Annotated in this window: 46 protein-coding genes, 1 pseudogene and 1 riboswitch (1 of these 48 running past the window's edge); of the genes and pseudogenes, 16 read left to right on the top strand and 31 right to left on the bottom strand. The window is 64.2% G+C overall.

The window, feature by feature from the left end; genetic code table 11:
* Positions 1–659, top strand: the 3' portion of a protein-coding gene (locus tag DDZ17_RS21595) for an EAL domain-containing protein (RefSeq protein WP_116369120.1). It extends 1264 nt beyond the left edge of the window; 659 of the gene's 1923 nt are visible here — the last part of the coding sequence; its start codon lies off the left edge, out of view; its stop codon occupies positions 657–659.
* Between the two features lie 49 nt (positions 660–708).
* Here the strand turns inward: DDZ17_RS21595 and DDZ17_RS21590 are convergent, their stop codons facing one another.
* The 14 genes from DDZ17_RS21590 to tdh all read right to left on the bottom strand — a co-directional run bounded on the left by DDZ17_RS21590 (position 709) and on the right by tdh (position 21290).
* A complete protein-coding gene (locus DDZ17_RS21590; RefSeq protein ID WP_116369119.1) occupies positions 709–1026 on the bottom strand; it encodes a tryptophan synthase subunit beta like protein in 318 nt (105 codons plus the stop codon).
* Between the two features lie 46 nt (positions 1027–1072).
* Positions 1073–1381 carry a hypothetical protein gene (locus tag DDZ17_RS21585; RefSeq protein ID WP_157976793.1) on the bottom strand — a complete coding sequence of 103 codons (309 nt, stop codon included), beginning with the start codon at positions 1379–1381 and terminating at the stop codon, positions 1073–1075.
* Positions 1382–1404: 23 nt separating this feature from the next.
* Positions 1405–1863, bottom strand: coding sequence for a type IV pilin protein (locus DDZ17_RS21580; protein WP_116369117.1), 459 nt, complete (start codon positions 1861–1863; stop codon positions 1405–1407).
* Positions 1863–5765: a pilus assembly protein gene (locus DDZ17_RS21575; RefSeq protein ID WP_116369116.1), complete on the bottom strand. Its 3903-nt coding sequence runs from the start codon at positions 5763–5765 to the stop codon at positions 1863–1865. Before DDZ17_RS21575 ends, DDZ17_RS21580 begins: the two co-directional genes overlap by 1 nt.
* Positions 5766–5865: 100 nt before the next feature.
* The gene (locus DDZ17_RS21570; RefSeq protein ID WP_116369115.1) at positions 5866–6396 is read right to left on the bottom strand and encodes a PilX N-terminal domain-containing pilus assembly protein; all 531 of its coding nucleotides are present in this window, start codon (positions 6394–6396) and stop codon (positions 5866–5868) included.
* Positions 6393–7442: a PilW family protein gene (locus DDZ17_RS21565; protein ID WP_116369138.1), complete on the bottom strand. Its 1050-nt coding sequence runs from the start codon at positions 7440–7442 to the stop codon at positions 6393–6395. The genes DDZ17_RS21570 and DDZ17_RS21565 overlap by 4 nt, the downstream gene beginning before the upstream one ends.
* The gene (gene pilV, locus DDZ17_RS21560) at positions 7439–8068 is read right to left on the bottom strand and encodes a type IV pilus modification protein PilV (protein WP_157976792.1); all 630 of its coding nucleotides are present in this window, start codon (positions 8066–8068) and stop codon (positions 7439–7441) included. The genes DDZ17_RS21565 and pilV overlap by 4 nt, the downstream gene beginning before the upstream one ends.
* On the bottom strand, positions 8055–8654 hold the full coding sequence (locus DDZ17_RS21555) for a GspH/FimT family pseudopilin (RefSeq protein ID WP_170150249.1): 600 nt from the start codon (positions 8652–8654) through the stop codon (positions 8055–8057). The genes pilV and DDZ17_RS21555 overlap by 14 nt, the downstream gene beginning before the upstream one ends.
* 203 nt (positions 8655–8857) lie before the next feature.
* Positions 8858–14545: a retention module-containing protein gene (locus DDZ17_RS21550; protein ID WP_116369112.1), complete on the bottom strand. Its 5688-nt coding sequence runs from the start codon at positions 14543–14545 to the stop codon at positions 8858–8860.
* Positions 14546–14677: 132 nt separating this feature from the next.
* Positions 14678–15307 carry a response regulator transcription factor gene (locus DDZ17_RS21545; RefSeq protein ID WP_116369111.1) on the bottom strand — a complete coding sequence of 210 codons (630 nt, stop codon included), beginning with the start codon at positions 15305–15307 and terminating at the stop codon, positions 14678–14680.
* Positions 15307–16746 carry an HlyD family type I secretion periplasmic adaptor subunit gene (locus DDZ17_RS21540; protein WP_116369110.1) on the bottom strand — a complete coding sequence of 480 codons (1440 nt, stop codon included), beginning with the start codon at positions 16744–16746 and terminating at the stop codon, positions 15307–15309. Before DDZ17_RS21540 ends, DDZ17_RS21545 begins: the two co-directional genes overlap by 1 nt.
* Entirely contained in the window at positions 16743–18860 is a 2118-nt protein-coding gene (locus tag DDZ17_RS21535) for a type I secretion system permease/ATPase (RefSeq protein ID WP_241505994.1), read from the bottom strand. Before DDZ17_RS21535 ends, DDZ17_RS21540 begins: the two co-directional genes overlap by 4 nt.
* Positions 18861–19068: 208 nt before the next feature.
* Positions 19069–20259, bottom strand: coding sequence for a glycine C-acetyltransferase (locus DDZ17_RS21530; protein ID WP_116369109.1), 1191 nt, complete (start codon positions 20257–20259; stop codon positions 19069–19071).
* A 5-nt stretch (positions 20260–20264) separates the two neighbouring features.
* Positions 20265–21290, bottom strand: coding sequence for an L-threonine 3-dehydrogenase (gene tdh / locus DDZ17_RS21525; protein ID WP_116369108.1), 1026 nt, complete (start codon positions 21288–21290; stop codon positions 20265–20267).
* Between the two features lie 109 nt (positions 21291–21399).
* Here tdh and DDZ17_RS21520 point away from each other — a divergent pair, with 109 nt between their 5' ends.
* Positions 21400–21972 (top strand): helix-turn-helix domain-containing protein, encoded by a 573-nt coding sequence (locus tag DDZ17_RS21520; RefSeq protein ID WP_116369107.1) that lies wholly within the window; start codon positions 21400–21402, stop codon positions 21970–21972.
* Here the strand turns inward: DDZ17_RS21520 and DDZ17_RS21515 are convergent.
* Entirely contained in the window at positions 21963–23015 is a 1053-nt protein-coding gene (locus DDZ17_RS21515; RefSeq protein WP_116369106.1) for a COX15/CtaA family protein, read from the bottom strand. The two genes, DDZ17_RS21520 and DDZ17_RS21515, sit on opposite strands and share 10 nt — an antisense overlap.
* A 121-nt stretch (positions 23016–23136) precedes the next feature.
* Positions 23137–25092, bottom strand: coding sequence for an acetoacetate--CoA ligase (locus DDZ17_RS21510; RefSeq protein ID WP_116369105.1), 1956 nt, complete (start codon positions 25090–25092; stop codon positions 23137–23139).
* A 144-nt stretch (positions 25093–25236) separates the two neighbouring features.
* Here DDZ17_RS21510 and DDZ17_RS21505 point away from each other — a divergent pair, with 144 nt between their 5' ends.
* Entirely contained in the window at positions 25237–26124 is an 888-nt protein-coding gene (locus DDZ17_RS21505) for a LysR family transcriptional regulator (RefSeq protein ID WP_116369104.1), read from the top strand.
* Between the two features lie 128 nt (positions 26125–26252).
* Positions 26253–28187, top strand: coding sequence for an ATP-binding cassette domain-containing protein (locus tag DDZ17_RS21500; RefSeq protein WP_116369103.1), 1935 nt, complete (start codon positions 26253–26255; stop codon positions 28185–28187).
* Positions 28188–28228: 41 nt separating this feature from the next.
* Here the strand turns inward: DDZ17_RS21500 and DDZ17_RS21495 are convergent, their stop codons facing one another.
* From DDZ17_RS21495 to DDZ17_RS21480, 4 genes are all read right to left on the bottom strand, one after another.
* The gene (locus DDZ17_RS21495) at positions 28229–29521 is read right to left on the bottom strand and encodes a DUF2254 domain-containing protein (protein WP_206613624.1); all 1293 of its coding nucleotides are present in this window, start codon (positions 29519–29521) and stop codon (positions 28229–28231) included.
* An 18-nt stretch (positions 29522–29539) separates the two neighbouring features.
* On the bottom strand, positions 29540–30733 hold the full coding sequence (locus DDZ17_RS21490) for an amino acid aminotransferase (protein WP_116369102.1): 1194 nt from the start codon (positions 30731–30733) through the stop codon (positions 29540–29542).
* 21 nt (positions 30734–30754) lie between these two features.
* Entirely contained in the window at positions 30755–32200 is a 1446-nt protein-coding gene (pepD, locus tag DDZ17_RS21485; protein ID WP_116369101.1) for a beta-Ala-His dipeptidase, read from the bottom strand.
* Positions 32201–32285: 85 nt separating this feature from the next.
* Positions 32286–33596, bottom strand: coding sequence for an NCS2 family permease (locus DDZ17_RS21480; protein WP_116369100.1), 1311 nt, complete (start codon positions 33594–33596; stop codon positions 32286–32288).
* 245 nt (positions 33597–33841) lie between these two features.
* Here DDZ17_RS21480 and DDZ17_RS21475 point away from each other — a divergent pair, with 245 nt between their 5' ends.
* Positions 33842–34423, top strand: a complete 582-nt coding sequence (locus tag DDZ17_RS21475) for a phosphoribosyltransferase (RefSeq protein WP_116369099.1) — start codon at positions 33842–33844, stop codon at positions 34421–34423.
* Between the two features lie 49 nt (positions 34424–34472).
* Here DDZ17_RS21475 and DDZ17_RS21470 read toward each other — a convergent pair whose 3' ends face one another.
* A complete protein-coding gene (locus DDZ17_RS21470) occupies positions 34473–35117 on the bottom strand; it encodes a cupin domain-containing protein (protein ID WP_241505993.1) in 645 nt (214 codons plus the stop codon).
* The gene (locus DDZ17_RS21465; protein WP_157976791.1) at positions 35117–36559 is read right to left on the bottom strand and encodes an amidohydrolase family protein; all 1443 of its coding nucleotides are present in this window, start codon (positions 36557–36559) and stop codon (positions 35117–35119) included. Before DDZ17_RS21465 ends, DDZ17_RS21470 begins: the two co-directional genes overlap by 1 nt.
* A gap of 227 nt (positions 36560–36786) precedes the next feature.
* Between DDZ17_RS21465 and DDZ17_RS21460 the strand changes: the two genes are divergently transcribed.
* From DDZ17_RS21460 to DDZ17_RS21445, 4 genes are all read left to right on the top strand, one after another.
* Positions 36787–38928, top strand: a complete 2142-nt coding sequence (locus DDZ17_RS21460; RefSeq protein WP_116369097.1) for a TonB-dependent receptor — start codon at positions 36787–36789, stop codon at positions 38926–38928.
* Positions 38929–39062: 134 nt separating this feature from the next.
* Positions 39063–40073 (top strand): GRP family sugar transporter, encoded by a 1011-nt coding sequence (locus DDZ17_RS21455; protein WP_116369096.1) that lies wholly within the window; start codon positions 39063–39065, stop codon positions 40071–40073.
* The gene (rbsK, locus tag DDZ17_RS21450) at positions 40073–41005 is read left to right on the top strand and encodes a ribokinase (RefSeq protein ID WP_116369095.1); all 933 of its coding nucleotides are present in this window, start codon (positions 40073–40075) and stop codon (positions 41003–41005) included. The genes DDZ17_RS21455 and rbsK overlap by 1 nt, the downstream gene beginning before the upstream one ends.
* 19 nt (positions 41006–41024) lie before the next feature.
* Positions 41025–42128 carry a purine nucleoside permease gene (locus tag DDZ17_RS21445; protein WP_116369094.1) on the top strand — a complete coding sequence of 368 codons (1104 nt, stop codon included), beginning with the start codon at positions 41025–41027 and terminating at the stop codon, positions 42126–42128.
* On the opposite strand, the gene DDZ17_RS21440 is transcribed toward DDZ17_RS21445, so the two are convergent.
* The 6 genes from DDZ17_RS21440 to thiC are packed head-to-tail and all read right to left on the bottom strand — an operon-like array spanning position 42125 to position 48751.
* Positions 42125–43111, bottom strand: coding sequence for a HesA/MoeB/ThiF family protein (locus tag DDZ17_RS21440; RefSeq protein ID WP_116369093.1), 987 nt, complete (start codon positions 43109–43111; stop codon positions 42125–42127). The two genes, DDZ17_RS21445 and DDZ17_RS21440, sit on opposite strands and share 4 nt — an antisense overlap.
* 5 nt (positions 43112–43116) lie before the next feature.
* Positions 43117–43314, bottom strand: a complete 198-nt coding sequence (gene thiS / locus DDZ17_RS21435) for a sulfur carrier protein ThiS (RefSeq protein WP_116369092.1) — start codon at positions 43312–43314, stop codon at positions 43117–43119.
* Entirely contained in the window at positions 43311–44903 is a 1593-nt protein-coding gene (thiE, locus tag DDZ17_RS21430) for a thiamine phosphate synthase (protein ID WP_116369091.1), read from the bottom strand. Before thiE ends, thiS begins: the two co-directional genes overlap by 4 nt.
* Positions 44896–45696 carry a thiazole synthase gene (locus tag DDZ17_RS21425; RefSeq protein WP_116369090.1) on the bottom strand — a complete coding sequence of 267 codons (801 nt, stop codon included), beginning with the start codon at positions 45694–45696 and terminating at the stop codon, positions 44896–44898. The genes thiE and DDZ17_RS21425 overlap by 8 nt, the downstream gene beginning before the upstream one ends.
* A complete protein-coding gene (gene thiO / locus DDZ17_RS21420) occupies positions 45693–46820 on the bottom strand; it encodes a glycine oxidase ThiO (RefSeq protein ID WP_116369089.1) in 1128 nt (375 codons plus the stop codon). The genes DDZ17_RS21425 and thiO overlap by 4 nt, the downstream gene beginning before the upstream one ends.
* A gap of 5 nt (positions 46821–46825) precedes the next feature.
* The gene (gene thiC / locus DDZ17_RS21415; protein ID WP_277749342.1) at positions 46826–48751 is read right to left on the bottom strand and encodes a phosphomethylpyrimidine synthase ThiC; all 1926 of its coding nucleotides are present in this window, start codon (positions 48749–48751) and stop codon (positions 46826–46828) included.
* A 99-nt stretch (positions 48752–48850) separates the two neighbouring features.
* A riboswitch (TPP riboswitch) is annotated at positions 48851–48945 on the bottom strand.
* A gap of 259 nt (positions 48946–49204) precedes the next feature.
* On the opposite strand from thiC, the gene DDZ17_RS22585 reads away from it, so the two are divergent.
* From DDZ17_RS22585 to DDZ17_RS21400, 4 genes are all read left to right on the top strand, one after another.
* Positions 49205–49390: a hypothetical protein gene (locus tag DDZ17_RS22585; protein WP_157976790.1), complete on the top strand. Its 186-nt coding sequence runs from the start codon at positions 49205–49207 to the stop codon at positions 49388–49390.
* Between the two features lie 116 nt (positions 49391–49506).
* Positions 49507–50241: a carboxy-S-adenosyl-L-methionine synthase CmoA gene (gene cmoA, locus DDZ17_RS21410; RefSeq protein WP_116369087.1), complete on the top strand. Its 735-nt coding sequence runs from the start codon at positions 49507–49509 to the stop codon at positions 50239–50241.
* Positions 50238–51215, top strand: coding sequence for a tRNA 5-methoxyuridine(34)/uridine 5-oxyacetic acid(34) synthase CmoB (gene cmoB / locus DDZ17_RS21405; RefSeq protein WP_116369086.1), 978 nt, complete (start codon positions 50238–50240; stop codon positions 51213–51215). Before cmoA ends, cmoB begins: the two co-directional genes overlap by 4 nt.
* Before the next feature lie 10 nt (positions 51216–51225).
* Entirely contained in the window at positions 51226–51540 is a 315-nt protein-coding gene (locus tag DDZ17_RS21400; RefSeq protein ID WP_116369085.1) for a putative signal transducing protein, read from the top strand.
* A gap of 34 nt (positions 51541–51574) precedes the next feature.
* Here DDZ17_RS21400 and soxR read toward each other — a convergent pair whose 3' ends face one another.
* Positions 51575–52021, bottom strand: coding sequence for a redox-sensitive transcriptional activator SoxR (gene soxR, locus DDZ17_RS21395; protein ID WP_116369084.1), 447 nt, complete (start codon positions 52019–52021; stop codon positions 51575–51577).
* 91 nt (positions 52022–52112) lie between these two features.
* On the opposite strand from soxR, the gene DDZ17_RS21390 reads away from it, so the two are divergent.
* Entirely contained in the window at positions 52113–52331 is a 219-nt protein-coding gene (locus DDZ17_RS21390; protein ID WP_116369083.1) for a VOC family protein, read from the top strand.
* Positions 52332–52347: 16 nt separating this feature from the next.
* On the opposite strand, the gene lon is transcribed toward DDZ17_RS21390, so the two are convergent.
* A complete protein-coding gene (lon, locus tag DDZ17_RS21385; RefSeq protein WP_116369082.1) occupies positions 52348–54783 on the bottom strand; it encodes an endopeptidase La in 2436 nt (811 codons plus the stop codon).
* A gap of 165 nt (positions 54784–54948) precedes the next feature.
* Here lon and DDZ17_RS21380 point away from each other — a divergent pair, with 165 nt between their 5' ends.
* Positions 54949–56235: an aspartate aminotransferase type Ic gene (locus DDZ17_RS21380; protein ID WP_116369081.1), complete on the top strand. Its 1287-nt coding sequence runs from the start codon at positions 54949–54951 to the stop codon at positions 56233–56235.
* 55 nt (positions 56236–56290) lie between these two features.
* Here the strand turns inward: DDZ17_RS21380 and DDZ17_RS21375 are convergent, their stop codons facing one another.
* Complete coding sequence (locus DDZ17_RS21375; RefSeq protein WP_116369080.1) at positions 56291–56638, bottom strand: DUF1820 family protein; 348 nt, start codon at positions 56636–56638, stop codon at positions 56291–56293.
* Positions 56639–56851: 213 nt separating this feature from the next.
* Here DDZ17_RS21375 and DDZ17_RS21370 point away from each other — a divergent pair.
* Positions 56852–57544: pseudogene (locus tag DDZ17_RS21370) on the top strand (radical SAM protein); the annotation flags it as partial.
* Between the last annotated feature and the right edge of the window lie 127 nt (positions 57545–57671).

Raw genomic sequence — 57671 nt, 5'->3', positions numbered from 1 at the left:
TCTCCCTGGCGGCCTTCCCCGTGCAGGATTTACGTAAGAACCTGATCCATCTCGAATGCCCGGTACGGTTGGAATGGGAAGGCGAAAAGCTGGCCGCCGGCACCTTCCTGCCCTGGATAAACCGGCTGGAAATGTCCAGCGTGCTGGACCAGCACGTCATCGATCTGGCCCTGCGCCTGATATCGGTACGCAACAAGCCCATCTGCATCAACCTGTCAGTGGCAGCCGTGGTGGAACCCGGCTTTCCCATGTGGATGAGTGAGCGCCTGTCGCCCCACCCTGAGGCCGCCAAGCTGCTGTGGATGGAAGTGCCCGAAGCCATGGCCTTCCGCCACCTGGACAACTTCAAACGGCTCTGCCAGCGCGCCAAGGTCTACGGCAGCAAAATCGGCATCGAACACGTGGGCCACCAGCTATCCGACATCGGGCAACTGCACGACGTGGGGCTGGACTACCTGAAAGTGGATGCGTCCTTCGTGCGCGACGTGAACAACAACGTCGCCAACCAGACCCTGCTGCGCACCCTGTGCACCGTGGGCCACTCCGTGGGTGTAAAAGTGATAGCCGAAGGCGTGCGCACCCCGGAAGAAATAGAAATGTTGCAGGAACTGGGCATCGACGGCATTACCGGGCCGGGCGTGACGATGGATGAGGGTTGACGCCGCAGCTCTTACTGCCACCACCGCCGCTACCCGGCCTGACAACGGGCTAATCGTCGCCCAGCAAATCCAGCTTGTTGCGCAGGTCGCTGCGCAGGTTCTGCCGGCGTAGCACTTTCTCTTGGGCGGATTCGGGGAGTTCGGTGAAGAGGATGATGCCTTTTTCGACGAGGAGTTCTACCAAATCCTCAATAACACGCACAAAATCAAGATCGGTGTTGCTGATGTGCTGCCCGGCCAGTCCGTCGAACTGGGCAATAAAATCCTGCAATTCCGGGTCATCCCCAGCGATGGGCTGGTACCCTTCATGTGCCATGTGGCTGACCGCGGAAATGTGGCCGCCTGCATCCCGCGTTACATAGGGCATGGCAAAAGTACCTGAATCATTGCACCCTCATCGTATTACCTATCACCTAGCGCACCATCTTCTCGACAAATTTTTGAAAGGTGGAATCTTTGAATGTTTCTTTGGCTGTTTCCAAACACTCGATCACCGAAAGCGTAGGTGAGCGCTGTCCACCCATATCAACCGACATCGCCCCTTTTGCCACCGTTTCGGCATCCTCGGCGGAATCCGCCTGCACCATCACCAGTGCATGGATACCGGATTTGGCCAATACCTGGCAATCAAAATTTTTACCCGGTGCGCGTGGTATCCCATAGGCGGGCGAGATGCCTGCCAATAGCATTGCAACGGCCATTGCCCCTGCCCAGTGTTTCATAGCATTCACCTTCCTGTCTTCAGTTACCAGCATTCATTCTGGGCCGTTCCGCTAGCGCCCTTGGTTCCCGAGGAATCAAGGGTGAAAGCTGTACAGCGGCTATCGTTGATCTGGGGTGACCCCGCGCGCGGCGTAGCCGTCAAAAGGTAGCAGGTTGCAATGCCGCCTGCCCCGCAGCCAGCCGCGGTTACCGAGTAATGCTGCTCCTCGGTGATATAGGGGTTTGCCAGCCCCAGCGCGGTCAGGTCAGTGGTGTAGGTATTGCGGTCCAGCATGTACTGCTCTTGCCGATTGGCCACTTCCAGCAGGGCCGCCTTGGCCTCGCTACGCCGCCCCTTCTGCAGACTGCCCTGGTAGGAAGGCAGCGCCACCGTCAACAGCAGACCCACGATAACCACCACAATCAGCACTTCAATCAGCGTAAAGCCGCCCTCGGCACCCCACGCTGGACGGCGGCAAAATGCAGCCGGTTGAATACACATTAGAATTGCTCCTGGAACCAGTGAGTGCCGTAGGGGTCATCCATGCTGTTACCCGTGCCAAGGGGGTTACCTTGGGGAAGCGGAATGAATATCTCCTTGTCCTCACACTGGGGGCCTTCGCAGGTACAATCATCACCTTCGCAACTTGGAACAACGATATTCAAACCGTCAATAATTGTCTCACCATCCGAAGTGGGATTTCGATCGCCGGTGCCATTGTACAAATCCACCTTGTGTATGTAGCTCAAACCAGACTGGGGCTCACAGACGTTTATCGCATCCGAGATGCTGGGGGGCACATAGGTCGGGATGTAGACAGTGCCATCAAGAGTCAATGACTTAGACAATACCTTCTCACCCAGACGCTGCAAATCGAATCGCCAGCCATTGGCACTTTGCAAAGCCTCCAGGGCCGTAGCCTGCTCCTCTTCCGTACCGTTAGTAATCAGGTTATTGGTCACATCCAGCAGGTCATTGTCAACCAGGGGCATTGAGCAGCGGAAGTCCGTAACAGTGGGGTCGGCACATTCGGCGGCTGTCGGCCTCGGCGTGCTGTACGGAGTAACCGCCGGATCACGGATCATATAGACGCGGTTTACAACGTCGCTGCCCTTGGGGTTGGTGCGGTCGCCAGACCCAATGATCAACGCGTCGGTTGCCTTGCCGTTAAAGCGTATCGGCACAAAATCCGGCGCGTTGAAGAAACGCCTGTCAGTCGCTGTTGTCCCCCGGTTAAAGCTCGCCAGCCGGTTTATCTGCCAGGTGTCCTGGCTGGCATCGGGCAAGGCATTCCCAGGTAAATCAACACGCCAGAGGTTACCTCCGGTATCCCCGAAGTAAATGCGGTCTGCGAGCCCGTCGGCATTGCTGTCCACCAACGTCACATCGGCCGCCACCGAATGGTTCAGGTTGGGTGCGGACAGGTTGGTTGCGCTATTGGCAGCCGGAGTGACACTCCACACCAGTGCGCCGGTTTGAGCGTCAACGATGTAGATACCCCGCCCGAGGCTGTCCTGGGTAGCAAGGCCATAGCCGTCTTTGTTGGTATCGTAACCACCCCCAAAGACCAGCACAGGTTTGGGTATCCCCTCGGCATCGCGGTAGCCCGGAATTTGGGTAACCACGGGTTCAGACCAGCTTTGTCCCAGCAATTCAAAGCCGGCTACATCGGGGCCAATGCGCCACATGAAAGTGGGGCTGTCAGGGTTCGACACATCGAGCGCGTAATAGGCTTTGCCACCCCGGCGCATACCCAGATAAGCCCAGGCCTTGTCTCCGTCACTTGCATCAATGGTGCCATCACGATTGACATCCACAGTGTGCAATACGGCTGTCAGGTCCATACCGTAAATGTTGGCACTGGATATGGCATCACGGCGGCGCTCGGCCAGGATAGGTGCCAATTCCTTGGGGAAAAAAGCCCAGTCTTCAACGCCGTCAGCTGCTCCGAAAAGGTGTACAAAGCCGTGATTGGTACCCACCAGCAGGCGCAAGTCGGGGTTGGCCTCGGTATAACCGCTCCTGGCTCCGTAGTTAATTACCAGAGGCTGGCTGTGCAGAATATCGCCCAGCACCCAGGATCTAGGCTGGTCTCTCTGGTTGGCATCGGCATTGAAGGCGTCAAAGCCGCGCGCCCAGGCAACCTGGCGTGAGAAGGCCGCGAACGTAGAAGCACCAAACAGTTGATAAAGCGCCTGATCATCTGCCACACCCATCGAGGCTGCTGTGATGTTATCCGTATTGAAAGCCTGGAGCGCACCGCCATTGCCGGTGTTGGTATACAGCGTGCGTGTTGCAGGGTCGCGGACAGCCAGCAACGCGCCAACCCCCCCCTTGTCCACCAGCCCACCATCGGCGGCAGAACTCCCCCAGAAGGTGACTGCACTGTCCTTGATATAGCCGGTCTGCGGATCGATGGCCTCATCGCCATTGGCATCCAGCAGCACGGCGGTGCCGTCGGCATCCAGCGTCACCTTGAGCTTTTTGATATTGCCGATCCAGTCCACGCTCTCACCGGGCTTGAACATGGCATAGAACACCTCCTCCCGGCTCTGCGTGCGGTTGAAGGTATTGACGGCCACCGCCGGCGAGGTGAAGGTGGTCGCCTTGGACAGGATGCTGGTAATTGCCCCCTGGAAGGCGCTGGCCAGCTCCTGGGCGTTGCTGGCGGTGTAGTACTCGCCTTTGCCCTTTTCAGCGGTATCCCGTAGCAGATCCTGATCGGTGGCGAAGCCAATGGTATAGGTAATGCCATACTGGTTGCCGTTACTGGCATCGCCGTCCAGGTCAGTGGTTGCCATGTATTGTGCAAGTTCCGGCATACAGCTCTCCCGCATGCCCTGGCCGGAATACTGGTACTCGTTGCAACTGGTCGCGCCGGTTAGCGTCTTGATGGCTGAATTCGCGTCTTCGTCGTTCTGCGGTTCGCCGTCTGTCATCACAATGACGTAAGAATTGGCGCAATCCGATACTGGTGAATTGTAGTTGTTGCCACTCTGTGCCAGCAGATCGCGCGGCAACACATCGTAAACCCCACGACTGTCGCTGCCCGTCCGGGACTGGCTGCCATAGACCACCGAGTTACCCGACAGATAGCGATAGCTTTCATAGAACGATTCGCATAACGGTGTACTGCCCGCATGGTCAATCAGATTCACCATATCGACCAGATTGCTCCGTTCTGCTTCGCTCATATTCTCAATGATGCGCCTTACGATTCGCCCACCCTGGTCGTAGTTGAACTCCATCAGGCCAAAATCAACGCCTTTATTGGTACTGATGAGGGTACTCACCACCTCCTGGGCGATGTCCAGCCGGCTTCGAGGCTCCACCAGTGAGTCATCGTGGTACCAGTTAAGGTAGTGAGAGGTATAGAAGGTATAGGCCTGGTTTCCCCAGTTTACAGAAGGGTCCGGATCAGGCCCGTACTCCTGTCCATTGGCCACATTGTCCTGGGGATAACCGGCAGTCTGCCCAGGGCCGTTGTCGGTATTATCGGAGTCCACGTCATCACGGCATTCCGCATGGGTGGGGGTCTGGTCCTGGGCACTGAGCGCAGCCCAGCTGCCCGGCAGCACCGTCTCGTCCTCACACACCCGGACTCGGTCGCTGTAGTATTGCCAATCCGTTACCTCAACGTTCTCCGGCGCGGTTTTTTGCTCGTAACAGCCATTGCTGCCTTCCACCGTCAGCCGGGTTGTACCATTAGGGCAGTTGTTGCTGTTGCCTGGCGGGTTTCTTCGAAATACCCAACCTGCCAAGGGTTCAGTGGTGGTAACGCTCTCGTAGCACCCGTCCAGTGAAGATGACGCTGCATCCACAAACAGCAAACTGTTGGGACAATACGGAAAAATAAAGAAGTAGCTATAGCCCTGGCGCCTTACCAGCTTGGGGGTCGGTTCCAGCGTTGTTGCCTGTGTATAACAGCCCCTGGGATTGGCCTGGCTACGATAGACTGAGCCATCAGGACACTGCCAGGAGCACTGGCCCTGCTGAACGGTAGAGTCCACCCAGCGCCTTGCGCGCGCCACCGTCGACTGACCATTGATCTCCAGGTTTTCATAGGAAGAGGCGCAGCGATTCTGCGAAGCGGCAAACCAATTGTCGCTGCCAGGGCCAGGTACTGTGTTACCGGTTGTCCAGTAGATACGCCCGGCTGGGAAGCTGACCTCGTAGTCCTCGTCCGGATCGTAGGGAGGGCGCTGCTGGTCGACCATGGTGCTCATACTGCCCGAGTCATCGAAGACAATCAGTACCTTGGGTCGGCCGCCGGTGCTTGTCCCGTCATAGGTCGATCTGTAGATTTCAGTATCATCGGCGTAGAGAGCATTCACCGAGAAGAAGCCCCCCAGTATCAATGCACAGCACATCGCACCGTAACGAATAGACTGTCTGAACATCATCCACCTTTCCTTCCCGAGGACTCGACCTTCGGGTTTGATCATTCGCTTGCTTGCCATGGCGGCGCCAATTGGCGCTAGCACCCTGGCCAGCAACTATCCACTAATTCAAATTCAAAAGTTCCGCGGCGACACCCAGTTCAACACGTGATCTCGCTCGCCCTGGAATATCGTGCCCCGAAACAACTCGATAGTAGTTGCAGGGCAGCAGGGGGTTAATGCCACCACTGCTCCCCCCGCGGCCTTCAGGAGGTCGGGGGCAATCGGCCTCCGTCACAAAGATGACTCTGACATCGACTGGAATCGAATTCGGGTCACCGGCACTGGTCGCCAGGCCGAGCAGGGGATGGGTTGTCATGCCATCAAAAGGGTCAACCTCCGGCACACTGGAAAAGAAGGGGTCGTTCGCTCCCCCTCTGTCCCGACCCAGCGCCACGGTTGCGTAAACCCCGGCCTCAGCGGCCTGGAAAGACTGGTAGCTGTCCTGCATGTTTGAGGACATTTTCAGGTTGAATGCGCTGTTGCTGGCCGCGGTGATGCTGATAACGGTCACCACCAAGAGGAACAACAGTGACACCACAAGCGCGATGCCTGCCTGGGAGCCCTTCACCGGGGCACGGCTTGACCTCTTCATCCTCCCCCCCTGATTTCCAGCTTTGGATTGCGCAATGAAATGCTGTTGCGCACCAGGAATCGGTGGAAACCATCACTCGGCGTTACCGAGACATCGCCGAGTTGATAGGTTTTGTCATCGACATAGCCAACATCCGCGACGGCGCTGCGCACCAGCAGAAAAAGCTCTACTGCCACCACCTCGTCCCAGTCGGGTACCGTTGCCGCATAGTCATAGCTGTCAGCCGCGCCATCGCCGTCGCTGTCTATCCCGAAGCGCAGACGCATGCGCTCTACACCTGGCACAAGGTCCTCTGTCTGGACGGCCACCGCACTTGCCGTTGCATCCCAACCCAGCACCTTGCGGCTAAGGGTCGGAACGTTGCCTGTGCCGGCATTGGCTGACCGGATGTAGTACACCTGCATGCGGTAGGGCCAGGCGACACCCTTTGGCACATTGGGGTGGGTTTCTTCTACCGACGGCGCCGCGCTGGCGCCAACAAAAAGCTCGCCGCGCGCCGTCAGCGGGCTGGCTATGACATAAACCTCCTGGTTACTCAAAGGCTGAGGGAACGATATTGTCCCGTCCGTGGGGGCATTGGGGTCTTCCGGGTTGGCATCGTAGGCAGGCCTTGGAAGCACGCTTTTAATGACCAGCACGTCGGTGCCCGGCAAGGCATCTGTCACGCAACCGAATGCTGCGCCGCTTCCATCGGCTGTAGTGGCCAGCAGGGTCTCGGTACCCTGCACCTGGCTGCCCCGGGCGTTGCCCGTACAATCGCCGCTAATGGTGCCAAGAGACCCGTTAATATCACCCGGGGCTGCCCCCCCAAAAAAGCGGACATGACGCAACGAATCCCCCATAACCTGCACGGCGAAACGCGCGTTCTCAGAGAGTTCGGCAACCCGTTCCACTTCGGTGAACGAGCGCTTGGAAGCCAGATAGACTGAAATTGCCCCGCCGATGATAATCAGGCCGAGAACCATCGCCACCATAAACTCGATCAGGGAGAACCCCCGACCGTTGCGGCTTAATCTGCCCGCTTGATGATTCAATCCAGCCATCATGGTTCCATCTCATCCACAACGTAGCTGCTGACGATCACTTGACGCCGCCAGGCATCTGCGCCGGCAGCGGCGCCGCCACACACGGTATCGCCTGCCTGGGTAGCATCAGACGTCTCTTCAAGACCGCGCCACTGGACAATGACGCGCACCATGCCCGAGCGGGTTGAACCGGCCACGGCATCAAAATCCACGCAACCCTGCGGGTTTATCAGCCCCCCGGCATTGACCGAATTGCTGTCTTCGATATAAGTCACGGCGGCACCGTCAAGCATTTGCTCCCACAACCAGCGGTCGTAGCGCGCCATCTCGGCCGGCGTGCAGGCCGCAGTATTACAATCGGGGCTTGGTATTGTTGTGATCGAACCGCCTCCCAGCGCGTTACCGTTGGCAAAATAGGTGACAACGCCTTCCGGGTTAATGCGTATGCGCTCCAGCATGTCGTCGGCCAGGGCAACTGCCCGGGTTCGCTGCATGGCCTGGTGCTGGGACGCCTTTGACAGCGCCTGCAGGCTGACAATACCGAGCAGGCCAATCGACAGAATGACGAAGGCCGCCAGTACCTCTATCAACGTCAGGCCGTGCTGCTTGACGCACGACTTGCCGGGGAAGATGTTAGCAGCTGACATTGGTTCCCCCTGCATCATCAACAATGTCATCCAGAGGAGCACTGGCATCTATTGCCGCCCGGACCGAGCCTACCGGATTGACAATCAGCGCCCTCGCCTCAGTGGCACCACGCTCGTCGCAAAAGGTAAATGTGCCTTCAAAGCCCAGGGCATTGCCTCTGGAATCGAACCTCACCCGCCGATTGCCGTTGTCAAAATCAACGTCTACGTTCTCGTTCTCGCGAGACTCCCACTGGATACGCTCTTCATTGGGGTTGCCTGCGCTGGGCGCATTGTTGCCGTCAGTGTCAACAAAGCTCATGTAACCTTGATCCCAGGCAGCCGTATTATTGCAGGCGGTTCCGTTGACGGTGGGGCAAACGACAACAGGCGCCCTTCTCGCCAGGGCTTCGGAGCGGGCATTATTCAGGGTCGCCCTCAGGGTATACACCTCTGAAACCATGCGGTTGTTACGTATCAGTTCCTGAAAGCCCGGCGCTGCCACAAGCAGTAAAATCGCCAGAATCACCAGCACCACCATCAGTTCGATCAGGGTAAAACCCCGCTCGAACAGACGATCATCAAATGCTGTGTGTTGTTCTGCCATTACCCCGCCGTTATCTTCAGCGCCAAGAAAAATCCCTAAGCACAGCCTAATCGACTGCATCCGGCAAGCAAGGCGGCGCTGGATGAACGGCCGAAAAGCCAGATAACCGGTACTCCCCGGCGCGCAAACGTGACATGCGTCACAAAAAAAGCCCCGGCGTGTTGCGACAGACCGGGGCTGGCGATGGCAGTTACCGACGGTGGTTACTGGTCGATATTGAGCTTCCCGCTATCCAGCATTCCCTGAATCACCGACTGCAGGCTGTCGTGGCCGCTCACCAGGTCGACACCCACCAGGGTGATGGTCTGGTCGACATGGGCCGGCTCTGCGGCGCCGCCGAATTCACCGGCGCTGCTGACGCGGATGACCGTGTCGGTGCCGTCGGAGGTGATGTCCAGGTAGCTGGTCAGGTCGGCTCCCTGGGCCTCTTCGCCCACCAGCAGGTCGCGCAGGTCGAGCACGTCCTGGCCTTCATCGCCAAAGCCGACAATGGCGACATCGGGCTCGGCTTCGCCGGATTCGTCCAGGGTGAAGGCAAAGACGTCATCCCCGGCGGATGCCAGCAGGGCAGGCGTGTCGCTGACGTGCTCTTCGAACTCGGTGACACCGCCCTTCTCTTGCAGCACGTCGCGCACGTGGGCCATGGCATCGGCTTCGGACACGGGCGTGTAGCCAGCGTCGGTCAGCGCGGCGGCGAGTTCTTCGCCGGTCATGGTGGCCAGGTCGAAATTGGCATTGGCAAAGTCCTGATGGGCTTTGTCGGCGATTTCAATACCGTTGTCGGGGTTGCCGTCCACGTCCAGGGTCTGCAGGAATACGGCCATGTTCTCGACGTATTCGTCGTTGAGATCACCCAGTTCGGTACCGGCGATTTCCTGCAGGAAGACCTGCCCATCGGCGACAACATCATCCACCAGCATGGTGCCCAGCACGATGCTGCCGACGCTCAGGGTTACCTGATCGCCAGCGCGGTAGTAGAAGCTGCCGTCCGCCTCGGTTTCGCCCACCAGGCCGGAGGAGGTTTCGTAGTAGATGCCGGCCACCGCGCTGTCCTGGAAGGTGGCGTTGTCCACCCCGGCCAGGTTCACAGTGAAGGACGACTGCACTTCGTCGCCGTCGCTGTCGCGCAGGGTGTAGGTGAACACGTCGCTGAGTTGTTCGCCCACATCAAAGGCGTCGCGTGCTTCGCGGCTGAGGGTGTAGGTGTAGGTACCATCGCCATTGATGCGGATGGTGCCGTAGGCGCCCACAATTTCACCGGAGCCGTTGATGCCGTCCCAGATGCGCTCACCCAGCCCGTCGGGGCCATCGGCGCCAAAGTTGTCCGTACCGAGACTGCCGGTAATGGTGGGCAGGTCGTCGGTGGACTCCAGACGGGCATACAGGTTGAAGGTGTTTACCTGGCCCTCATTGGTGTACACGGTATCCACCAGGTTGCCGCTACCATCCTGGAAGCCCTCGATGGACAGGGTGAAGGTACGCCCGTTCACGGAGATTTGCTGCGACGACACACCGGTGTTGAGAATCTGCATGATGTCGCGCGGGTCGGCGCCGTTGTTGGGCGTCTCGGTGTGCTTCACCTGGATGGTGGTGGAAACCGGTACCGATACGCCGTCGATTACCAGATTGAAGGAAACCACCAGATCGGCGGAACCCAGGGAACCGCTGTTCGTTAGTATTGAGAAGTTGTTGTGCGCCAGGGTGCCCAGCACAAACAGTGAATCCGTCTCGATACCCACACCGGTGGTGGTGCCAGGCTGGAAGCCGAAGTCATAACCGGATTGGTCGGTGTTGCCGGAGGGCGTGCCCCAATTCAGGTAGACACCATTGCCGTCGGAGGTTTCGGACACGGTGCCGCCACTGCTTGCATTCACCACGTTCTGCCAGTCGGCGCTCATACCCGAGATACGCTGCTCGCTCACCGGAATCAGCAGAGTCTGGCTGTCGGCGTCAACGCCAACGGGAATGTCATCGCGAATATCCACGGTGACAGTGGTGGTGGTGCTGTTGCCTGCGCCATCGGTCACCAGAATATCGAAAGACTCGACATTGTCCTCGACAGTAATGCCGTCGTTCACGCCAGGGGTGTGCTCGAATTTATCGGTGAGCGTGTAGGTAAAGGCCCCGGTGGCGCTGTTGAGCACCAGATTGCCGTAGGTGCCGGCACCGCTGCCGCCGTTGGCAAAGCTGAAGGTGTAGTTGCCATCGCCACCACTGGCGGCAATCGTGCCCGCGGCCACTTCGGTGTTCAGGATGGGATTGGAGCCAATACCGTCAATGGCCGCCTCGTCCACCAGCACGTCGGCACCGGTGACACTGAGGCTGGACGCGGTGTGGGTAATGGTGAGGGTGGTGGTTGCGGTATCGCCGTCACTGTCCAGCACGGTGTACACGAAGGTGTCCACGGCGCCGGGCGGCACGGTGTTCGGGTTGGCCTGGTAGGTATAGCTGCCATCGCTGGCCAGCACCAGGCTGCCGTGGGCGCCGGCAATGGTAAAGCCCACGCCGCCGCTCACCGGGCTGGCGGTGTTGCTGCCGGCCGCCACGCCCACAACGGCGCCAGACACAAAGCCATCGGCGCCGGCAATGTCGTTATCGGTGACGTTGCCGGATACGGTCGTGCCTTCTACCACCGTGGCGGTATCGGCATTAGCGATGGGCACATCGTCGGTAATGTCGATGGTGATGGTGGTCTGGGCGGTGTTGCCATTGCTGTCGGTAACCAGCACGGCGAAGGTTTCCACGTTGTCCGCCAGGTTGGCGCCGTTGTCCGCACCCGGGGTGTGGGCGAGGGGCGTGGTCAGGGTGTAGGTGTAGGTGCCGTTGCCATTCAGCACCAGGGTGCCGTTGTTGCCGGTACCGTCGCTGCCTACCAGGGCAAAGCTATAACCGCCACTGCCGCCGGTTGCGGCAACACTGCCGGAAACGCTCTCGGTGGCCAGGGCGGGCTGGGAGCCAATACTGTCCAGGGCTGCCTCGTTCACTACCCGGTCGGCACCGGTCGCGGCCAGGCCAGACGGGGTGAGGGTAATGGTGAGCGTGGTGGTTGCGGTATCGCCGTCACCATCGAGCACGGTGTACACGAAGGTGTCCACGGCGCCGGGCGTGGCGGAGTTGGGGTTGGCCTGGTAGGTGTAGCTGCCGTCGCTGGCCAGCACCAGGCTGCCGTAGGTGCCGGTGATGGCGGCGCCCACACCGCCAGCCACCGGGCTGGCGGTGTTGCTGCCCTGGGCAACGCCCACCACTGCGCCGGTGGCAAAGCCATCGGCGCCGGCAATGTCGTTGTCGGTCACGTTGCCGGATACCGATGCGCCTTCCACCACGCTGGCGGTGTCGGCAGTGGCAACCGGCACATCATCAACAATGTCGATGGTGATGGTGCCGGTGGCGGTGTTGCCGGTGCCATCCTGCACCTGGTAGCTGAAGGTGTCCGCCGCCAGTTCGGTGTGGGGGCCGTCAACGCTGTTGGCGGTGGGGCCCACCGGGGCGGTCAGGGTGTAGATGTAGCTGCCATCGGCCAGCAACTCCAGGGTACCGTAGTTGCCGGTAACGGTTTGGGCGGTGTAGGTCAGGGTGTCGCCATTCGGGTCGGCGGCATCCAGCTGGCCGGCCACCGACTCCTGGGTGCTGCCCGGGTCGCTGCCGGTCACTGAGGCCGCGGCCAGGTCACCCGCGTCCTGCGTGGTGTCCAGGGCCCGCTCGTACACGGTGATGTTTTCCGCCGGGGCGTTGGGCGAGCCGTCGGTCACATCAATGGTCAGCACGGCGGTGGCTGTGTCGCCGTCGCCATCGGTGAGGGTGTAGGTAAAGGTGTCGGTGTAGGTGGCGTTGGCCGCGGCCACATACACATAGCTGCCATCGGCGTTCCAGGTGAGGGTGCCCTGGTTGCCGGTTGTCGGCACCAGTGCGGTCACCGTGGCATCGTCGGCGCCCAGTGTGTCGTTGGCCAGCAGGCCACTATCGGCCGCCACATCCAGGGTGCCGCCGGAGAGCACTACGCCAAAGTCATCCTCGGCGCTTGGCACATCGTCCACGATTGCAACGGTCAGCGTGCCAACCTGGGTATCGCCATCGGCATCGGAGACGGCCACCGCAAAGGTATCCTGGGTGGCATCGCCACTGGTGTTGTCTGCCAGGGTATAGGTATAGCCAATGCTGCCAGCGGCAATGCTGGTTACGGTCAGGGTGCCGTAGCCGTTCTGGCCGCTAAAGCTCTGGCCCACGGCGGTTACTGCCTGGCCGTTGATGGTCACGCTCAGCGGGCCGTCTTCGCCGCTGAAGGCAATGGTGCCGGCGGTGGTTTCGCTGTTGTCACCGGCAGAACCGGCCGGTTCTGAGCCGCGCACGGGAAGCCCCGCCTCGCTGACCAGGGTGCCGGCCTCGCCAGCGGCGGGCAGGTCAAGGTCCACCGGGTTGTCATCGATGGTGATGGTAACGGTGGCGGTATCGGTGCCCCCGTCGCCATCGGTGATGGTGTAGGTGAAGGTGTCGGTGCCGTCAAAACCGTCGTTCGGGGTGTATTCAAAACTCCCGTCCGGGTTGACCACCACCGTGCCATTCTGGGGATCGGTGTTGCCGATGACCGTGAGGGGGTCGCTGTCCGGGTCGCTGTCGTTGGGCAGCACATTGCCGGACACCGGGGTGTTCACCTCCGTGGTAAAGGCATCGTCCACCGCGTCCGGGGGATTGTTCTCCGGCGGGGGTGGCGGAGGCGGAGGCGGAGGCGGCGGAGGCGGAGGTGGGGGCGGCGGAGGCGGCGGCTCGGTGTTGTCGATAATGCGCACAATGCCCTGTGGGTCGGCAATGGTGGCGTTGGTGGCATTGCTGAGGTTGACGAAGAACTGCTCGGTGGCCTCCTCGATGTCATCGGCATTGGTGGCATACACCACGGTGACTGCCGTGCTGCCGGGGGCAAAGGTAATGGTGCCGCTGCGCGGGTCGTAGTCGCCACCCACAACGGTGGCGGTATCGTCAGCCGAGGCAAACTGAACGGTCACCGGCACATCGCTTGGCGCCGACAGGCTCAGCACCACGCTGGCGCTCTGCCCTTCCACCACGGTGACATCCGCAATGGTAATGACCGGCGGCTCGGGCTCCGGCGGCGGGGGGGGCGGCGGCGGGGGCGGAGGGGGCGGCGGAGGCTCGGGCACGGTCACCGTGACGGTGGCGGTATCGGAGGCGTCGCCGTTGGGGCTGATGGCGGTATAGGTAAAGGTATCTTCACCGAAAAACCCCGGGTTGGGGGTGTAGGTGACGGTGCTGTCGGGGTTGATGACCACGGTGCCGTTGGCGGCCTGGGTCACGCTGGTGACAATGGCGCCTTCGACAAAAATATCGTTGTCCAGCACTTCAATGACCACCGGCTCGCCGGGGTCTGTGGTTTCGGCATCGTCGATGGCGTCCACCGGCAACAGGCTCGGGTCCTGGTCGGCGATGTCCTGTTCGGCAGTGAATGCGGGCGCCCGCAGGCCACCGAATTCATCGGTCAGCTCGACAATCCTGCCCAGGCGCACCCAGCTGTGGCCGCCGCCTTCGGCGCCACTGCCGCTGGCACCAGCCGCGGTCGCTTCGAGCACATCGCCGATGTCTTCACCCTCTTCCAGGGCGGCCAGCACGGCGTCGATGGAGGCATCTTCCACGGCGCTCTCGTCAGGGCCGGCGGCGCGCTCGGCCACCAGGTCGCGGGTCAGCGCCATTTCCTCCACGTCGGAGATGACAAAGGGGTTGCCGTCAGACAGGGCCAGCTCCACATGGGCACCGTCCGGGGTCACCACGGTCTCGCCCTCCATGATGACGTCACCCGGGCGGATTTCGCGCATTTCACCGTCTTCGTTGCGGGCGAAGGCCTTCCCTACGACTGCCACCACGGTTGCGATTGCTTCGTTGGCCATGACTCAGTTCCTTTTATGTGCCGACCCGGCAAGCATTGCGGGCCACATCCAGTATTGGGACTGTGAATACTAGGGCAGCCCGCCGGAAGGGGCATTGGACGAAAGGGCAGGGGTGGCCGGATTTGCTGTGAATCAGTTCACAGATGTGTAAGTCGGGATGTTATTCATAGCCAGGGCGAGCTGCACCCTGTCCCGCACCGCCAGTTTTTCGAAGATGGAGGACAGGTGGGCTTTCACCGTGCGCTCGCTGATATCCAGGCTAGCGGCTATTTCCTGGTTGCTGGCACCGCGTGCCACCTGGCCTGCCACCATCAGCTCGCGGGCGGTGAGTGCATCCAGTTGGGGATGGGCCGGCGCCGGCGTGGGCACCACCCGCAGCGACAGCCCCATCAGGCGTTGCACCAGTTCGGGAGGCATCCACAGGCCGCCGTGCTCCACCACCAGGGCGATTTCGCGCAGCTGGCGGGGCGCCGCCTCTACGTGGCAGTAACCCACCGCGCCCTGGTTCAGGGCGTCGAAGGCCTCTTCTTCGCCGGGCACGGCCGACATCAGCACCACCCGACTGCCGGTGGCGACCGCCTCGCGCACCCAGGCCAGGCATTCGGCCCGCCCCAGGCCGCTGCCATCCAGCCACAGGGTGCGCGGCTCGTCAGGCGCCAGGGCCACGGCATCGCTCACCCGGGCGGCGGCCCGGGCCTTGGCGAAGGCTTCGCCCCAGCGCTGCCGCAAGCGGCCGTGTGGGCTTACAAAGAGTTGTTCCATCAACGCTCCGTCAACGCATACTGCTTGGCCCTGAGCACCGGCTTCATCAGGTAGGCCAGGATGGTTTTTTTGCCGGTAAGAATGTCCGTCTCCACCGTCATGCCGGGGATGATGGGCAGGTCTTCGCCGAGGGAGGTGTCCTCGGTGCGCACGGTAATGTCGTAGAAGGGATTGCCCTCCTCGTCCATGATGGTATCGGCGCCGATGTGCTCCACCACCCCCTCCAGGCCGCCATAGACCACAAAATCGTAGGCGGTGAATTTCACCAGCGCCTTCTGTCCCGGCACCAGGAAGGCGATGTCCTTGGGCCGGATGCGCACCTCCAGCAGCAGGGTGTCATCCAGCGGCACTACTTCGACAATCTCCTTGCCCGGCAGCACCACGCCGCCAATGGTGTTGAAGTAGAGCTGCTTCACGGTGCCCTTGACCGGCGAGCGCACCTCGGTCTGCTGTACCCGGTCGGAAAGGCCCGTACTGGCCGCCTCCAGGCCGTTGATGCGGGCCAGGGTTTCGGTCAGTTCGGTGCGCGACTCGTTGGCGAACTCGATATCCACTTCCGCCAGCTTGCGCTCGGCTTCGGTAATGGCCGAGCGAATACGGTTCACCTGGGCCTTGGCCTGCTCGAACTCACCCCCCAGGCGATTCACTTCCCGTTCCAGCCGTAATATCTCCACCTGGGACACAGCCCCGGACTGCACCATGGGCCGGGTAACCCCCAGTTCCTGCCGCGCCAGCTCCAGCGAGCGGCCCAGTTGGCGCGAGCGGGCGGTCACCTCGGCCAGCTCTTCCTGGCGCTGCAACAACTGCTCGCCGGCAATTTCCTTGTCGACCGCCAGCTTGGCTTTGCCGGACTCAAACAGCGCCAGCTCTTCCAACACGATTTCCGGCACCAGGGTTTGCCACTGCGCATCGGGGCTGAAGTCTTCGCCGCGCACCGCGGCGCGCAGGCGGGCGGCCCGCACCCGCAGGGCCTGCAGTTCCGCCATGCTCTCCCGCAGGCTGGATTCGGAGCGGGTCTGGTCCAGCCGCACCAGCAGCTGGCCCTGCTCGACGATGTCGCCCTCCTTCACCCGGATTTCAGTCACCACCCCGCCGTCCTGGGACTGGATTACCTGCACCTTGCGCGAGGGAATGACCTTGCCCTGGCCGCGGGTCACTTCGTCGATTTCCGCCAGCGCCGACCAGGCCACCAGGGCCACCACCGTCAGCGCCAGAAAATACAGCAGCGCCCTGGCGCGCAGCGGCTGCTGGGCAATGTAGGCACTGTGGGCGTCCTGCTGCCAGTTGCGGGGCACGTCGTCGGGGTCTTTCAGCCAGGGGCCAAACAGCAGGTCGGCCAGGTAGCGTTTTTTCTGCTCCGGGTCTTTCTGTTCCAGTGCTTTCTGCTCCGGCTGTTGCGGTGCCTGCTGGCCCGGCGGCAGCTTGTCAAGGTCATTCATTTGGCCGCCCCGATTTTGCCCTGCTGCAGAGCCTGGATAACACTGTCGCGGGGGCCGTCGGCCACCAGCTTGCCGTTGTCGATCACTATGATGCGATCCACCATCTCCAACAGGGAGTTGCGGTGGGTCACCACCACCCAGGTGCGCCCCTTCACGTAATGTTGCAGCTGCTGCTTAACCGCCACTTCGGTGGAGTGGTCCATGGAGCCGGTGGGCTCGTCCATCAACAGGATGGGCGGGTCGTGGATGACCGCCCGCGCCAGCGCCACGCACTTGCGCTGGCCACCAGACAGCGACTCGCCCCGCTCCCCGACCAGCATGTCAAAGCCCTGGGGATGGCGGTTGATGTACTCCCCGAGGTTGGCGATTTCCGCCGCTCGCACCAGGGCGGCATCGCTCACGTTGGCGTGGGACAGGGTGAGGTTGTCGCGCAGGCTGCCGTAGAACAGGGTGACGTCCTGGGGCACATAGCCCACCCGCGAGCGCAGCTCGGACGGGTCCAGCTGGCGCAGGTCGATGCCATCCACCATGATGGCCCCGTCGGTGGGCTGGTACAGCCCCATGGCCAGTTTCTGCAGGGTGGATTTGCCAGAGCCCACCCGGCCGAGAATGGCCACATGCTCGCCGGGGCGAATGCGGAAGGACACGTTGTTCAGCGAACTCATCTCGCTGCCGGGATAGGCGAAGGACACGTTGCGAAACTCAATGTCGCCCTGGAACATCTCCCGCGACAGGAACTGGGCGCCCTCACTGCGCTCCATGGGCTGGGCCATCACCTCGTCCAGGGATTGCAGCGCCACCTGGGCATTGTGGTAGGAGGCAATCAGGCCCGCCACCTGGCCAAAGGGCGCCATCACCCGCCCGCCGAGCATGGTGCAGGCAATCAGGCCGCCCATACTCAGCTCGCCGGCGGAGATCAGGTAAACCCCGGTGACAATCACAAACAGGGTGACCATCTGCTGGCTCCACAGGGTCAGGTTCACCGTGGAATTGGACACCAGCCGCAGCTGCACGCCCACATGAGCCAGGAAAGAGGTGGTCTCTTCCCACTTGCGCTGCATGCGCGATTCGGCGCCCATGGCCTTGATGGTATCCAGCCCCACCAGGCTTTCGATCAGGGTGGAATTGCGCAGGGCGCCGGCGCGGTAGGTGGTCTCCGTCAGTTCTCTCAGCTTGCCCTGGGTGGCCAGGGCATATCCCAGCACAATCAGCAGGCCGATGCCGATGGGAATGAGAACAAGCGGCGCGATCCAGGCAATCACCCCGATAAAGATCAGGGCGAAGGGCACGTCGATCAGGGTGGTGATGGAGGCCGAGGTAATAAAGTCACGCACGGTTTCAAAGGAGCGCAGGTTGACGGCGTAGGAACCCACCGACACCGGCTTGCTTTCCAGCCGCGAGCCCAGCACCCGCTCCATGATCTGGGCCGACAGACGCATGTCCACCCGCCGGCTGGCAAGGTCCAGAAAGTACCCGCGCATGGTGCGCAGGGTGATATCGGCGACCATGATGATGCCCACCCCCGCCGCCAGCATCCACAGAGTCTCCACCGCGTAGTTGGGCACCACCCGGTCGTAGACGTTCATGGTGAACAGGGGCAGGGCCAGGGCGAACACGTTGATAAACAAAGCCGCCAGCAGCACATCGCGATAGATGGGCGTGTTGGCGCGAATGGCGTCCCAGAACCAGTGGCCGCGACTGGATGCGCTGTTGCGCGGCGTGCGCTGGTCAAAGCGAAAGCGCGGCCGGCAGACAATGGCGCGGCCGCTGTCCTGGGCCCGCAGTTTTTCACCGGCCACCTGGACTGCGGCTTCGTTGAGTTCGGGGTAGATGACCGACGCGGTATCGCTGTCGCGATCCCAGCCCAGCAGCAGGCAGGCGCGATCCTGCTCCAGCAGCAGCACAGCCGGCAGCAGCTCGGCCTCGATGCCATCCGCCCGGCGCTCGACAATACGGCTTACCAGCCCCACGCGACTGGCGGCGCGCTCAAACAGTGCCGGTGTCAGACGGCCGTTGGCCAGCGGCAGGCCACCGGTGAGGGCCTCGGGCGTGGAGGCGCTACCGTGGTAGCGGCACAGTGCCAGCAGGCACTGCAACAGGCTGTTGTCTTTCACGGCTGAATTCAATGCATCTGCCCCTGCAATCAGTCCCGCGTCTGCGTGCTTTGCCAAGCATCTGTGGGGAAAGAATTATGCTAGCCGGGCAGCATAGGCGACTTGCCCCACAATTGCCATTGGGGGAATGCGCCGCCAGTCACAGTTCCCACGGCGATAGCCGCAGCAAGCTATAAACGGAGCCAGCAACTGTGACCGGCCGCACGCTCTACAGTGCAAGTTCCTTGCGCGCGCGGGCGAAAGCTTCAAGGGCAAACTCAACGTCGTCGCTGCCGAGGGCGGCCGACATCTGGGTGCGGATGCGCGCCCTGCCCCTGGGCACCACCGGGTAGGAAAAGGCAATCACATACACACCGTGGGCCAGCACCGCCTCGGCGAACCTGGCCGCCAGGGCGGCATCGTGCAGCATCACGGGTACAATCGGGTGCTCGCCGGGCAGCAGTTCGAAACCCTGGCGTTCCAGGCCCTCGCGAAACTGCGCGGTATTGCGGGCCAGTTTGTCGCGCAAATCCGGCTCCTCGGACACCAGTTCGATGGCACGAATGGCGCCAGCCACCACCGGCGGCGCAACAGTGTTGGAAAACAGATAGGGCCGCGAGCGCTGGCGCAGCAGGTCGACAATTTCCGCGCGGGCGGCCGTGTAGCCACCGCTGGCACCGCCCAGGGCCTTGCCCAGGGTGCCGGTGATAATGTCTACCCGGTCCATGCAGCCGCGCAGCTCATGGGTACCGCGCCCGCTGGCGCCGACAAAGCCGGTGGCGTGGCAGTCATCAAAATGCACCAGCGCCTGATAGCGTTCCGCCAGATCACAGATTTCATCCAGGCGGGCGATATAGCCGTCCATGGAGAACACCCCGTCGGTGGTGATCAGCTTGTAGCGGGCGCCGGCTTTTTCGGCGGCCTTGAGCTGTTCTTCCAGGTCCGCCATGTCGTTGTTTTTGTAGCGGTAGCGCTGGGCCTTGCTGAGGCGCACCCCGTCGATGATGCTGGCGTGGTTGAGTTCATCGGAAATCACCGCGTCTTCAGGGCCAAGCAGTGTCTCGAACAAGCCCCCATTGGCATCGAAACAGGAGGGATAGAGGATGGTGTCCTCGGTGCCGAGAAAGGCGCTGATCGTATCTTCCAGCTGCTTGTGCAGGGTTTGGGTGCCGCAGATAAAGCGCACCGATGCCATGCCGTAGCCCCAGTCCTTGAGGCCCTGTGCCGCAGCTGCGTTCACCGAGGGGTGCTGGGCCAGGCCGAGGTAGTTGTTGGCGCAGAGGTTGAGCACCTGCGCCCCGCCCTTCACGCCAACCCGGGCCCCCTGGGCCGTGGTGATGGCGCGCTCGGATTTGTACAGGCCCGAGGCACGGATGTCGTCCAGTTCGCGGGCCAGGTGTTGCTGAAAATCGCCGTACATAGTGGTTAATCCCAGTTCAGAATCACTTTGCTGGCTTCGCCGGCGTTCATCACCTCAAAGCCCTGTTCAAAATCGGTAAAGCCCATGCGGTGGGTAATCACCGGGGAGATATCCAGGCCCGAGTCGATCATCACCGACATTTTGTACCAGGTTTCGTACATCTCGCGCCCGTAAATGCCCTTCAGCGTCAGCATATTGAAGATCACCGTGTTCCAGTCGATGGCCATTTCCTCACCGGGAATACCGAGGATGGCGACTTTGCCGCCGTGACACATGTTGGCCAGCATGTCGTTAAAGGCCTTGGGGTTGCCGGACATTTCCAGGCCGACATCAAAGCCCTCTTCCATGCCGAGGGACTTCTGCACTTCAGCCAGGGATTCGCGCCCCACGTTGACGGTGCGGGTGGCCCCGAGCATGGCCGCGCGCTCCAGGCGGGCGTCGATCAGGTCGGTAATGACAATGTGGCGGGCGCCGGCGTGCTTGCACACCGCTGCCGCCATGGCACCAATGGGGCCGGCGCCGGTGATCAGCACATCCTCCCCCAGCAGGTCGTACTGCAGGGCGGTGTGCACGGCGTTGCCGAAGGGGTCGAACAGGGCCGCCACGTCCAGGTCGATGCCGGGGCTGTGCTCCCAGACGTTGGACATGGGCAGGGCCAGGTACTCGGCGAAGGCGCCGGGGCGGTTAACCCCGATACCGGAGGTGTGGGCGCACAGGTGGCGCCGCCCGGCCATGCAGTTGCGGCAGCGCCCGCAGACCACGTGCCCCTCGCCGGAGACGATCTGCCCCGGGTGGAAATCGATCACGTTGGAACCCACCTCGACAATTTCACCGACAAATTCATGGCCCACCACCATGGGGACCGGGATGGTTTTCTGCGCCCAGGCATCCCAGTTGTAGATGTGCATGTCGGTGCCGCAGATGGCGGTGCGCTTGACCTTGATCAGCACATCGTTGATGCCCACCTGGGGTTCTGGCACATCCTCCAGCCAGAGCCCGGTGCCCGCTTCCTTCTTGACCAGTGCTTTCATGTATTGTCCCCTGCCTGCCACAGGCATTCACTATGGTGGAAAATTTCCGCTATAGTAGACAGTGCGTTTCCCACATACAAGACAAATTTCCCGGATACCGGATTTCGCCATGACCAAGCCCGCCACCGACCCCGCCAGCAAAGTGCTCTGCGAACGGGTGACCGAACTGCGCCAGCGCAACAACTTCACGTTGGAGCAGTTGGCCGCCGCCTCGGGCGTCAGCCGCTCCATGCTCAGCCAGATTGAACGCGGCCAGGCCAACCCCACCCTGGCAGTCACCTTCCGCATCGCCCAGGCCTTTGGCCTGAGTATAGGTGAACTGGTGGACGCCCCCGGCGCCGGGGGCCATATCGAGCTGGTGCACGGGGACGACCCCGCCCACCTGTTTCGGGCCGACAGCGAGTGCCAGATACGCACCCTGTCGCCCCTGCACATGGAAAAAGACGTGGAGTTCTACGAAGTGGTGATTGAGCCCGGCGCCAGCCTGGAAAGCTCCGCCCATTTCGACGGCACCCGGGAGCTGTTCACCGTGGCCAGCGGCAGCGCCGCCATTACCGCCGGCAGCACCCACTGCAAACTGAACGCGGGGGATTCCGCCCACTACCGGGCGGATACCCCCCACTGCATTGCCAACAGCGGCGCGGCCACCCTGCGCGGCTACCTAGTGGTGACCTACCGCTGATTGCGCGCGGGCCGGCGCAGGGCGTGGGCGAGGAACAGGGCCGCCGACAGCAGAATGACCGCGCCGCCCTGGTGGGCCGCCGCCAGCGGCACCGGCACATGCAATAGCAGGGTGCTGATGCCAAGGCCCAACTGCAGCAGCAGGGCCAGCACCAGCAGCACTACCGCCAGGCGCACCCGCGGTTGCCCCGCCCGGCGCCAGGCCAGCACGCAAAAGGCGGGTATCAGCAGGGCCAGCAGGTAGGCAAATACCCGGTGGTTGAACTGGATGGTGGTAATGTCTTCGAAGGCGTCCAGCCAGGCTGGCGCGCCGCTGTAGAGCCCCGGCGGGAAAAACCCGGTGCCCATCATCGGCCAGGTGTTGTAGGCAAAACCGGCCTTGGTGCCAGCCACCAGCGCGCCAGACAGAATCATCAGGTACACCAGCACCACCAGCCCCAGCGACCAGCCCGCCAGCGGCCCCTGCACACCGCGCTTGGGCGGGCCCGCAAAGCGCAGGTCAAAAATCAGCCACAGCATGTAGGCATAGATGAGCACCGCCAGCCCCATGTGGGCGGTAAGGCGGTACTGGCTGACGTGGGGGTTGTCCACCAGCCCGCTCTTGACCATGAACCAGCCCAGCAGCCCCTGGCAGCCACCCAGCACAAACAGCAGCCACAGCTTGGGTTGCATGCCGGCCGGCACGCGCTGGCGCAGCATGAAAAACAGCATAGGGAAGAAAAACAGCACCCCGATCAAGCGCCCCAGCAGGCGGTGCAGGTACTCGTACATGAAGATGGACTTGAAGCCCTCGACATCCATGCCGCGGTTGATCTTCTGGTATTCGGGGAAGGCCTTGTACTTGTCGAAGGTGGCCTGCCAGGCCTCGTCGCTAAGCGGCGGAATCACCCCCATCAGCGGCTTCCACTCCACCATGGACAGGCCGGAGTTGGTCAGGCGGGTCACACCACCGAGAATGATCATGCCGAACACCACGGCGGCGCAGAGCATCAGCCAGGCGGCTATCTGGCGGTCGTACTGGCGTTGTTGCTGGGACAGTAGCATGGCGAATCCGGATACCTTGTAACGCAAATAGGACGGGGGCGGCCGGCACCCGCGTCGCGCGCCGGCGGCCAAAGCGGCGCCATGATACCCGAAGTCGGCCCCGCTGCGCGCCGCTACCGCCCTAGTCGCGCAATTGTGGCAGGTTGCGAAACAGCTCCAGCGCCGCCGGGTTGGCCAGGGCATCGGTGTTCTTCACCGGCTCGCCGTGCACCACATTGCGCACCGCCAGTTCCACAATCTTGCCGCTGATGGTGCGCGGGATGTCGGCCACCTGCACAATCCTGGCCGGCACATGGCGCGGCGTGGTGTTGTCGCGGATGGTCTGGCGAATGCGCGCCTCCAGCGCCGCATCCAGCACCAGCCCCTCGCGCAGCACCACAAACAGCACCACCCGTACATCGTCCTGCCACTGCTGGCCGATGACGATGGCCTCCAGCACCTCCTCCACCCGCTCCACCTGGCGGTAGATTTCGGCGGTGCCAATGCGCACACCGCCGGGGTTGAGCACCGCATCGGAACGGCCGTGAATGATAAAGCCGCCCTGCTCGGTCACTTCGCCGTAGTCACCGTGGGCCCAGACATTGTCGAAGCGGTCGAAGTAGGCGCTGTGGAAGCGCTCGCCGCTGTCGTCGTTCCAGAACCCCAGCGGGCAGCAGGGGAAGGGCCGGGTGCACACCAGTTCGCCCTTCTCGCCGATCACGCTGTTGCCCGCCTCGTCCCAGATTTCCACCGCCATGCCCAGGCCCGGCGCCTGAATCTCGCCCTTGTACACCGGCAGGGTCGGCGTGCCCGCCACAAAGCAGGACAGAATGTCGGTGCCGCCGGAAATGGACGACAGGCAAACATCCGCCTTGAAGTCGCGGTAGACGTAATCAAAGCTCTCATGGGCCAACGGCGAGCCGGTGGACAGAATGCTCTTGAGCCTTTCCAACCGGTGGCTTTGCCGGGGCACCTTGCCGGCTTTCTCCAGCGCGGCAATGTACTTGGCGCTGGTGCCAAAGATGCTGATGCCCTCCTCGTCGATGCAATCCAGCAGCAGGTTGCCGTCGCCGGCAAAGGGCGAGCCGTCGTACAGCACCAGGGTGGCGCCGCTGGCCAAGCCCGACACCAGCCAGTTCCACATCATCCAGCCGCAGGTGGTGAAGTAGAACAGCACATCCTCCCGCCCCAGGTCGCACATCAGCTGGTGTTCCTTCAGGTGTTGCAGCAGGGTGCCGCCCGCGCCGTGCAGAATGCACTTGGGCGCACCGGTGGTGCCCGAGGAATACATGATGTACAGCGGGTGATCGAAGGGCAGCCTGGTAAATTCCACCTCGGTGGCGCTCGCGTCCTGCAGCGCATTGAACAGGCAGGCCGCCGGCAGGCCGGCGAGATCCGGCGCCGCATTCACCACCGGCACCACCACCACCCGCTCAATGCCATCAATGGCCGCAACAACCCCCCGCAGGCGTTCCAGCGAGTCGCAGGTTTTGCCGTTGTAGTAATAGCCGTCTGCCGCAAACAGCACCTTGGGGGTAATCTGGCCGAAGCGGTCCAGCACGCCGTTAATGCCAAAATCCGGCGAGCAGGAGGACCACAACGCCCCCAGGCTGGTGGTGGCCAGCATGGCGATCACCGTCTCGGCAATGTTGGGCATAAAGCCCGCCACCCGATCGCCCGGCCCCACCCCCAGCGCCTTGAGGCCAGCGGCGGTTTGCGCCACCTGGGTATACAGCTCGGCGTAACTCAGCGAGCGGCGCTCGCCGTTTTCCAGGCGCGATACCAGCGCCGGCCGCTCGTCGCGATAGCGCAGCAGGTTTTCGGCAAAGTTCAGCCGGGCGCCGGGGAACCAGCGCGCACCCGGCAGGCAATCGCCCCGCTCCAGCACCGTGGGGCCAGGCTCGCCCAGCACCCCGCCGTACTCCCACACTGCAGCCCAGAAGGCCGCCGGATTCGCCACAGCCCAGCGGTGCAGCGCAAAGTAGTCGGCATCGGTAAGGGCCGGCTCCGAGGCGGCCAGCTGGCGGGTGAAGTCGGTAATACGGGCCTGTTCAATACGCGCCGGCGAAGGGCGCCACAGGGGGGCTTGGCTGGGCATCGGTCTCTTCCATCTTCTGCGGGTTTATCGTCAGGGTAGCGGATGACTGGCCCTTGCGGCCCGCCACTATGCAAGTTGCCCAGCCTGCCTGCGGGTCATATATTTATCAAATCGATTTATTTTGTTTATTCATTGCTTAAATTTATGAATGTTTCCATCAAGCAATTGCGCGCCTTTCTGGCGCTGGCGGAGTACGGCAGTTTCGCCGAGGCCAGCGAATCCCTGCACCTGTCACAGCCGGCCCTGAGCGCCGCCATCCGCAACATGGAGCAGGCGGTGGGCGGCAAGCTCTTCAACCGCACCACCCGCCACCTGGCACTCACCCCCGAGGGGCGGCAATTTTTGCCGGTGGCGCGGCAGCTGCAGGCGGAGTGGGACCGTGCCTTCGACGACCTGTCGCGCCGCTTCGCCCTGCTGCAGGGGCACCTGCGACTGGCCGCCATGCCCTCTTTTGCCATCAACTGCCTGCCGCCCCTGCTGCAGCGCTTTCGCCAGCAATACCCGGGCATCAACCTGGTAATCGACGACATTGTGATGGAGCTGGTGCTGGACGCGGTGCGCGACGGGCGGGCCGAGCTGGGCGTTACCTTCGAGCCGGAGCAGTACGACGGCCTTCACTTCACCCCCCTGTTTGAAGACCGTTTCATTGCCATTGTCCCCGCCGGCTCACCCCTGGCCAGCTGCCAGCGCATCCACTGGCAACAGCTGGCCGAGCAGCCCTTTATCACCATGAACCGCGGCTCCTGGATGCGCGCCACCACCGACCGGGTGATGGCCGCTCTGGCGCTGCACCCGGCGTCGCTGGCGGAGGCCTCGCAGCTGGCCACCATCGGGCGCATGGTGGCCAGTGGCCTGGGCGTCAGCATTGCCCCCGCCCTGTGCCAGACCTCCATGCAGCTGCAGGGGGTACAGTGCCGCCCGCTGGAGGGCCCGGTTATCCAGCGCCAGGTGGGGGTGTTCACCCGCAAGCGCCACCCCCTGTCGGGGCCGGCCGAAGCCCTGCACCAGCTGCTGTGCAGGCACTACGGATAGGTTCGCGTCGCGCCAAGCTCCGTTGCATCAGCCCCGCATCAGGCCCCGCTAGCCGCCGGGGGCCGGCATCAGTAAAATGCGCGCCTTTGCTGGCGCCACGGCGCGCACTCAATCACAGGCCACGCTGCATGCCCCTGCTCAAGCTCGACCAAGTCCAACTCCAGTTCGGCACCCACACCCTGCTCGATCACGTAGACCTCACCATTACCAAGGGCGAGAAACTCGGCCTGCTGGGCCGCAATGGCATGGGCAAAACCACCCTGCTCAAAGTGCTGGCCGGGGAGATCAGCCCGGACGGCGGCGAGCGCTGGCTGCGCCCGGGCGTGAAGCTGGCGCGGCTGGAGCAGACCCTGCCGGAGGCCGACGAGGCCACGGTGTACGACGTGGTGGCCGGCGGCCTGCCGGAGGCCGGCGAACACCTCAAGGCCTACCACCACCTGCTGCAGCAGGGCGCCGAGGTGGATATGAACGCCCTTGCCCGGGTGCAGCAACAGCTGGAAGCAGTGGACGGCTGGAACCTGCAGCTGCGGGTGGAGACCACCCTCAGCCACCTGCAACTGCCCGCCGATGCCCTGATGCGCGAGCTCTCCGGGGGCTGGCGGCGGCGGGTGGCGCTGGCCCGCGCCCTGGTGTGCGAGCCGGACATCCTGCTGCTGGATGAGCCCACCAACCACCTGGACATTCCCGCCATTGAGTGGCTGGAAGAGCAGCTGCAGCAGTTCCGCGGCGCCCTGATCCTGATCACCCACGACCGCCGCTTCCTGCAGAACGTGGTGAACAGCATTGCCGAGCTGGATCGCGGCCACCTGTCGGTCTGGCGCGGCGACTACCGCGGCTTTCTGGAACACCGGGAGCAGGAACTGGCCGCCGAAGAGCGCGCCAACGCCCTGTTCGACAAAAAGCTGGCCCAGGAAGAAGCCTGGATTCGCCAGGGCATCAAGGCCCGCCGCACCCGCAACGAAGGCCGTGTGCGGGCCCTGAAGGCCCTGCGCGAAGAGCGCAGTGCGCGCCGCGAGCGGGTGGGCAAGGCCACCTTTGCCCTGGAGGACGCCAGCAGCTCCGGCAAAATCGTGGCGGAGCTGCAGCGGGTCAGCAAAGCCTACGGCGACAAGACCCTGCTCAAGGACTTTTCCACCATTGTGCAGCGCGGCGACCGCATCGGTATTGTCGGCGCCAACGGTGCCGGCAAATCCACGTTGGTGAAAATCCTGCTGGGGCAACTGGCCCCCGACAGCGGCAGCGTCAAGCTCGGCAGCAAGCTGGAAATTGCCTACTCCGACCAGCTGCGCGGCGCCCTGGACCCGGAGAAGAACCTGATCGACAACGTGTGCGGCGGCCAGGAATTCATCGACATCAAGGGCAAGCGCAAGCACGCCATCTCCTATCTGGGAGACTTCCTGTTCAGCCCCGAGCGGGTGCGCACGCCGGTCAAGGCGCTGTCCGGCGGCGAGCAGAACCGGGCGGTGCTGGCCCAGCTGTTCAGCAAGCCCGCCAACCTGTTGGTGCTGGACGAACCCACCAACGACCTGGACATCGAAACCCTGGAACTGCTGGAAGAAATCCTGCTGGACTTTGACGGCACGGTGATTCTGGTCAGCCACGACCGGGATTTCATGGACCGGGTGGTCACCAGCCTGCTGGTGGTCGAAGGCAACGGCGTGGTGGGCGAGCAGGCCGGCGGCTACAGCGACTGGGAGGCCAGGGGCGGCAAGCTGAGCGAAGCCCGTCAGGACGGCCAGGGCGACGCTCCTGGCACTGACTTTGGCAATGCCACAGCGGACGGCCAGCCAAACGCCAGCGCCACCCCCGCGGCAGCGCCCGGCACCAAAGCCGCGCCGGCGCGCCGCAAGCTGTCCTACAAGGACCAGCGCGAGCTGGACAGCCTGCCGGGCAAGATAGAAGCACTGGAACAGCGCCAGGGGGAACTGGAGGCGGCCATCGCCGACCCGGGCTTTTACCAGCAGGAGCGGGAGGCCACCGAGCCGGTGCTGGAAGAGCTGGGCAGCGTGCAGGCCGCCCTGGAAGCGGCCATGGAGCGCTGGATGGAGCTGGAAGAAGGCTAGCCAGCAGCGGCGGGAAATCCACCCGCGCCAAGGTCGCTCGCCTAGTCCTGACTGGGCAGCACCAGCGTCGCCAGGGCCTCGCGTTCAAAGTCCATGCTGAGGGCCTGCTGCGCCCGCTCCCAGGCGCGCCGGGAATGCAGGTGGGCCGCGCGCTGCAGGTCCGCATCCGGCAGTGCCGCCAGCGATGCCAGGGCTTTTTGCAGGCGCTGCTGCACCGACAGCATGGCGGCACCATCGCGGGACAGGGGCGTCACAATGTCATCCAGCAGGTCGAAGGGGTCCAGCGCCGGCAGCCACACGCGGGCCTTGCTCCCGGCCTTTTCGGCCGCTGCCTCGCTCTTTGCTTCCCTCTCCGCTTCCCTCTTCGCTTCGACCCAGCGGGTCAGCAGGCGGGTGGCGCGGCCGATGATGTCGATGGCGGTGCCGGGGTCGTTGATGCCGGGGGACAGCGCCCGGGAGCCGATTTCCGCCAGCACGATCAGGCCAAAGCGGGGGTCATAATCGAAGGTGCGGGTGGGGCCGATGGCAAAGGCCTCGCGCAGGGCGTCGTCATCCACATCGCCATTGCCGGCCACCGCCACCAGCGGCGATGTGATATCCACAAAGGCCCCGGGCACGGCGCACACAAACAGCTCCACGCCGGCGGTCTCGGCCGCGTTAATCAGGGCCGGCATATCAATGTGGCGGACATAGCCCACCTCGCCACCGCGCACCGCCCGGGCATGCGCCGGCAGTTGATCTGCCATCTGCCGGCAGGGCCGCGCGCCAAGGCCGGGGCGGCGGGCCCGTTCCAGCAGGGCGGACAGCGTGGCGTTTTCCACCCGCTCGGTAGTTTCGCTCACCCGCACCAGGTGCGAGAGGTGGTCAATCCAGCGCAGCAGGGCCACCACAATCAGCACAATCACCAGGGCGGTGAGGGCAAACAGCACCACATGCCCCTGGTCGCCGTACACGCCGGCATTGAGCGCCACCAGGCCCACCAGGCTGAACAGGAAGGAGCCGATGAACACGCCGAGGGCGTGGCGGGTAATTTCGTTATCCAGCACCAGGGTGGTGGCGCGGGGCGAGGTATTGCCAGTGACCGCGCCGTGGGCGGTGACCATGGTAGCCAGGGAGAAGGTGGTTACTGCCAGCATGCTGGAGGCGAGAATGCCCAGCACCCGGTCGGCCGCCTCAGGGGTGACGTAGTCCGCCGCCCCCGGGGGGATAAGCGGCGTCAGCAGCATCGCCAGAAACACCGAGCCAACCGCCGCCAGGGCGTACAGCAGCGCGGTCAGCCACAGCTGCCGCGCCAGTTGTCGCAGGGCCCAGTGCCAGTGGGTGGACAGGCTCATGCCAGGGCCCGCCGCTGCCTAGCCTTTGACCACCTGCCCCACGGCCGCCGCCAGGGCATCGATATTGCGCGCATTGACTCCCGCCACGTTGATGCGTGAAGAGTCCAGCATATACACACTGTGCTCGTTGCGCAGCTTGTGGGCCTGTTCCTTGCTGAGGCCGAGGAAGGAGAACATGCCCTTTTCGCGCTCGATAAAGCTGAAGTCGCGATCCGCGGCGGCCTCGAGCTTGCTGCGAATCTGGCTGCGCAGGCCGTTGATGCGCTCACACATGCCGCGCAGCTCCGCCTCCCAGTTGGCGCGCAGGGCGGCGTCTGACAATACCCGCCCGGCGATAATGGCGCCGTGGGCCGGCGGCATGGAATACACGCGCCGGGCCGCCACCTGGGCCTGGCTCTGCAGGGCGGCGGCGGAATCGGCGTTGCGGCACAAAAACAGGGTGGCCCCGGTGCGCTCCCGGTACAGGCCCAGGTTTTTGGAGCAGGAGGCGGCCACGATCAGCTCCGGCAGGCGCGATGCCAGCAGGCGCAGGCCGGCGGCATCCGCGTCAAGGCCGTCACCCAGGCCCTGGTAGGCAATGTCAATAAAGGGCAAAAAGCCCTGCTGCTCGGCCATGTCGGCAACCACGCCCCACTGTTCCAGCGTCAGGTCGGCGCCGCAGGGGTTGTGGCAGCAGCCGTGCAGCAGCACCACGTCGCCGGCCCCGGCCTGTTTCAGGTCTTCAACCATGCCGTCGAAGTTCACCCCGTGGCTGTCGGGCTCGTAGTAGCGGTAGTTCTCGAATTTAAGGCCCACGCTGCCCAGCAGGGGAATGTGCACCGGCCAGGTGGGGTCGGATACCCACACCTTGGCCCCCGGCGCGGCGGCGGCAATCACTTCGGCGCCAATGCGCAGGGCGCCGCAGCCCCCCGGGGTCTGGATGCTGCTGATACGTCCGGCCAGCAGGGGCGCGCTGTCGTCGCCAAACACCAGCTTCTGGATGCCGGTGTTAAAGGCGCCATCGCCGGCCGCCGGCATATAGGCCTTGGTTGTCTCGGCCTCCACCAGGGCGCGCTGGGCCTGCTGCACCGCATCAAAAACCGGGCACAGGCCCTGTTCATCCATGTAAATGCCAACAGTGAGGTCCACTTTGTTCGGGTTGTCGTCGGCGCGGGCGGCAGCGGCCAGCCCCAGAATGGGGTCGGCGGGCAGCAGGGGCAGTTGGTCCAGCATGGTCGGTCTCCGGTTAGGGGCTTACATCTCTGCCAGCAGGGTGGTCAGCAGTTGCCAGAAGGGGGGCACGGTGTCGATCTGCAGCCGCTCGGTGGGCGAGTGGGCACCGCGAATGGTGGGGCCAAAGGACAGGATGTCCACATCGGCCTTTTTGCTCTTGAGAATGCCGCATTCCAGGCCGGCGTGAATGGCCTTGACGGCGGGCACCACGCCAAACAGCCGTTCGTGCAGGGCTTTGCCCCTGGCCAGCAGGGGGCTGTCAAAATCCGGCTGCCAACCGGGGTAGCCGCCCTCGTCGGTCAGCGTCAGGCCGGCCAGGCGCGCCAGCGAAGCCATCTGCCGCCGCAGGGGCAGGCTCTGTTCGGCATTGAAAAAACGCAGGCTGGATTCAATGAACAGTGCGCCGCCCTGCAATTCACAGCGCGCCAGGTTGATGCTGAGATCCACCAGATCCGCCGGCTGGGCGAGGTTGTAGGACTGGGCACCGTGGGGAAAGGCCGCCAGCACATCCAGCAGGGCCGTGCTGTCTTCGCGGCTCAGCAGGGCCTCGGGGGCACACTCAGCCAACGTGGCCACCAGGCCCTCGTCCGCCGGCGGCAGGTAGCCGCGCCAGTGGCCAAGCAGGGTCGCCAGGCGCGCCTTGACGGTCTCCACGGCCGCCGCATCACAGGCAAACCAGGCGTCCCCTTCCCGGGGAATCACGTTGTGGGCCACACCGGCCTTGAGGCGCGCCAGTTGCACGCCGTCCACGCCCTGCAGGAAGTCCACCAGCAGTTTGATGGCGTTGCCCAGCTGCTCGTGAATCTGGATGCCGGAGTGGCCGCCGGACAGCCCCTTCAGGTTGAGGTGAAAATGCACCCGCCCCTGATCGCCGGCCTCGACGGCGCGGTACTGGCGGCGGAAGGTGTGGCTGTGGCCACCGGCGCAGCCGATATAGAGTTCGTTCCAGTCCTCGGTGTCCAGGTTCAGCATGCGCTTGCCCGACAGCAGGCTGGCGTCCAGTTCCAGGGCGCCACCAAGGCCGGTTTCCTCGTCCACGGTGAACAGCAGTTCCAGGGGCGGGTGCGACACGCTGTCGTCGGTGAGCACCGCCAGGGCCGCGGCACAGCCGATGCCGTTGTCTGCCCCCAGTGTGGTGCGGTCGGCCCTGAGCCAGCCGTCCACCACCTGCAAATCCAGCGGGTCGCGGTGGAAGTCGTGCGCCTTGTCCTCGGTTTTTACCGTCACCATGTCCAGGTGGTTCTGGATGATCACCGCCTCTTCACCCTCGCGGCCGGCGCTGCCCGGCACGTACACCACCAGGTTGCCCACAGTGTCTGTCTTCCACGAGCAGCCGGCCGCCTCGGCCTGGTCAATCACGTACTGGCGCACGGCGGCCTCCGCCTTGGACGGGCGGGGAATTTGCGTGAACTGGTAAAAATGCGCCCAGATGTGGGCGGGAGCGGTTGGATAGTGCGCGGGTTTCATGGGGCCTCCAAAAGGGGGCGGGATTATACCCGAGGCCAGCCCGCCATGGCACGCGCCCGGCAAGGCGGGCGCCGGCAAGCGGTGCCTACATGAAGGCGAATTTGGCGAGGAAGATGGCCGCCAGAAACCAGGCCCCGGGGGAAATGTCCTGGCGCCGGCCGGCGCACAGCTTGATCGCCAAGTAGCTGATGAAGCCCACGGCAATGCCGTTGGCGATGGAGAACGACAGGGGGATCATGACAATGGTGATCAGCGCCGGCACCACCTCGGTGCTGTCCTGCCACTCCAGGCCTTGCATGCCGGTGAGCATGAGCATGGCAACGTAGATCAGAGCGCCAGCGGTGGCAAAGGCCGGCACCATGCCCGCCAGCGGTGCGAAGAAGATCGCCGCCAGAAACAGGGTGCCCACGGTCACCGCGGTCAGGCCGGTGCGGCCACCGGCGGCCACCCCGGCGGCGCTCTCCACGTAGCTGGTGACCGGCGCGCAGCCGAGGAAGGCGCCCAGCACGCTGGAGGTGCTGTCGGCCTTCAGGGCCCGGTCCATGTTCTCGATGTTGCCCTGTGCGTCCACCAGGTTGGCGCGACTGGCCACCCCCAGCAGGGTGCCGGCGGTATCGAACAGGTTCACAAACAGAAAGGCGATGATCACGCTGGTCATGGCCACGTCCAGGGCACCCACCACGTCCAGTTGCATAAAGGTGGGGGCGATGCTTGGCGGCGCAGCCACCAGGCCGGTGTACTGTACCTGCCCGGTCAGCAGGCCAATCAGGGTAATGGCCAGAATGCCGAGGATGATGGCCCCGTGCACCTGGCGAATGGAGAGGATGGCAATCAGCAGAAAGCCCAGGCAGGCCAGGGCCGGGCCGGGCTGGGTCAGGTCACCCAGGGTCAGGAAGGTGGCCTCGGAAGCGACGATAATACCGCCGCTCTTGAGGCCGATGAAGCCAACGAACAGGCCCACACCGGCCCCCATCGCCACCCGCAAATCCAGCGGGATGCTGTCCAGCATCCAGCGCCGGATGCGGGTCACGCTCATGATCACAAACAGAATGCCGGCCAGGAACACCGCCCCCAGCGCCACCTGCCAGCTGTAGCCCATGTCGGCCACCACGGTGTAGGTGAAGAAGGCGTTCAAGCCCATGCCCGGCGCCAGCCCCACCGGCCAGTTGGCATAAAACCCCATGATGTAGCAGGCCAGGGCAGAGGCTAGGCAGGTGGCAACAAAGCTGGCGCTGGGGTCCATGCCGGCAGAGGCCATCATCTGCGGATTGACGAAGATGATGTAGGCCATGGTGACAAAGGTGGTGGCGCCGGCAATCAGCTCGCTGCGCACGCTGGTGTTGTGCTCCGACAGCCTGAAATAACGGCCGAGCAGGCTCTGGTCAGAGTTCTCCATGCGCTGTGTGTTCCCCTGTTTATTGGCTGAACGGTTGCCGGCCTGTGGTGGCGCGGTCGCTGCTGTTTTAGTGCCTTCTTGCTGCCTTCTTGCTATTGCGCCGCGGCACAGGGCCGCGTCCGGCGAGTGTACGGAATCAGCCCCCGGGGCACCATAGCCGGCGGGCCTGTGCTAACCTCTCGCCCTGAATCCAGGGCCATTATCAGCGCCCGGATTTTCGCAACAAGTCACTCCCGGAGCCCGCCATGGACAAGCATTACATCAGCGCCCAGCAGTTGCTGGAAGACTCCTTCCGCCTGGCCTGGCAGGTTTACGAAAGCGGCTACCGGCCCAATTACATTGTCGGGGTGTGGCGCGGCGGCGCGCCGGTGGGCATTGCCGTGCAGGAGCTGCTGCATGTGCTGAAGGTGGATTCGGACCATATCGCCATCCGCACCTCGTCCTACACCGGCATCGACCAGCGCAGCCGGCACGTACAGGTGCACGGGCTCAACTACCTGATCAAGCGCCTGGAGTCGGAGGATTCCCTGCTGATTGTGGATGACGTGCACGACTCCGGCCTGTCCATCGACCAGACCATCAAGGACCTGGAAGCGGCCTGCAAGAAGAACACGCCGGAAATCCGCATTGCCACCCCCTACTTCAAGCCCGGGCGCAACAAGACCGGGCGCATTCCCGACTACTTTGTGCACCAGACCGACGAGTGGCTGGTCTTCCCCCACGAACTGGACGGTTTGAGCATTGACGAGCTGCGCGCGCACAAGCCCGAGCTGGGTTTTATGTCCGAGCAGATGATCGACAAAATGGCCGAATTGCAGAAGCGCTAGGGCTCGCGGGTTCGATCACCGCGCCCAAGCCGCAACCCGGCCGGCGACATCACTTGCGGGTATAGGCCTGTATCAATGCCCGGTGCTGGGGAAAGCGCGCCAGCAGGACGTCGCGCTCGCCGAGCGTCATGTCCGCATACTCAAAGCCCGGCGACACCGCTTCGGAGATCAGGCCGTAATCCCCCGCGCTCAGGTGCGACGCCTTCCACACCCCGCCCTTGACGGTCAGCTGCAGGCGCTGGCCCGCCGCCAGATCCGGCCCCAGCACGGCGGTTTCCAGGCGCCCATCCGGGTGGATCATGAAATACTCGACCGGCGCGCCCAGGTGCCAGTAGTGCACAATGTCCGAGCGGTTCAGGTGCCAATGCCCGGTGGGTGAATCCGCCGTCAGCAGGTAGTGGATGGAGGTCAGGCTGTAGCGCTCACCGGCAGGCGTTGCCACGCGCGGCTGGTCATCTGCCTGGTAGGTGCGGCGAAAATAACCGCCTTCCACGTGGCTCTCCAGTTGCAGCTCGCGGATTACCGTGTCCCGATCCGGGAGGGTGAAACCCGACGTGGTTGTTTCGGTGGCTGCCCCGGTAGATGCCCCGGCCAGCGCTGCATTGCCGCCAAGCAGCGTGCCCGTCAGCATCAGCAAGCCGGCGATGCACTTTACGCCGCGCCCAGCGGGCGCCCCGCTCGCTACCTGCGCCATCAGTTATCCCCCTGTTCAGTCTTTTCGGTCTGTTCCAGCAGCGCCGCGCGAATCTCCACGCTGCGCTCGGCCACCTGCTTGCGCAGGACGGCCTCGTCCATGCTCAGCACCCGCCGCTCTTCCATCAGCACCCTGCCCGCCACCACGGTGGACACCACATCGGTGCTATCGAGCACGTACACCAGGTGGGAGCTGATGTCGTACAGGGGCTGGTGGCGGGTTTTGTCCACTGCCACCTGAATTACATCCGCCTGCATGCCGACCTTGAGCTGGCCAATCTCACCGGCCTGGTGAATGGCGGCGGCCCCCAGGCGGGTGGCCATGGCCAGGGCCTGCGCCGCCGGCAAGGCGGTGGGGTCGCCACTGTCCACCTTGTGCAACAGGGCTGCCATGCGAATTTCCTCCCACATATCCAGGTCGTTGTTGCTGGCGGCGCCGTCGGTGCCAAGGCCCACCGACACCCCCGCCGCCAGCATTGCCGGCACCGGCGATATGCCCGCCCCCAGCTTCATGTTGGAGGTGGGGTTGTGAATGGCGCCAACGCCGGCCCGGGCGGTCAGGGCAATGTCCTCGTCGTTGAGTTGCACCATGTGGGCGGCAATCAGCGGCTGGCCGTACAGGCCGAGCCGGGCGGCATGCTGCACCGGCGTGCTCTGGTAGTGCTCGGCAATGAAGGCGCTCTCCGCCGGCGCTTCCGCCAGGTGCATGGTAATGGGCGCTTGCAGCTCGGCGGCTTTTTCCACCGTGGCGCGCAGATGCTGTGGCACCACGGTGTAGGGCGCGTGGGGCGCAAAGGCCGGGGTGATGCGCGGGTGGCGACCCTGCCAGCGGCGCACAAAGTCTTCCGCGGCGGCGAAGGAATCCTCCCAGCCTTTAAAGCCCGGGCTGGGGTAGTCGATATGCGGCGCACCGATCACCGCCCGCAGGCCACAGTCCTGCACCACGGCGGCAATGTCGTCGGGGTAAAAGTACATATCCACGAAAGTGGTGGTGCCGCCCTGGATCATCTCCCAGCAGGCAAGGCCGGTGCCGGCGCGGATGAATGCCGGTGTTACAAAGCGCCCCTCCATGGGGAACACGTACTGGTTGAGCCAGGTCATCAGATCGAGGTCGTCTACCATGCCGCGGAACAAGGTCATGGCGGTGTGGGTGTGGCCGTTGATCAGCCCGGGCATGACAATGCGCCCGGCGCCGCCCAGGCTGCGCGGGGCAACATAGCGGGCGTCGATGTCCTTGCGCGGCCCCAGCGCCACAATGCGATCGTCCTCAATCACCACGGCGCCGTCGCGAATCTCGGGCTGCTGCGGGTCCATGGTGAGGACGTAGTCGCCGTAGATGATGAGATCCGGCGCGGCCAGGGCCGGCGCAGCAGCCGCGCCCTGCAGCAGCGCGATACAGGCCAGCAGGCCCGCAAAGCGAGCCGCCGAGTGAAGTCGTGTCACGTTTTCATTCCCCCTGTCATGCATTGGCCAAACGGCAAGCGGCCCGCGGCAGCGCCTGGCGGCGGTAGCGGGCGACAATTCTGGTACTTTTGCTGAATCGGGCTGCGAGTTCCCTTCGATAAGAGTAAATTTTGCACACTTGTGCCAATAACACCAGTTGGGGTCGCCAGAGCCCTGCACAGCCCCGCATAGAACAAACTCAAGTGATCTTTGGTAGGAGACTCCACATGAAACGTTTTAGCCCTGTGCATCTGGCCCTTGCTGCCGCCACGGCCTCTGCCGTCAGCGCAAACCCTGCGCTGGCCCAACTGGAAGAAGTGATTGTAACCGCCCAGAAGCGGGAACAGAGCCTGATTGATGTGCCCCTGTCGGTGGCCACCCTGTCCGGCGAGCGCTTTACCTCGCTGTTTGAAGGCGGTGCCGATATCCGCGGCCTGTCGGCCCGGGTGCCCGGCCTGTATGTGGAATCCTCCAACGGTCGCGTGGCCCCGCGCTTTTATATTCGCGGCCTCGGCAATATCGATTTCGACCTCGCCGCCTCCCAGCCGGTGTCGGTGATCATGGACGAGGTGGTCAAGGAAAACGTGGTGCTCAAGAGCTTCCCCCTGTTCGACATCGACCGGGTGGAAGTGCTGCGCGGGCCCCAGGGCTCACTGTTCGGGCGCAACACCACCGCCGGCATCGTCAAGTTCGATTCCAACAAACCCACCTACGAGCCCGAGGGCCACGCCAAAGTCGATGTAGGCACCCTTGGCACCACCAATTTTGAAGGCGCCATGAGCGGCGGCCTGACCGACACCCTGGCCGGGCGCATCGCCGTGCTCTACCAGAGCCGCGAGGACTACATCGACAACGACTTCACCGGCGAAGACGACGCCCTCGGTGGTTTTGTCGAGAAGGCCGCCAAGGGCTTCCTGCTGTGGGAGCCGAACGATCAGTTCTCTGCCCTGCTTGGCGCCCACTACCGCGATCTGGACGGCACCGCCGCCGTGTTCCGCGCCAATATCTTCGACCCGGGCAGTAACGACCTGAACGACAACTACGACCGCGACACCGTGTTCTTTGACGGCGGCGACAACAACCCACAGCAATACCAGAACGGCGGCGCCAACCTGAAGCTGGACTACGACATCGGCGCCGTGACACTGACCTCCATCACCTCCTGGGACGAGGCCGACGGGCGCAGCCTGGGTGACATCGACGGCGGCAACCTGGTCACCGGCCCGGGCTTTATTCCCTTCCCCTCCGAAACCCAGGACTCGGCGGATGTGGAGCAGTTCACCCAGGAATTGCGCGTGTCCAGCAACAGCGATGGCGCCTTTAACTGGCAGGCCGGCGCCTTCTATTTTGACGGCACCCTGGATGTAGAGACCGACCCGGGCTTTGTCCCCCCCACCACCGTCAACCACGACAACACCACCTGGGCCGTGTTCGGCCAGGGTGACCTGGCCCTGGGCGAGCTGTGGACCCTGACCGCCGGCATCCGCTACACCGACGATGACAAGGACTTTACCGCCCCCGGCTACGATGTGAGCGTGTCCGACGACCAGGTCAGCGGTGATGTCGCCCTGTCCTTCGCCGTCAGCGACAACAGCACCCTGTGGGCCAAGGTGGGCACCGGCTTTCGCGCCCCCACCATCCAGGGCCGCGACGTGGCCTTTGGCGCCGCGCCCTCGGTGGCGGATTCCGAAACCATCGACTCCATCGAGTTCGGCTACAAGGCCGAGCTGATGAACAATCGCCTGCGCCTGAACACGGCGGTGTTCTATTACGAAGTCAGCGATATGCAGTTCACCGCCGTTGGCGGCACCAACAACCTGATCCAGCTGGTGAACGCCGAGCAGGGCACAGGCCAGGGCATTGAACTGGATGTGGAATGGGCCGTTACCGACAACCTGCAGATGACCTTCGGCGCCGCCTATGCCGACACCGAGATTGAAGACGGCGACCTGCGCGTGGGTGGCTGCGGCTCCGGCATGTGCACCATCACCAACCCGGTGGACGAGAACGGCCTGGTGTTTGTGGATGGCAACCCCTTCCCCAACGCGCCGGAAACCACTTACAACTTCACCCTGTCCTACAGCGTGCCGGTGGGCCGGGAGTCCGAGCTGTTTGCGTTTACCGACTGGTCCTACCAGGGCGATACCCAGATCTTCCTTTACGATGCAGTGGAATTTCGCACCGAAGATCAGTTTGAAGGCGGCGTACGCCTGGGCTGGCGCCTGCGCGACGGCGGCTACGAAATCGCCCTGTTCGGCCGCAACATCACCGACGAGGAAAACGTGCAGGGCGCCATCGACTTCAACAACCTGACCGGCTTTACCAACGAGCCCCGGGTGTGGGGCCTGTCTCTGGCCACCCGGTTCTGACAGGGCGTAGCCGGAGTGAAAGCCATCTTCTACACTGGAAGATAGCCCGCGTAAAAACCCCGGCTCGCCGGGGTTTTTACTGTGTGGGCAGAATGATTGTGGTGCCTGACAATACGAAAACAGAGGGCTGAATCATGTTTATTGTCCAAAGTTATGCCGTGGCCGTGGCGCTGTGCTTTGTCACCATGCTGTGCTGGGGTTCCTGGGCCAACACCCAGAAAATGGCCACCCAACAATGGCGCTTCCAGCATTTTTACTGGGACTATTCCATCGGCGTGGTGCTGCTGGCCCTGCTGATGGCCTTTACCCTCGGCAGCAACGGCAGCGAAGGGCGCGGCTTTGTGCCGGATATTTCCCAGGCCAGTAGGCATGCCATTGTCATGGCCCTGCTGGGCGGCGCGGTATTCAACTTTGCCAACATCCTGCTGGTGATCGCCATCGATATCGCCGGCATGGCCGTGGCCTTCCCGGTGGGCATCGGGCTGGCGCTGGTGATCGGCGTGCTCGCCAACTACGACCCGGCCCAGGTACACCACCCCACACTGCTGTTTGTGGGCGTGGCCCTGGTGGTAGTGGCCATTGTGGTCGACGCCCTGATCTACCGCCGCATTCCCACCGAACGCTCTGCCAACACTGGCAAGGGCCTGGCCATTTCCATTGTGGCCGGCATCGCCATGGGGTTCTTCTACCGCTTTGTGGCCCAGTCCATGTCGTTTGACTTTGCCGCGCCAGAGGCCGGGCTGATGACGCCCTATTCCGCGGCCGTGGTGTTCGCCATCGGCCTGCTCGCCTCCAACCTGCTGTTCTTGCTGCCGCTGATGTACAGGCCGGTAACCGGCGAAGCGGCGCCGCCCGGTGAATACTTCAGCCGCGGCACGCCGCGCCTGCACATGGTGGGCATGCTTGGCGGCGCCATCTGGGCCACCGGCTTCTGCTTCAACATCATTGCCGCCGGCAAGGCGGGGTACGCCGTGTCCTACGGACTCGGCCAGGGCGCCACCATGGTGGCGGCCTTCTGGGGCGTGTTTATCTGGAAGGAGTTTCGCGATACCCCCGCCGGCACCGGCAAGCTGATTGGCGCCATGTTCGCGTGCTTTCTGCTGGGCCTGGCCCTGATTATCTACTCCAACCTGCAGGGGGCGTGATGGCACAGTTGCTTGTGGTCGGCTCCAGCAATACCGACATGATCCTGCAGGTGCCGCACCTGCCCCGCCCCGGTGAAACTGTGCTCGGCGGCACCTTCAGCACCGCCGCCGGCGGCAAGGGCGCCAACCAGGCGGTGGCCGCCGCCCGCGCGGGCGGCGAGGTGAGCCTGATTGCCCGGGTGGGGGATGACAGTTTCGGCGAGGCCGCCCTGGCCGGCTTTGCCGCCGACGGCGTGGATACCCGCTTTTGCAGCGTGGACCCAAAACTGCCCTCTGGCATCGCCCAGATTCTGGTGGGGGCCGACGGCCAGAACTGCATAGCCGTCGCCGCCGGCGCCAACGACGCCCTGGCGGTGCGCCACCTGGAAGCGGCCGCCAGCGCCTTTCGCAAGGCCGCGGTGGTGTTGCTGCAACTGGAAACCCCGCTGCCAACCGTGCTGCGCGCGGCGGCCCTCGGCAGAGAGGCCGACGCGGTGGTGATCCTGAACCCGGCCCCGGCGCAGGACCTGCCGGCCGAGCTCTACCCGCTGCTGGACATGATCACGCCCAATGAGACCGAGGCGGAATTACTCACCGGCATCGCCGTCAGCGACGCCAGCAGTGCCGCGGCCGCCGCCGCTGTGCTGCACCAGCGCGGCGTGGCCACGGTGCTGCTAACCCTCGGCGAGCGCGGCGTGTACATGTCGCGCGACGACGGGCAAAATAGCGCGCCCGGCCAGCTGCTAGGCGCCTACCCGGTGCAGGCAGTGGACAGCACCGCCGCCGGCGATGTGTTCAACGGCTGCCTGGCGGCCGCCCTGACCCGGGGCCAGGCGCTGGTCGACGCCATCGCCTTTGCCCAGGCCGCCGCGGCCCTGTCGGTGCAGACCCTGGGGGCGCAGGCCAGCGCCCCCACCCGCGATGCCATCGACCACTTTCTGCAATCCCGTTAATCCTGCAAGGAATCGCCCGATGTTCAGAGTCCTCAGTGCCCTCGCCCTTGTGCTGCCCCTGTTAGCGGCCAGCCTGCCGCTGTGCGCGGCGGAAAAGCCCATCCCCATCAAGGTGGTGGTGGTGACCATGTTCGAAACCGGCGAAGACAGCGGCGACGACGCCGGCGAATTCCAGCGCTGGAACGAACGCCTGCCCCTGGACACCGTATTCCCCGCGCCGCACATGCACCACGACATTCACTACAACGCCAGGCTCGGCGTGCTGGGCATTGTCACCGGCATGGGCACGGCCAACGCCGCCGCCAGTGTGATGGCCCTGGGCCTGGACCCGCGCTTCGACCTCAGCCAGGCCTACTGGCTGGTGGCCGGTATTTCCGGCTTTGACCCGGCAGACGCCTCGCTGGGCTCGGTGGCCTGGGCCGAGTACCTGGTGGACGGCGACCTCGCCCACGAAATTGACGCCCGGGAAATACCCGACGACTGGGACACCGGCTACTTCCCCCTGTTCAGCCAGGGCCCGAATGACCCCAAGCGCAAAAGCTACAGCCTGGGCGAAGTGTTCCAGCTCAACAGCAGCCTGGTGGAGTGGGCCTTCCAGCTGACCCGCGACATGGCACTGCCCGACGACCCGGCCCTGGCCGCCACCCGTAAGCTCTACCCGGACTACCCGGTGGCCCAGCGCACCCCCTTTGTGCTCAAGGGCGACCAGCTGGCGGCCATGACCTTCTGGCACGGCAAACTGCTGAACGACTGGGCCAACGCGTGGACCGACTACTGGACCGACGGCAAGGGCGAATTCGTCAGCTCCGCCATGGAGGACACCGGCACCTTCCAGTCGCTGACTTACCTGCACCAGGCCGGCAAGGTGGATAAAAACCGCGTGCTGGTGCTGCGCACCGCTTCCAACTTCACCATGCCACCCACCGGCAAGAGCGCGGCGCAGTACCTGCGCGAAGAGCAGCACGACAGCTATGCCGGCCTGGATGCAGCGCTGGAAAACGCCTGGCTGGTGGGCAGCAAGGTAGTAAAAGAGCTGAGTGAAAACTGGCAGAAGTACGCCACCACGACGCCTTCTCCGGCACCGGCTTCTGATTCAGCCCCAGCCCCAGCCCCGACAAACTAGGCGCGCAGCAGCACCGCCACCGCTGCGCCACCGCGCACCGCCGCCAGGCGCTGCGCCGCCGCCCTGGCACGCCGGCCGGAGGCGCACACAAACACCAGCCGCCCGGGCGCCGTCGGCAACGCCTGCAGTGCATTCGCGTTCTCCCAGTCCGGCAGGTGCAGGGCGCCGGCTATGGGCGCAGCAGTCATCTCGTCCGCGCTGCGCACATCCACCAACTGATCCCCCGGGCGCAGCTCCGCCGGCAACAGGGTAGCAATACGCAGCGGCGCCGCCGGCTCCTCGGCCTGGCCAAAATCCAAGGTGGCATAGCGCTGGTGCCAGAAGTCCACGGTCAACAGCCTGCCCACCAGCGCGCTCTCCGGTGCCAGCAACAGCTTGATGACTTCCTGGGCCTGCATGAGCCCCAGCGCCCCCACGGCGGTGCCCAGCACGCCGTGGCTACTGCAGTCGGGCGCCGCCGCCGGCACTGCCGGAAACAGGGCGCGGTAGCTCGGCGCATCCCGGCAGAACACACCCAGGTGCCCCCGGTTGCCGACAATGGCCGCCGAGACAAGGTAGGTATGTCCCGCCAGGCAGGCGTCGCTCGCCAGGTAGGTCACGGCAAAGCTGTCCGCTGCATCCACAACCACATCGTGTGCGGCAACCAGCGCGGCGGCGTTGGCATCGCGCAGGGGCTCCTGCTGCGCTGTCACTGTTATGTCGGTATTGAGTGCGCGCAGGTGGCGGGCCGCCGCCACCACCTTGGGCGTGCCCACATCCGACTCGCGGTAAAACACCTGCCGGTGCAGGTTGTGCAGCGCCACCACATCGGCATCCAGCAGGGTGATGTGGCCAATGCCGGCACCGGCCAGGTAGGCCGCCGCCGGCAGCCCAAGGCCACCCAGCCCCACCACCAGCACCCGCGCCTGCCCCAGGCGCCGCTGGCCCTGCTCCCCTACTTCCTCAAGGCGCAGCTGACGGCTGTAGCGCGATTCGCCAGACACCGGCCCTAACCGCCCTGTACCGGCGCAACGATATCCACCACCATGTCCTCGCGCAGTGCATAGGCCCCGCGCCCGGTTTGCGGCACAAAGTGGCCATCCACCGCCGTTGCCACCGCGCCGGCCTCAAAGCCGAGTTCGTCGATCAGCGCCGCCAGGGTGGCCGATGCCACCTGCAGCGCTTCACCGTTAATCTGTAATTTCATGTCCCAATGCCCTGTGATGAATAAGTGCCCTGTACTGAATAAGTGTCCTGCACTGAATAAGTATCCTGTGATGAGTCAATGCCGCCCGGCGCCAGCCCGCCCCGGCCACCCTCCAGGCAGCGGGACAACGCACGCACAGCCTGGCGGTAATCCGGCGCCTCGGTGATGGCGCGTACCACGGCAATGCTGCCCACCCCGGTGGCCGCCACGGCCGGCGCGCGCTGCACATCAATGCCGCCGATGGCGGTGAGCGGGTAGTGTCCGCCGAGCAGGTTCACCCATGCCTGCAACTGTTCCAGCCCCTGGGGCGCAAAGCGCATGGCCTTGGTGGTGGTGGCATAAATGGGCCCCAAGGCGATATAGGACGGGCCAAGTGCGTGGCTGCGGGCCAGCTCGTGCCAGGCGTGGTTGCTGGTGCCAAGGCGCAGGCCGGCGCGGGCGATGGCCGCCAGGTCCGCCGTGGCCAGGTCTTCCTGGCCCAGGTGTACACCGTAGGCCCCGCACGCAATGGCCAGGCGCCAGTGATCATTGACGAACAGCCGGCCGCCATAGCGGCGCTGGGCTGCCACCGCGCGCTGGATGCTGGCGCGCAGGGCCGGTTCATCGCCCGCCTTGATGCGCAGTTGCACCACCCCCACGCCCTCGGCAAACAAGCGCTCGACCCAGGTGGCACAATCCACCACCGGGTACAGCCCGAGGACGGGTGGGGACAAGGCGGGAAAGCCCGGCCCGGGGGGGTTGTTCGGGGTGGGAAAGGCCGGCGACAGGCGCGGTAAATCCTCCAGCCGGGGGCGCCAGTTGCCGTGTGCCACAGCGCCACTGCCGCCGGCCAGTGGCGTCGCCCGGCGCAGGCCGTGGCTCACCACCATCCTGCCCAGCACCACCGCATCCGCAAGCGCCAGCCCCTGGCCCAGCGCGCCGGCAATGGCCGAGGACAGGGTGCAGCCAGTGCCGTGATTGTGGGGCGTGTCGATGCGCTCACCGCGCAGCCAGAAGGCCTGCGTGGCGCTGCAAAAATAGTCGTAGCAATCGGCACCGCCCAGCTCAAGGTGGCCGCCGGTCACCAGCACCGCCCCCGCGCCCAGCGCCCGCAGGGCATGGGCCGCGCGCTCCACATCGGCGGCGCTGGCAATGGCCTGCCCGCTCAGCGCTTGCGCCTCCTGGCGGTTGGGCGTCAACAGAGTGATGCGCGGCAGCAACCGCCGCAGTTCCTCCATGCCCGCGTCATCCAGCAAGGCGCCGCCGGCGCTGGCACCCAGCACCGGGTCGCAGACCACCGGGCCGTTAAAACGCCCCAGAAACTCCCCCACCGCCGCCACAATGCCGGCGTTGCACAGCATGCCGAGCTTTACCGCGCTGGCGGGAAAGCCCTGCTCCAGCGCTGCCAGGCAGGCCCGCAGCTGGTGCAACGGCGTTGCGGTGACCCGCTGCACGCCGCTGCGGTTCTGCGCGGTGATGGCGGTAATTACGCTGCAGCCGTGTACGCCCAGGTCGCGCAGGGTGGCGAGGTCCGCCTCCACCCCGGCGCCGCCGCTGCAGTCGGAGCCGGCAATCACGTAGGCGTGGGGCACGCCGGTGCGCTCAGTCATGGGCCTGCCCCTGCTGCCAGAAGGGGGTGCCGAGCACCGGCGTGCTGGGCGCCGCGGTCTGGCGCCTGGGCATTGCGCCGGCCAGCCAGGCGTGCCGGCCCGCCTCCACGCCGGCGCGAAAGCCTCGGGCCATGGCCACCGGGTCTGCCGCCCTGGCCACCGCGGTGTTCAACAGCACCGCGCTGCAACCGAGCTCCATGGCCGCCGCCGCATGAGAGGGCACCCCCAGGCCGGCATCCACAATCAGCGGCACATCGGGCAGGCGGGCCCGCAGTGTTTCCAGCGCGTAGGGGTTAATCAGCCCCTGGCCGGTGCCGATGGGCGCGCCCCAGGGCATCAGCACTTCGCAGCCCACATCCAGCAGGCGCTGGCAGAGCACCAGATCGTCGGTGCAGTAGGGGAACACGGCAAAACCGTCTGCCACCAGATCCCGCGCCGCTGCCACCAATTCAAAGGCATCCGGCTGCAGGTTGTAGTCATCACCGATGACCTCCAGCTTGATCCAGTGAGTGTCAAAAATCTCCCGCGACATTTTCGCCAGCGTGATCGCCTCGGCGGCGCTGTGGCAGCCCGCGGTGTTGGGCAGCAAGCGCAGGTTCAGTTCGCGTATGCACTCCCAGATGCGATTGCCGCCGCCACTGGCCGGCGACTGGCGGCGCAAGCTCACGGTGACAACTTCGGCCCCGCTGGCCTGCACCGCCTGCTGCATGATGTGGGGCGAGGGGTACAGCGCGGTGCCAAGCAGAAAGCGGCTGTGCAGTTCCACGCCGTAGGCGTGCCAGGTATCACTCATGGCTTGATTCCTCTGGGCCGCGCCGGCGGCCTTTGACAGGTAAGGTTCGGGCCATCGGCCACCTCGTGCTGCACCGGCGCCAGCACCTCGCCGCCGGCCAGCAGCGACAGCACGCTGTTCACCACCGCCGGTGCCAGCAGGTAGCCGTGGCGATACAGGCCATTCACCTGCAGCAGGGCACCGCGCTGGATAATGTGCGGCAGATGGTCGGCGAAGGCCGGCCGGCAATGGGCGCGCGCTTCCAGCACCTGGGCCTCGGCAAAGCCGGGATGCACGGTGTACAGGGCAGACAGCAACTCCAGACAGGAGCGCACAGTGACCGGCGCCAGCGATTCGCTTTCAATTTCGGTGGCGCCGATCACGTAAATGCCGGCCGGGCGTGGCACCACGTAAAGCTGGTAGCGCGGGTGCATCAGGCGCACCGGCCGGCGCAGTTGGACCTCCGGCGTGTACACCCGCAGCACCTCGCCGCGCACGCCGCGAAAATTCGCCAACTGGTCACGGGCGCCAAAGCCCCGGCAGTCCAGCACCCGCTCAAACGGCAGGGTGGCGCCGTCTGTCACCAGGCCCGCCGGCGTCACGGCGCTGACTGTATGCCCCTGGCGCCACTGCCCGCCGAGGGCGACGATGGCGCCATCCAGGGCCTGGTACAGGGCGCGGTTATCCAACCAGCCCTCACCCGGCAGCCACAGGCCCTGGGTGAAGGCGCCAAGGCCCGGCTCCAGTTGCCGCAGCGCTGGCCCGTCCAACAAGCGACAGTCGCCCGCCGCCGGCGCCGCCATGCCCTGCAGGCGGCGATAAAACCAGTGCAATTCGGCCCGGTCGCTGCCGTGAGCCACCACCACACTGCCCTCGCAGCCAAAGGGCACAGCGCAACCGCTGTCGCGCGCCAGTTGCGCCAGCCAAGCGGGCCAGTCCTGCAGCGCCTGTAAGCCCGGTGTCAGGATGTCCGCGCTGCCGGCCACCGCCTCGCTGAAGGGCGCCAGCATGGCGGCGGCAATGAAACCAGCGGATTGCGCGCCGCTGCCATCGCGCTCAAACAGGGTCACCCTGTGGCCGGCGCGCAGCAATTGCCAGGCCAGCAGGCGCCCGCACAGGCCGGCGCCGGCGATGCCGATATTCACCCACGCTACTCCTGGCCGGCCTCCTGGTAGATCTCGGCCCCCGAGGCGCGAAACTCGGCGGACTTGCGCGCCATCTCAGCGTCGATATCCAGCAGGCGAATGGTCTCGCCCTGCACCGGGTAGCCGTTCTGGGCGGCGTATTCACGCACCTCCTGGGTGATCTTCATGGAGCAGAACTTCGGCCCGCACATAGAGCAGAAGTGCGCCACCTTGGCGGATTCCTTGGGCAGGGTCTCGTCGTGGTAGGCGCGGGCGGTGTCCGGGTCCAGTGCCAGGTTGAACTGGTCTTCCCAGCGAAACTCAAAGCGCGCCTTCGACAGCGCGTTATCGCGTAGTTGCGCGCCGGGGTGGCCCTTGGCCAGGTCTGCCGCGTGGGCCGCCAGTTTGTAGGTGATGATGCCGGTTTTCACATCGTCCTTGTCCGGCAGGCCCAGGTGCTCCTTGGGTGTGACGTAGCAGAGCATGGCGGTGCCGTACCAGCCGATCATGGCGGCGCCAATGCCGGAGGTAATGTGGTCGTAACCCGGGGCAATGTCGGTGGTCAGCGGCCCCAGGGTGTAGAACGGCGCCTCGTGGCAGTACGCCAGTTGCTTGTCCATGTTGTCCTTGATCATGTGCATGGGCACATGGCCGGGGCCCTCGATCATCACCTGCACATCGTGCTGCCAGGCCCGGCGGGTCAGCTCGCCGAGGGTTTGCAGCTCGCCGAACTGGGCCTCGTCGTTGGCATCCGCCAGCGAGCCGGGGCGCAGGCCATCGCCCAGCGAAAAGCTGACATCGTAGGCCTTCATGATCTCGCAGATGTCATCGAAATGGGTGTACAGGAAGTTCTCCCGGTGATGGGCCAGGCACCACTTGGCCATGATGGAACCACCGCGGGAGACAATGCCCGTCACCCGCCTGGCGGTGAGCGGCACATAGCGCAACAGCACACCGGCATGGATGGTAAAGTAGTCCACGCCCTGCTCGGCCTGCTCGATCAGCGTGTCGCGGAAAACCGCCCAGGTGAGGTCTTCCGCCACGCCCCCTACCTTCTCCAGCGCCTGGTAAATGGGCACCGTGCCCACCGGCACCGGGGAATTGCGGATGACCCACTCGCGGGTCTCGTGAATATTGGCGCCGGTGGACAGATCCATCATGGTATCCGCGCCCCAGCGAATACCCCAGGTCAGCTTGGCCACCTCCTCTTCGATGGACGAGCCCAGCGCCGAGTTGCCGATATTGCCGTTGATTTTCACCAGGAAGTTGCGGCCGATAATCATCGGCTCGATTTCCGGGTGGTTGATGTTGGCAGGGAGAATAGCGCGGCCTTCGGCGATCTCGCGGCGTACAAATTCCGGGGTAATTTCATCGGGAATGCCGGCACCGAAGGGCTCCCCCGGGTGCTGCTGCCCCAGTTCCACCAGCTCCCGCGCCTGCTGCAGGCCCATGTTTTCGCGGATGGCCACGTACTCCATCTCCGGCGTGATAATGCCCTGGCGCGCGTAGTGCAGTTGCGACACATTGCGCCCGGCCACAGCCCGGCGCACGGGCCGGGTCAGGTGAAAACGCAGGTGGGCCAGCCCGTCATCCGCCAGGCGCTGTTGCGCAAAGGCGGAGCTGCCCTCGGCCAGCACTTGTGTATCTTCGCGCGCGGCAATCCAGGGCTCGCGCAGTGGCGCCAGCCCCTGGCGAATGTCGATGGACACCGCAGGGTCGGTGTAGGGGCCTGAGGTGTCGTACACCCGGATGGGCGGATTGGGGCGCTGCTCGGACACCCCGCCGGCCATGGCCACCGCGGTAGGCGTCTGGCTGATTTCGCGCATCGCCACGCGGATGTCGGGCCGCGAGCCCTCGACGTGGATTTTTCGCGAGGCGGGAAAGCCCTGCAGTGATTCACTGTCGGCCTGTGCTTCCAGGCCAAGAATTTTTTCTGATGCTGTGCGTCCCAAAACGGCTACCTCCGTGGCGTTGATGACGCCGGGGTAACACATGGAGCCCGGGAGAAGCCTGCCGAAGGGCCACGGGACGCAACGGGCGTTGCGGGGCACTGGGACGGCTGTCTTGTTCCCTACGCAGGTGCGAGCCTGATCAGGTTCCACGGGTAAAGTCTCAGCCTGGCAAGCAGGCACCCCGACAAGAAGTCAGCGCACGTTACTGAAGCCGTGCAGCGATTGCAAGCGGGGCTAGATTCAACAGGGTGAGATTCAGTGAGGCATGACCAACCGACTGCGATGGGCCGGCCGATAGCGAACCGCCGGTGCTGGCGATGCCGCGCGAGCGGCGAGTTCCCCGCGACTTTGCCATTTTTTCACAAATCTCACAGGTACTTTTTACGCCACTTGACAAACCCGCTGCACTAGACTCCAAGGTGTAGAAGTTACCGTGTGATGTAGAAGGTGAAAATGAAACGTCGTGATCAAGGCAAAACGAGCCTGGTAGAGTTCATGCGCAGCATCAAGTTCAGCCACGAGGGTGGCCACCGCGATGCCAGCGCCTGCAGCACCCACTTTGCCGACTTCGAGCAACGCGCCCGCACACGCCGCCAGTACAGCAGCGAAGATGCGCAGCTGATTCGCAGCGCGAACTGATGCGCACCTGAGGCAGTCCTGCGGCCCACCACGGTGACGCCGCAACACCGGAGCGCAGCGCCGTTCCATGCTAGACTTCGCGGCAATTTCCTTGCGCCCATTCCCAAGGACTGCCCGTGAGCAACTCCCGCGACAACATCTACGCCGAACCGGTCGACCCGGGCCTGTTTCGCTTCGACGACAAAGTGGCCCGGGTTTTCCCGGACATGATCAAGCGCTCGGTGCCGGGCTACAGCACCATTGTGGCGATGACCGGCCTGCTGGCCGGGCGCTACGCCACCCCCGGCAGCAAGCTGTTTGACCTTGGCTGTTCGCTGGGCGCGTCCACCCTGGCCATGCGCCAGAACGTGCACCACAGCGACTGCGAAATCATCGGCGTGGATAACTCCCAGGCCATGCTGGAGCGCTGCCGCAGCGTGATCGACACCGACAGCCACGAGGTGCCCGTGACCCTGCAGTGCGCCAACCTGCAGGACGTTGCCATTGCGGATGCGTCGGTGGTGGTGCTCAACTTCACCCTGCAGTTTATTCCCCGGGAAGAGCGCGACGCGGTGATTGGCCGCATTCATCAGGGGCTGCGCCCCAGCGGCATCATGGTGTTGTCAGAGAAGGTCACCTTCGAGGATCCCCACCTCGATGAGCTCAACATCGACCTGCATCACAACTTCAAGCGCGCCAACGGCTACAGCGACCTGGAAATTGCCCAGAAGCGCCAGGCACTGGAAAACTACCTGCGCCCGGAGACCCTGGCCGAACACAAACAGCGCATTGCCGACGCCGGTTTTGACAGCTGTGATGTGTGGTTCCAGTGTTTCAACTTCGCTTCACTGGTGGCCCTGAAGCGGCAATGATCGACTACCAGCCCCTGATTGAGCGCTGGCGCGACGGTGAACTCGCCGCCTGGGCCGATGCACTGCCACAGCAGATTTCAAGCGGCCTGTCACACCAGCGCTATGGCGATCTGCAGCGCTGGCTGGATGCCCTGGCCGCCCTCCCCGACCTGAACGTGAGCACCCGCCACCTGGATGCCAGCCGTGTCGGCGCCAGCAGTGCCGCCGCGCTGGATGCGGCCACAACAGCCCAGCTGGCCGACACCCTCCAGCAGCTGCACCCCTGGCGCAAAGGGCCCTTCGAGCTGTTCGGCGTGCATATCGACACCGAATGGCGCTCGGACTGGAAGTGGGATCGCATCGCCCCCCACCTGGATGACCTCAGCGGCCGCCGCGTGCTGGATGTGGGCTGCGGCAGCGGCTACCACTGCTGGCGCATGGCCGGTGCCGGCGCGGCGGAGGTGATCGGCATCGACCCGACGCCCTTGTTTGTGGTGCAGTTCTGGGCCCTGCAGAAATACCTGCAGCAGGACCATGTGTGGCTGCTGCCAATGGGTATACAGGATGTGCCGGCACAGCTGCGGGCCTTTGATACGGTGTTCTCGATGGGCGTGCTGTATCACCGGCGCTCGCCCATGGACCACCTGCAGGAATTGCGCGACTGCCTGCGGCCGGGCGGGCAGCTGGTGCTGGAAACCCTGGTGATTGAGGGCAAACTGGGTGACACCCTGGTGCCCGAGGGCCGCTACGCCCGCATGGGCAACGTGTGGTTTTTACCCAGCACCGACACTCTGCTGAGCTGGGCCCACAAGCTGGGCTTTGTTGAGGCCGCGCTGGTGGATGTATCCACCACCAGCGTCGAGGAGCAGCGCGCCACCGACTGGATGCGCTTTCATTCGCTGGCGAATTTTCTGGACCCTGCAGACAGCGGCAAAACCATCGAGGGCTACCCGGCACCGCGGCGCGCCGTGATCACCGCCCGGGCGCCCGGCTGAGGCGGCAGGCGTGAACCGCGTTTTTTCACACCCCCAGCTGGCCATCGTGGTGCAAATGCGTGACGTGCTGGCCCAGGCAGGCATCGACGCCCACCTGCGCAATGAATACGCCGCCGGGGCCGCCGGGGAGCTGGCGCCCATCGACACCTGGCCGGAACTCTGGCTGGCCAGGCCCCGCGACACCGAGCGTGCGCTGGCGCTTATCGCCTCGGTACAGCAGCAGAGCGACGAGCCCGACTGGCAATGCGCTAGCTGCAACAGCGACTCACCCGCCAGCTTCGATTATTGCTGGCGCTGCGGCGCGGACCGGCGCGCAGGCCGCTAGTTTCGCAGCCATCAACTGCCGGCGACGGCGCGTATCAGGCGCGCTCTAGGTAGATGGCGCCCTCCCCCTCGTCGCCGGCACAGTCATCCGGGTTGCGCAAACGGCACTGGCGCAGTGACAGGCAACCGCAACCGATACAGCCATCCAGCTCATCCCGCAGCCGCTGCAGCTGCTCGATACGTGCCTGCAGTTGCGAACGCCAGCGGGTCGACAGGCGCTTCCAGTCTGCCTTGGTGGGGGTGCGATCCACCGGCAGGGTCGCCATGGCATCGGCGATGTCCGCCAGCGACAGCCCCAGCCGCTGTGCGGTCTTGATTACCGCGATGCGCCGCAGCACGCCCCGCCGGTAGCGGCGCTGGTTGCCCGCATTGCGCTCGCTGCCGATCAGGCCGCGGCTCTCGTAAAAATGCAGGGTTGCCACCGAAACGCCGGCGCGCTCGGCAATTTGCCCAACGCTGAAACTCGCCTCTGAAATTGCCATGCAGAACTCCCTTGACCTCAAGTTAAGCTGAGGTTCTACACTGCGCGCACCATCCAATCAAGCCAGCCATTGGGGCAAACGGAGATACATCATGATTTCAGCGCAAGCCGAGAGCCGCCCCACACTTGAGGCCATCGATCACATTCACCTGCAGGTGCCAGACAAACACGCCGCCGCCCGGTGGTACGAGAACATTCTGGGGCTCAGCGCCGACCCGCGCTTTGCGCTTTGGAACACCGACACCGGGCCGCTGGTGATCAACAACGCCGAGGGCAACGAGCACGAAATCACGACCTATGACGTCGCATAGAGCAGCCTGGCGCAGCCTAGTGCAGGGCCTTTTCGCGCCGGTGCTCGTGGAACACGTACTCAAACACCTCGCGGTAGGTGCGGGCGAAGTGCACCGTGATGCCCTCGCGCAGATAGTCCGGCAGCTCTTCAAAATCGCGCTTGTTGGGGTGGGGCAGAATCAACTCCATGATCCTGCTGCGCCGGGCGGCAATCACTTTTTCACGAATGCCGCCCACGGCGAGCACCTGGCCGGTGAGGGTCAGCTCACCGGTCATGGCCAGGGGGCGCTTGATGCGCTCCTTGCGCGCCAGTGACACCAGCGCGGTGGCCATGGTGATGCCGGCGCTCGGGCCGTCCTTGGGCGTGGCGCCCTCGGGCACGTGCAAATGCACCATGCTCATGTCGAAGAAATCCGGATCGCAACCGTAGTCCTTCAAGTGGGCAATCACGTAGCTGTAGGCGATCTCGGCGGATTCCTTCATCACCTCACCCAGCTTGCCGGTGGTTTTAAAGCCCCGGTTGAGGGTGTGGATCTGGGAGGATTCAATCGCCAGGGTGGCGCCGCCCATGGCGGTCCAGGCAAGCCCGGTGGCCACCCCCACGCCGCGCAGGGTTTTCTCCGGCGAGAACGGCGGTTTGCCGAGCAGTTCCTCGATGTCCTTCTTGCCGACTCGCAGTTTGTCCTCGCCGGTATCGAGCATTTTCACAATGCTCTTGCGCATGATGCGCGACAGCTGCTTTTCCAGGTTGCGCACACCCGCCTCGCGGCAATAGGACTCGATCACGTACTTCATCGCCGCGTCGTTGATTTTCAGCTGGTCGTCGCTGAGGCCGTGGCGCTCGAGCTGCTTGGGCCACAGGTGTCCTTTGGCAATAGCGAGTTTTTCCTCCGCCACGTAGCCGGCCAGGCGTATCACCTCCATGCGGTCCAGCAGCGGGCCGGGGATGGTGTCCAGCTGGTTGGCGGTGCAGACAAACAGCACCTTGGACAGATCCAGCCGCAGGTCGAGGTAGTGGTCGAGAAATTCGCTGTTCTGTTCCGGGTCCAGCACCTCCAGCAGGGCCGACGCCGGGTCGCCCTGGTAGGAGGCGCCAATCTTGTCGATTTCATCCAGCATGATCACCGGGTTGGATACTTCAACATCCTTCAGCGCCTGCACCAGCTTGCCGGGCATGGCGCCGATATAGGTGCGCCGGTGGCCCTTGATTTCCGCCTCGTCGCGCATGCCGCCCAGGCTGAAGCGGTAGAATTGGCGGCCCAGGGCGTCGGCCACTGAGCGGCCAATGCTGGTTTTACCCACCCCGGGCGGGCCCACCAGCAACAGAATGGAACCGGCGATTTCGCCCTTGTGGGCACCCACCGCCAGAAATTCGAGAATGCGGTCTTTCACGTCTTCAAGGCCCGCGTGCTGTTCGTCCAGCACTGCGCGGCCGTGGGCCAGATCCAGTTTGTCTTCGGAGGTAACGCCCCAGGGCACCTGGGTGGCCCAGTCCAGGTAATTGCGGGTAACGCCGTATTCCGGCGACCCGGTCTCCAGCACGGCAAGCTTGTCCAGCTCGTCTTCAATGCGCTGGGCGGCGGCTTCCGGCAGGGTCTTGTCGGCAATGCGCTCGCGAAACAGCTCCACGTCGGAGGTGCGGTCGTCCTTGGAGATGCCCAGCTCTTTCTGGATCACCTTCAGCTGCTCGCGCAGGAAGAATTCGCGCTGCTGCTCGGAGACCTTCTCATTCACCTGGCTGGTGATTTTGCCCTGCAACTCGGCCACTTCCCGCTCTTTGCGCAGCAGGGTGAGGGATTTGTCCATCCGCGACAGCAGTGGCAGGGTATCGAGAATTTCCTGCAGGTCGTCCCCGGCCGCCGAGGTCAGCGCGGCGGAGAAGTCCGCCAGCAGGCTCGGCTGGTTGGGGTTGAAGCTGGACATGTACTGCTTGAGCTCTTCGCTGTACAGCGGGTTCAGCGGCAGCAGTTCCTTGATCTGTTGCAGCAGGGCCATGGCATAGGCCTTGACCTCGTCGGAGTCGCGGTCGCCCTGGCTTTTGGGGTACTCCACCTGCACCAGGTAGGGCGGCTTGTCGTTGAGCCAGCGCACAATGCGAAAGCGCTTGAGCCCCTGGGCCAGGAACTGGCCGGGGCCGGCGCCACTGCCATCCGGCGGCTGGTGCAGGCGCACCACGCAGCCGATATCGGGAAACTGGCGCGGGCCGGGGCGCTCGCCCTCGCCCTGGTCCACATAGCTGAGGCCAATCACATTGACCTTGGCCTTGGCCACCGCCTTGAGGGTGTCACCCCAGTCACGGGGGTTGATCGCCACCGGCTGCACCTGGCCGGGAAAGAACGGGCGCACCGGGTTAGGGATGAGGTAGAGCGTGTCCGGCAGCATATCCTCTGCCACCGCCGGCGCCTGCCGGCCCTGGGGCTCTTCGTAAGACACTGAAAGCTGTTCGGTACCGCCGTTTCCGGATTCATCCATGCACTTGGCCGCCTTGCTGTCTGTGAGAAATACGTTGGCTGGATATGGGAGCGCCACGCGGGATTTCAAGCCGCAGCGCATTCTATACCGGATGCACAGGCGCTATACTTGCGGCCTTTTGTTTTTAAGGCCCCCGGGGGCCGCCGTACAGCACAGGAGCACAGCGTGCACATTGAACAGGCATCCGCAAGCGAATTGAAAACCCAGCTTGAGGAACTCTACGCGAAATACGACCAGTTGGCCGAACGCAAGCTGGCCCTGGACCTCACCCGCGGCAAGCCAGGCAGTGAGCAGGTTGCCCTGTCGAACGCGCTGGATGGCGTCCTGAACGGCGACTATCGCGCCGCCGATGGCACCGACGTGCGCAACTACGGCGGCCTGGACGGCCTGAGTGAAGCCCGCGCCCTGTTCGGCGCCCTGCTCGGCACCACCGAAGAGGAAACCCTGGTGGGCGGCAACAGCAGCCTGACCCTGATGTACCAGGTGATCGACTTCGCCATGAACGAAGGCCTGCGCGGCGAAGACACCGCCTGGGCCCTGGGCGACAAGGTCAAGTTCCTGTGCCCGGTGCCGGGCTACGACCGCCACTTTTCCATTTGCGAGTACATGCGCATCGAGATGATCCCGGTGCCGATGCTGGACAGCGGCCCGGACATGGACGTGGTGGAACAGTTGGTCAAAGCCGACCCCACCATCAAGGGTATCTGGTGCGTGCCGCGCTTCAGCAACCCTACCGGCACTGTGTACAGCGACGCTACGGTGGAGCGCATCGCCAGGCTGCCGCTGATTGCCGGCGAGCACTTTATTGTGATGTGGGACAACGCCTACGCCGTGCACACCCTGCAGGCCGACGCCCCCGCCCTGGCACCGATCAGCGACTACTGCCGCCGCCACGACACCATGGACGGCGTCTTCCAGTTCGGCTCCACCTCCAAGATCACCTTCGCCGGCGCCGGCGTGGCCTTCATCGGCTCCAGCGAGCGCAACCTGTCCACCCTCAAGGCCCACCTGGCCTTCCAGACCATCGGCCCGGACAAGGTCAACCAGCTGCGCCATGTGCGCTTTCTGAAAGATGCCAAGGGCGTTGCCGCGCACATGGAAAAACACGCTGCGCTGATCCGCCCGCGCTTTAAGGCGGTGCTGGAGACCCTGCAACGTGAGCTGGCCGACACCGGCATGGGCGAGTGGACGGCACCGGCCGGCGGCTACTTCATCTCCTTTGATACCCGCCCCGGCCTGGCGCAGGAGGTGGTGGATCTGGCGGGCAGCATCGGCGTCAAACTCACCCCGGCGGGAGCGACCTTCCCCTATGGCAGGGACGAGGCCGACCGCAACATCCGCCTGGCGCCGACCTTCCCCTCGGAAGCGGACGTGCAGGCGAGCGTGGATGCCTTTGTGCTGTGCGTGAAGCTGGCGAGTGTGAAGCAGCGGCTGACGGAAATCGCTGGCTGATTCTTCTGAACTGCCGCAGTCGCCCCTGCCGCCTGGCGGGGGCAGGGAAGGACGATCAGTCCTCGGTCTGCTGCCCCGGCAAATGCGCCCCGGAGAACGGGAAGCTGGCCACGTTGCTGCCTTCGCGCGCCGGGCTGTCGGACACTTTCACCGAGCCCTCTTTCTCCACTTCGTCGATACGGATCACCGACTGCAGGGGCACATAGCTGCGCTTGACGCCGCTGAACTCGTTTTTCAGCTTCTCTTCACTCGGGTCCACCACAATCTGCGAGCGCTCGCCGAAGATAAACTCCTCGATCTCGATAAAGCCCCACATATCGCTCTGGTAAATCTGGCGCGCAAAGACCTCAAAGACCTGCGAGCCATTCTGGAAGATCACCTTGTAGACGGGTTGGTTTGCCATGCTGTCCTCTGGGCGGGCCGCTCTCGGCTGCGGCCGCGTGGTTGTCCCTGGCGACAAAGGCCGGGGGCCCGCATCGTCAGGGCGCGCAATAGTACCACCGTGGCAGCGAATTTCCACCCCGCAGGCCGCGCAAATGCTGGGTTTTACCGGGATGACTCTGTATAATCCGCTGCCTTTTCGAAACCGGAATCGCCGCCGCGAGCGGCCAGTCGCGTGAGCAAGAAGCTTTACATCAAAACCCACGGTTGCCAGATGAACGAGTACGACTCCGCGCGCATGCGCGACCTGCTCGAGGCAAGCCACGGCCTGACCACCACCGACAACCCAGAGGAGGCCGATGTATTGCTGCTAAACACCTGTTCCATCAGGGAAAAAGCCCAGGAGAAGGTGTTCCACCAGCTGGGCCGCTGGAAGCACCTGAAGCAGAAGAACCCGGACCTCATCATTGGCGTGGGCGGCTGTGTGGCCAGCCAGGAAGGCGAGGAAATCGGCAAGCGCGCCCCCTATGTGGACCTGGTGTTTGGCCCCCAGACCCTGCACCGCCTGCCGGACATGATGGCCCAGCGCGCCGCCAGTGCCGGCACCGGCCCCGGCGGCACCCTGGTGGTGGATGTCAGCTTCCCGGAAATCGAGAAGTTCGACCGCCTGCCAGAGCCCAAGGTGGAAGGCCCCACCGCTTTTGTCTCCATCATGGAAGGCTGCAGCAAGTACTGCACCTTCTGCGTGGTGCCCTACACCCGGGGCGAGGAAGTGTCCCGGCCGCTGGATGATGTGATCGCCGAGATTGCCCACCTGGCCGGCAGTGGCGTGCGCGAGGTCAACCTGCTGGGGCAGAACGTGAATGCCTACCGCGGCGAGAACCACCTGGGCGAGGTGGTCGACTTTGCCGAGCTGCTGCACTTTGTGGGCTCCTCGTCACTCTGAGTGGAATTAGACCACATGCTGGGGCATCCTACCGCGCACCGAAAGACAAGGAATGGCAACATGCGCAGCGACGATATTCTGCTGCTGGGGATTGGCATTCAGCCACCCT

The sequence above is a fragment of the Parahaliea mediterranea genome (genome assembly GCF_003402235.1).
Classification (GTDB): domain Bacteria; phylum Pseudomonadota; class Gammaproteobacteria; order Pseudomonadales; family Halieaceae; genus Parahaliea; species Parahaliea mediterranea.
This window is presented reverse-complemented; position numbering and strand designations above follow the sequence as displayed.

Excerpts from the sequence above, each read along its gene's own strand:
- DDZ17_RS21460 (WP_116369097.1), top strand. The coding sequence starts at position 36,787 with ATGAAACGTTTTAGCCCTGTGCATCTGGCCCTTGCTGCCGCCACGGCC.
- DDZ17_RS21575 (WP_116369116.1), bottom strand. The coding sequence starts at position 5,765 with ATGATGTTCAGACAGTCTATTCGTTACGGTGCGATGTGCTGTGCATTG.
- DDZ17_RS21565 (WP_116369138.1), bottom strand. The coding sequence starts at position 7,442 with ATGATGGCTGGATTGAATCATCAAGCGGGCAGATTAAGCCGCAACGGT.
- DDZ17_RS21540 (WP_116369110.1), bottom strand. The coding sequence starts at position 16,746 with ATGAATGACCTTGACAAGCTGCCGCCGGGCCAGCAGGCACCGCAACAG.
- DDZ17_RS21500 (WP_116369103.1), top strand. The coding sequence starts at position 26,253 with ATGCCCCTGCTCAAGCTCGACCAAGTCCAACTCCAGTTCGGCACCCAC.
- DDZ17_RS21515 (WP_116369106.1), bottom strand. The coding sequence starts at position 23,015 with ATGCTACTGTCCCAGCAACAACGCCAGTACGACCGCCAGATAGCCGCC.
- DDZ17_RS21545 (WP_116369111.1), bottom strand. The coding sequence starts at position 15,307 with ATGGAACAACTCTTTGTAAGCCCACACGGCCGCTTGCGGCAGCGCTGG.
- pepD (WP_116369101.1), bottom strand. The coding sequence starts at position 32,200 with ATGAAACCCGCGCACTATCCAACCGCTCCCGCCCACATCTGGGCGCAT.
- DDZ17_RS21570 (WP_116369115.1), bottom strand. The coding sequence starts at position 6,396 with ATGAAGAGGTCAAGCCGTGCCCCGGTGAAGGGCTCCCAGGCAGGCATC.
- DDZ17_RS21590 (WP_116369119.1), bottom strand. The coding sequence starts at position 1,026 with ATGCCCTATGTAACGCGGGATGCAGGCGGCCACATTTCCGCGGTCAGC.
- tdh (WP_116369108.1), bottom strand. The coding sequence starts at position 21,290 with ATGAAAGCACTGGTCAAGAAGGAAGCGGGCACCGGGCTCTGGCTGGAG.
- rbsK (WP_116369095.1), top strand. The coding sequence starts at position 40,073 with ATGGCACAGTTGCTTGTGGTCGGCTCCAGCAATACCGACATGATCCTG.
- DDZ17_RS22585 (WP_157976790.1), top strand. The coding sequence starts at position 49,205 with ATGAAACGTCGTGATCAAGGCAAAACGAGCCTGGTAGAGTTCATGCGC.
- thiE (WP_116369091.1), bottom strand. The coding sequence starts at position 44,903 with ATGACTGAGCGCACCGGCGTGCCCCACGCCTACGTGATTGCCGGCTCC.
- DDZ17_RS21555 (WP_170150249.1), bottom strand. The coding sequence starts at position 8,654 with ATGGCAGAACAACACACAGCATTTGATGATCGTCTGTTCGAGCGGGGT.
- DDZ17_RS21455 (WP_116369096.1), top strand. The coding sequence starts at position 39,063 with ATGTTTATTGTCCAAAGTTATGCCGTGGCCGTGGCGCTGTGCTTTGTC.
- DDZ17_RS21585 (WP_157976793.1), bottom strand. The coding sequence starts at position 1,381 with ATGAAACACTGGGCAGGGGCAATGGCCGTTGCAATGCTATTGGCAGGC.
- DDZ17_RS21445 (WP_116369094.1), top strand. The coding sequence starts at position 41,025 with ATGTTCAGAGTCCTCAGTGCCCTCGCCCTTGTGCTGCCCCTGTTAGCG.
- soxR (WP_116369084.1), bottom strand. The coding sequence starts at position 52,021 with ATGGCAATTTCAGAGGCGAGTTTCAGCGTTGGGCAAATTGCCGAGCGC.
- DDZ17_RS21480 (WP_116369100.1), bottom strand. The coding sequence starts at position 33,596 with ATGGAGAACTCTGACCAGAGCCTGCTCGGCCGTTATTTCAGGCTGTCG.
- DDZ17_RS21520 (WP_116369107.1), top strand. The coding sequence starts at position 21,400 with ATGACCAAGCCCGCCACCGACCCCGCCAGCAAAGTGCTCTGCGAACGG.
- DDZ17_RS21390 (WP_116369083.1), top strand. The coding sequence starts at position 52,113 with ATGATTTCAGCGCAAGCCGAGAGCCGCCCCACACTTGAGGCCATCGAT.
- DDZ17_RS21505 (WP_116369104.1), top strand. The coding sequence starts at position 25,237 with ATGAATGTTTCCATCAAGCAATTGCGCGCCTTTCTGGCGCTGGCGGAG.
- lon (WP_116369082.1), bottom strand. The coding sequence starts at position 54,783 with ATGGATGAATCCGGAAACGGCGGTACCGAACAGCTTTCAGTGTCTTAC.
- pilV (WP_157976792.1), bottom strand. The coding sequence starts at position 8,068 with ATGTCAGCTGCTAACATCTTCCCCGGCAAGTCGTGCGTCAAGCAGCAC.
- DDZ17_RS21490 (WP_116369102.1), bottom strand. The coding sequence starts at position 30,733 with ATGCTGGACCAACTGCCCCTGCTGCCCGCCGACCCCATTCTGGGGCTG.
- cmoB (WP_116369086.1), top strand. The coding sequence starts at position 50,238 with ATGATCGACTACCAGCCCCTGATTGAGCGCTGGCGCGACGGTGAACTC.
- DDZ17_RS21530 (WP_116369109.1), bottom strand. The coding sequence starts at position 20,259 with ATGTACGGCGATTTTCAGCAACACCTGGCCCGCGAACTGGACGACATC.
- DDZ17_RS21375 (WP_116369080.1), bottom strand. The coding sequence starts at position 56,638 with ATGGCAAACCAACCCGTCTACAAGGTGATCTTCCAGAATGGCTCGCAG.
- DDZ17_RS21425 (WP_116369090.1), bottom strand. The coding sequence starts at position 45,696 with ATGAGTGATACCTGGCACGCCTACGGCGTGGAACTGCACAGCCGCTTT.
- DDZ17_RS21495 (WP_206613624.1), bottom strand. The coding sequence starts at position 29,521 with ATGAGCCTGTCCACCCACTGGCACTGGGCCCTGCGACAACTGGCGCGG.
- DDZ17_RS21550 (WP_116369112.1), bottom strand. The coding sequence starts at position 14,545 with ATGGCCAACGAAGCAATCGCAACCGTGGTGGCAGTCGTAGGGAAGGCC.
- DDZ17_RS21470 (WP_241505993.1), bottom strand. The coding sequence starts at position 35,117 with ATGGCGCAGGTAGCGAGCGGGGCGCCCGCTGGGCGCGGCGTAAAGTGC.
- DDZ17_RS21580 (WP_116369117.1), bottom strand. The coding sequence starts at position 1,863 with ATGTGTATTCAACCGGCTGCATTTTGCCGCCGTCCAGCGTGGGGTGCC.
- thiS (WP_116369092.1), bottom strand. The coding sequence starts at position 43,314 with ATGAAATTACAGATTAACGGTGAAGCGCTGCAGGTGGCATCGGCCACC.
- DDZ17_RS21475 (WP_116369099.1), top strand. The coding sequence starts at position 33,842 with ATGGACAAGCATTACATCAGCGCCCAGCAGTTGCTGGAAGACTCCTTC.
- DDZ17_RS21510 (WP_116369105.1), bottom strand. The coding sequence starts at position 25,092 with ATGCCCAGCCAAGCCCCCCTGTGGCGCCCTTCGCCGGCGCGTATTGAA.